Origin of the sequence: Cellulomonas sp. ACRRI (assembly GCF_022346185.1) — a bacterium.
Classification (GTDB): domain Bacteria; phylum Actinomycetota; class Actinomycetes; order Actinomycetales; family Cellulomonadaceae; genus Cellulomonas.
Genome location: NZ_JAKRMS010000013.1, coordinates 1 through 48,673 on the forward strand (window position 1 = coordinate 1; position 48,673 = coordinate 48,673).

Below are 48,673 nucleotides of genomic sequence, written 5' to 3' on the forward strand. Positions count from 1 at the left end.
GGCTGGGCGACCTGGGGCTCGGGGTCGGCCTGGCTGGTCTCCTGCTCGTCCTGCGGGGTCTGGCTCTCGGGCGGGGTCGGGTCGAACGTGACCCAGCCGTGGCCCTCGAACGCGATCTCGACCCACGCGTGCACGTCCGCGCCGGTGACGACCACCGGGGCGTCCGGGTCGACGGGCGCGGCGGGCGTCGCAGCCACGTCGTCGTCCTCGTCCTCGCCGGGCACGAAGCCCATGACGACCCGGGCGGGCAGGCCCATCTCCCGGGCCATGAGCGCCATTGCGGACGCGTACTGCTCGTCGTCCCCGACCATCAGGTCGCCGCCGAGCAGCGTCGCCACCCGGTCCGCGCCGTGCCCGGACAGCGAGGGGTAGTCGCCCTGGTCGGTCCGGCCGTGCGAGAAGAACCCGCGCTCGGACAGCGCCTGCTCCAGGGCGCGGGCGACCTGCGCGGGGGTCTCGGCCTCGCGCGCGGCGTCGCCCGCCGCGGTGGACACCGCGTCCGGCACGCCCTGGGGCTCGGGGAGGTCGAGGGCGCTGCCGGCAGCGGAGCCGAGCTGCTCGTCGTCGGGCTCGGCCGGCACGACCGCGTCGAGGGCGTAGCCCAGGCCGTCGTCCAGGCCGCCGGTGAGCACGGCCGCGCCGGTCGCGTCGTTGAACCGGAGCCGCGACTGCGCCTCGGTGTCGTCGAACCGCACCGACACCGCGTCGCCGACGGTCGGCAGCCACACGCCGGTCAGGCCGTCCACCTGGATCCGCACCTCGACGCGCTCGCCGCCGGTGCCGGACGCCTCGACGGCGTCGGCGTCCTCGGCTGCCTGCTCGCTCACCACCTCGCCGACCCGGCGGAACTCGCCGGACGCGCGCGAGGAGCCGTCCCCGGCGACGTTCCACACGACGCCGTCGAACCGGTCGAACGTCGCGAGCCGGACCCGGGCTCCCGCGGGCAGCCCCTGCACCGTGAACAGCTCGACGGTGTCGTCGTCCTTCACGTACTTGCGGAACGCGGACAGCGGGCTGGCGTAGTCGCGCGGGTCGAAGGGCGGGATGAGCGCGTCGCGGAGCACGTACCGGTCGCGCCCGGACTCCACCGCGGTGCCCGCCGCGACGCCCGCTCCCCCGGCCAGCGCCACCAGCAGCACGAGCGCGACGGGGCGCCGGGTCCGCAGCCGGCCGGACCGCCAGGACGCCCACACCAGCAGGACGACGGCGACCGCCGTGCCGACGGCGACGGGGGCGACGGTGGTGTGCGCGCCGAGCAGCACGGCGGCGGCGAGGACCACGGGCGGCAGCAGCGCGGCGGCCGGGGCGGCCCGGCCGGCACCGAGGGCGAGCCGCACGGCCACCGCGGTCCCGACGACGGCGAGCAGGTAGGGCGGGACCAGCAGCCAGCCCGAACCGCCGAGCGGCGGCTGCAGGGTCAGCACGTCCTTCCAGCCCAGCGCGGCGCCGCGGACGACCGAGACGATCGACGCCAGCGTCGGCACGACGCCGCCGACGGTCTGGTCCGGCGTGGCCAGCGGCCCGCCGAGCACCACGGTCACCACGAGCAGCACGGCGGTCGTGACCGGCGGCGACCAGCGCGCCCACGCGGACAGGACGGCGACGGCCGCGCCGAGCAGCACACCCCCGACCACGGGGGCGAGGAGCACCGAGCCGCCGTAGACGGGCAGCAGTGGCGTCAGCGCGGCGAGCACGGCGCCGGCGAGCACCAGCACGTCGACGACGGCCCGGCCGCCGCGGGGCACGCCGCGGCGCGCACGCTCCGCACCGGCGGGCTGCGGGCCGGAGCCGCCGGAGCGCGGGCGGCCGTCGTCGGGCGGGCCGGGCGGCGTCGGCACGCCGGGCGCCGCGGTCCCGGGCCGGGCGGCGGTCGCGGGCCCGGCCGGGCCGGACCCCGTGTGCGTCTCGGTCGTCGTCGTCATGCCGCCGCCGCCAGTCGCAGGGCGCGGGGCAGGTCGTCGAGCGCGCCGAGCCGCACCAGGCTGAGGGTGCGCTGCGTGCGCACCTCGACCTCGGCGCCGGGCACGCAGCTCACCACGATCGTCCGGGTGCCCTCGGGCACGTGCCGTGCGGCGGCGCGCAGGTCGGCCGCGGGCACGACGGAGCCGGTCACGAGGAACGCCAGCGTCACGTCCGCCGCCTCGCGGGCGACCCGCCGGCCGAGCAGGCGCGAGCCGGTGCCGTCCGGGCCGCAGGTGATGCCGGAGCAGTCGTCCAGCAGCGGGCGGCGGGCGGTGGTCCGCACCCGGCCGGGGCCGGCGAGCACGGCGAGGGGGTGCTCCTCGGCCAGCACGTGCACGCCCAGCGAGGCGACCACGCTGACCGCGAGCTCGAGCTCCGCGTCGTCCTCGGCGTGCCGGTAGTCCCGCGGGTCGGTCGCGAGGGCGACGGCCGTCTGGGTGCGCCGGGTGTCCTCGTACTGCTTCACGGTGAGCTGGCCGCGGCGGGCGGTCGTGCGCCAGTGGATCGACCGCCGGTCGTCGCCGACCACGTAGTCACGCAGCGCGTGGAACGCCAGGTCCATGTCGGACAGGTCGCGGGTGGACCCGCCCTCGAGGTCGCGGAGCAGGCCCGCGTCGGCGCCGGTGAGCATGACGACGCGCGGGTGCACGTAGAGCTCCTCCGAGCCCGTGGTCACGGCGTGCCGGGTCGCGAGGCCGAGCGGGTCGCCGCGCACCGCGCGCACCGGGCCCACGGTGACGACCGCGCGCCGGTCGGTGGGCACGGCGAACAGCTCCTCGTGCTCCGCGCCGGGCGCGAGGGACGGCACGTCCAGCTCCGCCCGGCCCTCGCCGACCTGGAGCTCCAGCCGCACGGCGCGCGTCCGCCGCCCGGCGGGGGCGGACACCACGACGCCGCCGAACGCCCGCTCCCCCACGCGCACCCGCCGGTCCGCCAGGTCGAGCCGCACCGCGTGCGGTAGCCGGCCCCAGGTCATCGCGACGGCGACCAGCAGCGCGGCGACGCCGACGGCGCCGAGCGCGGCGAGCTCGGCCCAGCCCAGCAGCACGCCGGCGGCCGCGGCGGCCGCGCCCAGCAGCCCCGCGCCCCAGCCCACGCCGGAGAGCCGGGTGCGCGAGCGCCTCACGCCGCACCTCCCGGGTGCACCCCCACGTCGGCCGACCTCACGCGCGCGCCACCGGCGGCGGGGTCGCGGACAGCACGCGCTCGACCACCTGGGTGGACGTCGCCCCGAGGAAGTCGGCCTCGGGGTCGAGCACCAGGCGGTGCGCCAGCACGGGGACGGCGAGCTCCTTGACGTCGTCCGGGACGACGTACGCCCGGCCCGCCGCCGCGGCCTGGACCCGCGCGACGCGCACCAGCGCCAGGCCGCCGCGCACGCTCGCGCCGAGCGAGGTCTGCGGGTCCTCGCGGGTGCCCTCGATCAGGCGGGCGACGTAGTCGAGCACCGAGCCGTCCACGTGCACCGTCTGCGCGAGCTCGGCCATCTCCACCACGCCGGCGGTCGTGACGACGGCCTCCAGCTCGCGGGTGCGGTCCCGGGCGCCCGACAGGATCTCCACCGTCGCGGTGCGGTCCGGGTAGCCGAGCGACGTGCGGACCAGGAACCGGTCGAGCTGCGCCTCGGGCAGCCGGTAGGTGCCCGCCTGCTCGACCGGGTTCTGCGTCGCGATCACGACGAACGGCCGGCCCACCGGGTGGGTGTCCCGGTCGACCGTGACGTGACCCTCCTCCATCACCTCGAGCAGCGCGGACTGCGTCTTGGGCGAGGCGCGGTTGATCTCGTCCGCCAGCAGCACCGAGGTGAACACCGGGCCCGGGTGGAACTGGAACGTGCGCGCGCCCTGGTCCCAGATCGTGACGCCGGTGACGTCGCTGGGCAGCAGGTCCGGGGTGAACTGGATGCGCTGGTGGGTGCCCTGGACGGACGCCGCGATCGCCTTGGCCAGCGAGGTCTTGCCGGTGCCCGGGGCGTCCTCCAGCAGCACGTGGCCCTCGGCGATCATCGCGGTCAGCACGAGCCGCACCGGGCGGTCGGCGCCCAGCACCGCGCGGGACACGTTGCCCACCAGGCCGGCGAACGTCTCGGCGAACCAGGCGGACTGCTCGGGGGTCATCGGGGGTGTCTCCTGTCGGTGCTGTCTGTCGTGGGGTCGTGTCGTGCGGGGCCCATCACCCGATCGGCAGGTGGGGGGTCATCCGGAGGAGCCGTCGCCCGGCGGTTGAGGATCCGTCTCGCCGGAGCCCGGCGGCGTCTCGGGTCCCGGCTCGGTCCAGGACACCCGCTGGGTGACCTCGGCCCACGGTCCCCAGCCGGCGGCCGTGCGGGCGCGCACCCGCAGCGTCAGGTCCGTCGGGTTCGAGACGCTCCGGTCGCCGTCGAGGCCGACCGTGACCGTGGTCGCCCCGCCCGGGTCGGGCCGGGAGATCGTCTCCCACGGCCGCCAGCCGGTGAGCGTGAACTCGTAGCGCTCGATCGCGTTGCCGCCCGTGTCGCCCGGCGGGCTCCACGCGAGCTGCGCCGTGTCCGGCCGGCCGTTTCCGCCGCCGCTCGCCGAGGCGACGACGGACAGCCCGGTCGGGGCGGTAGGTCGGGTGCGGACCTGGTCGGCAGTGGTGGTGGCCGCAGGGCCCACCGCGCCGCACCCGCGCTGGTTGCACGCCTGCACCGTGACGGAGACCCGGGCACCGGCGCCGAGCCCGTTGATCCGGGCCGACCGCTCGCCGGTGCGCTGCACGGAGCCCGCCGACGTCCCGACCTGGTAGTCCGTGACCGGCGCGCCGTTGCCGTCCACCCGGTCCCACTCGACGTCGACCCAGCCCTGCCCGGCCTCGGCGTCGGAGGACGCCCCGACGAACCGCGGCGCGCCCGCCGTCGCGGGGACGCCGAACGCCACCGCGCGTGCGGAGCCCGCCTGCGAGCGACCGGCGCGGTTCTCGGCGACCACCTGGAAGGTGTACTCCGCGCCGTTCTGGGCACCCGTGAGCGAGTAGCCGAGCCGGTCCGCGCCCAGGGGGAACGTGCCCTCGCCCGGCCCGCCGGAGATCGTCAGGTAGTACCGCAGCACCGGCGCGCCGTTGGACGTCGGCGGGTCCCAGGCGACGTCGATCTGGCGTCCCTCCGGGGACGCGACGGACTGCGCGCGGACCGTCGGGATGCCCGGCGGGGCCGAGGGCGTCTCCGTCGCCGAGGGCGCGCTCCACGCGCTGGGCTCCGGGGCGCGGTTGTGCGCCCGCACCTGCACGGAGTAGGCCGTGCCGTTCGCGAGCCCCCGGAACGTGTACGACGTCCCGCTGGTGGTGACCGAGGCGGACCCGCCCGGCGGCGCGGGCGAGATCATCAGCGTGTACGAGGTCACCGGCGACCCGGTCGTGGCCGGCACGTCCCACTGCGCGGTGAGCTCGCCGTCGCCGAACGCCGTCCACCGCGGCGCGTTCGGCGTGGACGGCACGGCGTCCGGGCGCGCGACGGCGGACGCCGGGCTCGGGTCGGACCAGCCGACGGCGTTCCGCGCCTCGACGGTGAACGTGTACTCCACGTTGTTCGTCAGCCCGCCGATGGTGCAGGTGGTGCTCGCGCACTCGGTGACCTTGCCCTCCGGGCTCGACGTCACCCGGTAGGCCTGGATCGGCTCGCCGCGGCCGTCCGGCGCGGTCCAGGTCAGCACGACGGTGCCGTCGCGGACCTCGCCGACGCGGGGCGCGGCGGGGGTGGCGGGCTTGCCGCGCACGCGGAGCGTGATGCTGGAGGCGACCTCGCGGGCGCTGTCGTCGGTGGCGTCCCGGACCCGCACGCGCACGACCATCTGCCCGACCAGGTCGGCCGACGGGCGCACCACGACGTCGGAGCCGGACACCGAGGCGGTGCCCGTCCCGGGCGTCTCCACGGTGGCGCTGACGACCCGGAGCGGCTGGTCGGGGAACGGGTTGGAGGCGCCGGCGAGGACGTCGACCACGCGGTCCTGGCCCTGGACGGCGTCGCCGATCGAGATGTTCTGCAGCGTGGCGACCCGCCGGGTGCTCGCCACGGTCCGCACCTCGACCTGGACGGCCATCTTCCCGGCACGCCCGTAGCCGAGCTCGAGCGGCAGCGTGCCGCGGGTGCCCTTCGGGGTGCCGACGTCGGACGCGACGGACAGCCTGCTGCCCTGGAGTGAGGCGGTGAACCCCGCCGGCACGTCGCCGGTCAGCCGGTAGGTGAAGGTGTCCTGCCCGGACGCGCCCTCGACGCCCTGGGTGAAGGCCTGCAGGTCGACGGTGGTGGGCGCCTCGCCCGGCCCGACCTCGAGCATGGACGGCACGAACGTCGGCGGGTAGTCGTCGAGCGTGTACACCGTGATCGGCAGCGTGATCACGGACGTCCGCGCGGACGTGTCCCCCGGTCCCGTCCGGTCGGTCACGGGCACGGTGATCGACGCGGGGCCGACGTAGCCGGGGGCGGGCCGGAACTGCACCGTCGTGGAGTCGGCGACGAGCGCGGAGCCGTCGGAGCGGGTCGCCGTCACCGCGGTCGCGTCGGCGACCTGCGCGGTGCGGCCGGGCGCGACCTGGACCTGCTCGTCGAGCGGGATGGTCAGGGTCTCGCCGTTCGCGACCCGGAGCTCGGGCGCGCGGGGCCGGGCGGTCGGCGGGAAGAAGCCGAGCGCGGGGACCGAGATGAACGCGTAGGCGCTGACGTCCTCGGCCGTGATGTTGGTCAGCAGGTACGGGATGGTCTGCGCGGTCTCGGCCAGCGTGACGGTGATGGTGCCGTCGGCACGCACCGTCGCCACGGACGCCGCGCTGCCGGGCACGGACACCCGCAGGTCGCCGATGGGGCCGCTGGGGTTCTGCGCGACCGCCAGCACGTCGACGTCCACGCTGGTGCGGCCGACCGTGTCGACCGGCGGCACGACGACGTCCCGCGGGATCGGTGCCAGCACCGGGGCGTCCGGGTCGACGGTCACCGAGAGCGCGGCGCCGCTGGCCGCCCCGCGCTCGTTGACCGCCGTGTACCCGATGGTGAACACGCCGGCGGTGTCGCCCCGCACCACCACGCGGCTGCCGGACAGCGTCGCGGTGATGCCGGGGTCGACCTCCAGGTCGTCCCGGACGGACAGCTCGCCGCCCAGCACGTCGGTGTCGTTCTCCAGGACCCGCACCTCGACGGTCTGCCCCGGGCGGACGGTGATGGTGTCGTCCCGGGCGACCACGCGGTTGCTGTCGCCGGGCCGGGCCGCGATGCCGACCCGGACGGTGGCGACGGCGCGCTGGCCGGTCCAGTCCTCGACCGCGTAGGTGAACGTGTCGGTGCCGGCCTCGTCGGGCAGCGCCTCGTACTCGAGGAAGTCCGCTCCGACGGTGGTGACCCGGCCCTTCGTGCCGGCGGACGCGACGCCGAGCAGCGTGATGCCGTCGCCGTCCGCGTCGATGCCGACCAGCGGCACCGGGATCCGCACCGTCTCGCCCGCGAACACCCGCGCGGTCAGGGCGCGCGGCTTCGGCGGCGCCTTGGTCTCCGGGTCGGACTCGTGCACGCGCACGGTCACGGTGGCGGCCGTCTCCATGCCGGTGGCGTCCCGCACGACGAACGTCGCGTGCACGGTCATGGGCGTCGCCGGCGCCTGGTACCGCAGGTTGTCCCCGGAGACGAACAGGAGGCCCTCGCCGTCGCCCAGCGGCTCCGCCAGGTCGGGCTGCAGCGCGATGGCGTCGCCGTCGGGGTCGGACGCGCCGTCCAGGACCGGGATCGTCACGACCCCGCCGGTCCGCACGTCGGCGGTGACGTTCGGCACCACCGGCGGCTGCGGGGTCGCGGAGGCCGGCACGGGGCGCACCAGGATCTGGCCGGTCGCGCTGGCGGTGCCGTTGGAGACGACGTACTGCAGCGTCACGGGCTCGCTGAGCGCGCCGACCGCCGAGATCGTGACGAGGCTCCGCTGCCGCACGGCGACCCGCAGCCCGTCGGGCGCGGAGACGCTCTGCAGCACCAGCACCCCGCCGGCCGGGTCGGTGTCGTTGGCCAGGGGGTCGACGGTGGTCTCCCCGCCCGACGGCAGCCAGGCGTCGTCCGCGACCGCGATCGGCGGCTCGACCTGCTCGGGTCGCTCCCGCACGTCGATGCGCGCCACGCCGGTCGCCTGCTGCGGCGGGGCGGTGACGGTGAAGCTCACGTAGAACGTGCCGGCCTGGGCCGCGCGGAACGAGAACGTGCCGGCGTCCAGGTCGGGCGTGATCGTGGTGCCCTGCACGTCCTCGACGCCGGCCAGCCGCGGCTGCTCCGCGCCGAACGTGCGGACCGCGTCCAGGGGGCGCAGCTCGACGTCCTGGTCGACGTACGTCACGGCGTGCACCGGGTCGATCTGCAGGTCCAGCGAGCCGATCGCGCGCACGTCGACGTCGACGGTGCCCTCGGTGGTGGACGTGCCGTCCGAGACGACCACGTGCACGACGTCCCGGCCGAGCTCGCCGCCGTCGGCCACGTAGGTCAGCGTGCCGTCCTGGCGGAACCGCGCGGTGCCCTTCTCGGCCGTGGCGCCCACCAGGGTCAGCGGGTCGCCGTCGGGGTCGGAGAAGTCGGCGAGCGCCGGGTAGGTCGCGGTCTGGCCCTGCTCGACGCGGATCTCGCCGGTGCGGTCCTGCACCGGCGGCTCGTCCACCGCCGGGTCGCGGACGGTGAGCGTGACCTGCGCGGTGGACGGCGCCGCGGTGCCGCGGCCGTCGCTGATCGAGTAGGCGAACGTCACCGAGCCGGAGGCGTCCGCCGGCACGGCGACCTGGAGCGCCCGCCCGCCGTAGACCTGCTGCAGGGTGCCGAACTCGGCGGGCAGCGGGTCCACCTCGCTGAGCACGAGGATGCCGCAGTCCGACGACGTGTCGTTGTCGATGACCGGCAGGATCGTGGTGCGGCCGGCGCGCACGCCGAACGCGTCGTCGACGGCGTTCGGGGCGGCGGACGTGGGCGAGCACTCGGGCACCAGCTCCTGCGTGGTGCGGTCGCCCTCGGCCCGGTCGGTCTCGTCCTGCGGCTGCTCCTCGGGGACCACGTCCGTCCAGTCGGGCTCCCGGACCTCGGTGTCCTCCAGCGGCAGCCACAGCCGGCCGTCGACGGTCTCGTTCAGGGCGACGACCTGCCGGTTCACCCGGAACACCAGGTGGTCCGTCGCGGTGACGCCCGCGAGCGACTCGAGCCGCGGCGCGGCGTCGGCGCACAGCTCCAGGTAGTTGTCGGCCGCCGTCGGCCAGGCCGCGTGCGCGCAGGACCCGACCCGGACCGGCGCGGCGGGCGCGCCGGAGCCGCCCGCCTCGTGCTCGGCGGCGACGTCCCCCGAGGACAGCGCCACCTCGACCAGGCCGGTGCTGCCCGCGACCAGCGCGGTGCCGGCCGCCGGGCCGGGCTGCTGCAGCACGGGCTGCGCGAGCCCGAGCGCGCTCGACCCGCCGGGGGTGCGGACGGTGTCCCCGTCCAGGCCGACCGGCACGTCGCCCACCGCGGTGAGCGACTCGACGGGGCCGTCCAGCGCAGGGGCCTCCTCGGCCGTCGCGGGGCCGCCCGCCGTCGGCGTGAGCCGGGTGACCTCCCCGGTGGTCCCGGCGACCGCGAACGCGTCGCCGGTGACCGAGGCGGTGATGACGCCGCCCGCGCCGACGTCGGCGTCCGGCTCGTCGGCCGCCACCTGGAGCAGCGGCAGGTCGTCGAAGGACCGGACCCACGCCTGGCCCTCGGTGTCCATCACCGCCACCGTGCCGCCCGCCATCGACACCTGGGCGCCCGCGGGGACCGCGACCTGCGCGGCGGCGGTGACCCCGGCGGGGTCGACCACGGTCAGCGTCCCGGCCTCCACGAGGAGCACGTCCCCGGCGTCCTGCAGCACGTCGAACTCCGTGCTGCTCGCGACCAGCCCCGCGTTCAGCTCCTCGACCTGGGCGTTGTACCGGCCGACCTGGAGCGTGCTCGTGGAGGTCAGCCACACCGCCCCGTCGTTGAGGTCGACCTGCGCGAGCGGGAACCCGGGGTTCACGATCGCGAGCGTGGCGAGCACCGCGGGCACGGTGACGACGGCCGCGGTGGACGCGACCTTCCTGCGGTTCCAGGTCCTCACGCCGCGCACCCCTGTGCCGGGACGGTGGACGCGCGGCGGTCGGCCCGCACGATCGAGACCTCGACGCACACCTCGCCGCCCTCCGCCGGCGGCGTGACGGTGACGGTGGGCTCGTCGACGATCTCGAGCTGCGGCTCGCCCGTGGCGGTGCGCACGCCCCAGAGGTAGGTGTCGCCGTCCTGCTCGTCGGGGTTGGTCCAGGTGAACACGACGGTGCCGTCCGGCTGGCGGGCGCCGAACAGGTTCGTGGGCGCCGGCACGGTCTGCCCCAGGGTGCTGGCCGGGCCGGGGAACTCGGTGCCGGCGGCCGGGCCGGGATCGGTCTCCGGCCGGTCGGCGAGCCACACGACGGCGACCACGGCCGCGGCGATCGCGACCACGGAGCCGACCGCCGCGAGCACCCGCCCGGTCCGGGACCGGGCCGCGGTGCCGGGGTGCACCTCGTGCACGGGGGCGGCGACGAGCTCGGGGCCCGCGTCGCCGGCGGGGGCCGCGGGGGCAGCACCGGGGCGCACGGCGACGACCGGCCGGAGCCGGGTGGCGTCCGGGCCGGAGCCGAGGTCGAGCGGCGGGCCGACGGGCGCGACGGCGGACGCGGGCCCGGCGGGCCCGCCCGGCGCGGCGGCCGACGGCGCGCCGTGCGGCGCGACCTCCACGACCGGCCGCACGCGGGTGGCGTCGGCAGGGGCCGCCGCGGACGCGGCGGGGGCGCCCGCCCGTCCGGCGTGCTCCTCGACGTCCAGCGCCGTGACCGGCAGCCCGAGGTCCGCCTGCACCGCCCGCAGGTCCTGCGCCAGGTCCAGCGCGCGGGCGTGCCGCTGCTGCGGCTCCCGCGCCATCGCGCGGGCCAGCACGGTGCGCAGGCGGTCCGGGACGTCGTCGCGGACGAACGGCACCGGGGCGCCGCGCTCGATGCGGCCCACCAGGTCGGCGGCCTCGTTGCCGCCCCCCGGACGCTCGAACGGGGACCGGCCCGCGAGCGCGGAGAACAGCGTCGCGGCGAGCGAGTAGACGTCGGAGCGTGCGTCACCGTGCGGCTCGACCGCCAGCAGCTCGGGCGCCGCCCACGGGATGGACATGCCGACGGCAGGGCCGCCCGCGTCCACGGTGGACGCGATGCCGAAGTCGGTGAGCACCGGGCGGCCGAAGTCGTTGGTCAGCACGTTCCCGGGCTTGATGTCCCGGTGCAGGATGCCCGCCCGGTGCGCGGTCTCGACCGCCGAGGCCAGCCGGACGCCGAGCTCCAGCACCTCGGCGACCTCGAACCGCTCCGAGCGGTACCGCTGGCCCAGGCCGGGTCGCGCGCAGTACTCCATCACCAGGTACGGCCGGCCGTCGCCGGCCACGCCCGCCTGGTGGACCGTCACGATCGACGGGTGGTGCGAGAGCCGGGCCGTCAGGTCCGCCTCGCGCTCGAAGGCCTCACGCGCGTCCGCGTCCACGCTCGCGAGCAGCACCTTGACGGCGACCGGGCGCCGCGGCAGGTCCTGCTCGTACAGGAACACGTCGGCGGAGCCCCCGGAGCCCAGCAGCCGCTGCACCGCGTAGCCGGGCAGGTGCGGCGGCTGCGAGGCCTCACGACGACGGTTCACGCACCCGGCTCCACGGTGAACGTCACGCCGTCGCCCAGGTCGACGACGTCCCCCTCTCCGACGGCGACGGGCTCGCCCGCGGTGACGCGCCGCGGCGGCAGGGCGCCGGACGCGACGGTGATGCCGTTGGTGGAGTACAGGTCGGTGACCAGCACGCGGCCGGCCTCGAGGCGGACCTCGGCGTGGGTGCGCGAGATGTCCTGCTCGGGGCTGGGCACGGTGACGAGGCGCGCCTCGGTGCCGTCGGGCGCGCGGTCGGCCTGCGGCGCGCGGCCGATCAGCACGACCCCGTCGACGGGGACGAGGGCGCCCGTGGACAGCGCCAGGCGCGGCGCCGGGGCGGTCGCGGCGGCCGTCACCGGGAGCGCGCCGGACACGCCCGGCGCGGGGGCCGGCGTGGGCACGACCCCGCCGGACGGCCAGTCGCCGGTCTGGGACACGGCCCAGGACGGCAGGTGCTGGCGGATCGAGGCGAGCTCGCCGCTGAGGATGGTCAGGCCGTCGTGGTCGTCCGCGGACGCCGGGCCGGGCAGCACCGGCGCGGGCGCCCGCGGCGGGACGGAGGGCTGCGCGGGCGCCGGGACGACCGGGGCGGCAGGGGCGGCAGGGGCGGCGCCGCTGGGGGCGTCCGCCGCCGGCGCGTCCTCGACCACCTCGGGCCCGACGAGCTCGCCCTCCACGACCTCCCCGGTCGCCGGGACGCCCTCGACGACCTCCGTGCCGGACGGCTCGTCCGCCGGCGCCGTCGCGGGGACCCGGACCGGGCTCGGCTCCGGCGCGACCTCGGCGGCCGCCGCCTCGCGCGCGGGCGCCACGGCCACGGGCGTCGGCGCCGCGGGCAGCACCACGGGCTCGGACGGTGCGGCGTCGACCTCCCGCGCCGGCTCGGCGCCGGTCAGCCGCACCCGCACCCGGGACGCGCGCACCACGCCGCTCACGATGGGCAGCGCGGGGCCGCGGCCGGCGCCGGACACCCGGACGGTGACCTCCTCGGCGGAGCCGACCGAGCGCTCGGACCAGGACACGACCTCGGGCGCGGACAGCACCTCCGCGCGGGTGCCGCGGACGACCTCGACCTCGACGTCGCCGCGCAGCGCGGTGTGCACCCGGCCGCCGGCCAGGTCCACCGCCGCGAACGGGTGCAGCCCGCCGATGCCGTGCCGGACGAGGGCGTCGAGCTGCGCGCCCAGGCCGCCGCCGCGCTCGGGCGCGGTGGCCCAGACGTCGCGGACGATCTCCGGCGGGGTCGACGGGGCGAGCAGCAGCACGACGCCTCCGGCGACGACGGCGTACCACTCGCCGGGGGTGTACTCGGGCACGATCACCGACGGTCCTCCTGGTGGCTTCGCGGTCGCGGGATGGTGGCCCCGTCGACCGTCTCGTCCCATGTCCTATCGGCAGGACGGGTGCCGAACGCGAGCCATCCGGGTGAATCCGTCCCGTCCGCGTCGTCGTCGACCGCGTCCACCACGACCGCGGTGGCGTTGTCCCGGCCGCCCGCCTCGACGGCACGGCGGACGAGCTCCGCGGCGGCCGCGCCGGCCCCCGGGACCCGGTCCAGCACGTCGGCCAGGTCGGCGGGCGCGAGCTCGCCGGTCACGCCGTCGGAGCACACGAGCAGGCGGTCGCCGGGCCGCGCGGGCAGCATCCAGTAGTCGGGCTCGGGGTCCGCACCGGTGCCCAGGGCCCGGGTCAGCACGTGCCGCTCCGGGTGCTGCTCGGCCGCGTCCCGGCTGAGGGCGCCCGAGTCCACCAGCTCCTGCACCACCGAGTGGTCGACGGTCAGCTGCGCGAGCTCCCCGTCGGCCCACCGGTAGACCCGCGAGTCGCCCACGTTGAACACCAGCCAGTGCGGGGCGCCGTCCTGCTCGCCGAGGGCCACCCCGGCGACCGTCGTGCCGCCCTCGCGCCGCTCGAAGGCGCCGCGGATCCGGCGGGCGGCGCTGCGGAAGCACGCGTGCAGGTCGGACGGGTCCACGGCGGACCGCCCGGCGAGGGCGCCGAACTCCTCGACCGCGAGCCGGCTCGCGACGTCGCCCGCCTCGTGCCCGCCCATGCCGTCCGCGACCAGGAACACCGGCGGGTGGGCGAGCAGCGCGTCCTCGTTGAGCGCGCGCACCCGCCCGCGGTCGGTCGCCGAACCCCACGTCGTGCGCACCCGTGCTCTCCCCTCGTCGCCCTGGCAGGCACCATGGTGCCTGGTCGCGGCCCCACCCACCGCATCGTCCACACCGTCAGATGCCGAGCTGGTACACGCCCCAGTACGCCAGCACCACCAGCAGGGCGGCGCTGGCGGCGCAGGTGCCCCACAGGACGGCGTGCCCGAGCACCCCGTGCGCCATCGGCTCCCCTGCCCGCCGCAGCCGGCGCAGGCGCACCACGACGGCCGCCGCCGCGGACACCGCGACCAGCCCGAGCAGCCGCACGCCGATCCAGCCGCCCTGCACGACCCAGCCGTTGCGCTCGTAGCCGACCGCGAGCCGCGCCACCGCCACGAGGTACCAGACCAGCACGACGACGGTCGCGACCGACGCCGCGGACAGCAGCGCCAGCCGCCGGGTGAGCGCGCGGTCCCGGCCCGGGCCGGGCTCCTGGCCCCGCACCCGCCGGACCCCGACGACCGCGAGCCGCCCGGCGGGCAGCAGCACCAGCACGCCGACGGCGCCCACGACCAGGAACAGCAGCACGTCGCCGTCCCCCAGCCACCGCGGCTGCGGCACCGGGCCGGCCCAGTACAGCTGCTCCGGCTGCTGGCCGGCGATCCGCGGCGGCGCGGCCGCGGTCTCCGGCAGCCCCAGCACCCAGCCGGACAGGTCGTGCAGGAACGACGGCGCCACCACCGCGTCCACCCGGATGCCGTGGTCGGCGCCGCGGTAGTACCGCACGGTGTAGTCGGTGTTCCCGGCGATCGCCAGGTCGCGGATGATCTGCTCCGCCCCCTGGACGACCGGCATGGACGCGTCGGCGGTGCCGTAGACGACCAGCACCGGCTGGGTCATCCGGCGCTGGTACGGCGCGACGTCGAAGTCGGCGTAGTCGAGCCCGCCGCCGGGCAGGGACATGCCGACGGCCCGCGGGATGGCCCGGAACACCTGCTGCGGGACGCCCGTGTTCCGCAGGTAGGAGTCGACGGCGAACGCGGCCTGCTGCCGCGGCGGCACGACCGGCGCGGACGCGAGCACCACGAACGCGACGTCCGGCTGCTCCGCGGCCATGACCGGGGCGATCCAGGCGCCCTCGCTCTCGGCGTAGACGCCGACGCGCGCCGGGTCGACGCCGGGCACGCCGCGCAGCAGGTCGAACGAGCGCAGGTAGTCGTCGGCCATCGCCACGTAGTCGCGGTGCCGCAGCGTGTACGTGTCCAGCCGCTTGTTCGGCACCAGGGCCGCGACGCCCGACTCCGCGAGCGCCCGCGCCTGGTCGACGAACGCGTCCTCGTACCTCCCCGTCCCCGCGCCGTGCACGAACACGACGCCGGGGACGTCGCCCTCGACGCCGATCGGCTCCAGCAGCCGCGCCTCGACGTCCGTCCCGTCGAGCGAGACGGTGACCACCGAGGACCGCACCGGGTAGGTGCCGAGGGCGGGCGCCCCGGTGATCGCCGTGGACGACGCCTGGACGGTCAGCGGGTCGGTCAGCGGGACCGGCGCCCACTGCGGGCCCATGAGGGCGCCGAGCACGGCGAGCACCACCGCGCCCACGACGGTCCCCGCGGCGGTCCGGTAGCGCACGTCGCGATTATCCCCACCCCGGTGCTCCCCCGGGGGGACCTCCCGGTCGCGCTGAGTGGTCGCGGCGCTCAGAAGCCCAGCCGCCCGAGCTGCTTCGGGTCGCGCTGCCAGTCCTTCGCGACCTTGACGTGCAGGTCCAGGTACACCCGGGACCCGAGCAGGGCCTCGATCCCGCGGCGCGCGCGGGTGCCGACCTCACGGAGCCGCGAGCCGCCCCGGCCGATGACGATGGCCTTCTGGCTGTCGCGCTCGACGAACAGGTGCACCCGGACGTCGAGCATCGGGGTCTCGCCGTCGCCGGTCTCCCGGGGCACGATCTCGTCCACCACGACCGCGAGCGAGTGCGGCAGCTCGTCGCGCACGCCCTCGAGGGCGGCCTCGCGGACCAGCTCGGCGACCATCACGGCCTCCGGCTCGTCGGTCAGCTCGCCCTCCGGGTACAGCGCGGGGCCCTCCGGGAGGTGCCCGACGAGCACCTGCTCGACGACGTCGACCTGGTAGCCCGACTCCGCGGACACCGGCACGATGTCGGCCCAGTCGCCGAGCTCGGACACCGCGAGCAGGTGCTCCGCGAGGCGCTGCTTGCCGACCAGGTCCGCCTTGGTGGCGATCGCGACCACCGGCGTGCGGCGGCCGAGCTGGGCGAGCTGCTCGGCGATGAACCGGTCGCCCGGGCCGACCTTCTGGTCCGACGGCAGGCAGAACCCCACGACGTCGACCTCGGTGAGCGTGTCCCGCACCAGGTCGTTCAGCCGCTCGCCGAGCAGCGTCCGCGGGCGGTGCAGCCCGGGCGTGTCCACCAGGACGAGCTGGGCGTCGGGGCGGTGCACGATGCCGCGGATCGTGTGCCGGGTGGTCTGCGGCCGCCCGGAGGTGATCGCGACCTTCTGGCCGACCAGCGCGTTGGTGAGCGTCGACTTGCCGGCGTTGGGCCGGCCGACGAGGCAGGCGAAGCCGGAACGGTGGGGCACGGGGGTCTGGGTCATGTCAGTGGTCCGTCGGTTCGGGGATGGGGGCGGCCGCGCGGTCGGCGGTCTCGCGGGGCTCGCCGGGCTGGTCGTCGTCGTCGGGCTCCGGGGCGCGGGAGACGAGCACCCGCGCGACCCGCTTGCGCCGGCCCTCCGTGCCCTGCGCGACGAGGCGCAGGCCGTGGATCTCGCCCGCCGAGCCCGGGATCGGCACCTTGCCGAGCGCCTTGGCCAGCAGGCCGCCGGCGGTGTCCACGTCGTCGTCGTCGACGTCGAGCCCGAACAGCTCGCCGAGCTCGTCCTTGGCGAGCCGGGCCGGCACCAGGAACGTCCCGCCGCCCAGGTCCTCGACCTGCGGGGCGTGCGGGTCGTGCTCGTCGGTCAGCTCGCCGACGATCTCCTCCAGGGCGTCCTCGATCGTCACCAGGCCGGCGATGCCGCCGTACTCGTCGACGACCATCGCGATGTGGCTGGCGCCGGCCTGCAGCTCGCGCAGCAGCTCGTCGACCGGCTTGGACTCGGGGACGAACACGGCGGGCCGCACCAGCGACCCGGCGGGCGCCTCCGCGCCCTCCGGGTCGTCCTGCATCCGGCGCACCAGGTCCTTGAGGTAGAGCACGCCCCGCAGGTCGTCCACGCCCTCGCCGACCACCGGGACCCGGGAGTAGCCGGACCGCAGCAGCAGCGACAGCACCTTGCGCAGCGGCGTGGCCTCGTGCGTGGTGACCATGTCGGTGCGCGGCACCATCACCTCGCGGGTCAGGGTGTCGCCGAGCCCGAGCACCGAGCGCACCATCGCGCGCTCGTCCAGGTCGATCGCCGGCGACTCCCCGACGCGCTCGACCATCTCGCGCAGCTCCTCGGAGTCCAGGTCGGTGCCCGCCGCCGGGGCGACCCGGACCAGCGGGCCGGCGACCGACCGCACGGCGAGCAGCAGGCGGGACGTCGTGGTGAGCACCTGGCGCGGGTACCGCTGGCCGAGCGACCGCGGGCTCAGCCGGGCCAGCACCACCGTGAGGAAGGCGCAGGCGAGCACCGCCACCACCAGCTCGGCCGCCCAGGGCAGCGACGAGGCTGCGATCGCGAGCGTGAGGCAGACGGCCGCGACCATCTCGCACAGCAGCCGGACGACGCCCGCCGACCCCGCGACGGCGGTCCGGTCCTCGGTGAGGCGGCGCACCCGCTCCGCGGCGGGGTGCCGGGACGCCAGCAGGTCGGCGACGACGCCGCGGGACAGCCGCAGCACCGCCGCCTCGCCCGCGGACAGCACGGCCGCCACGAGCACGGCCAGGACCGTCAGGGCGGCGAGCAGCCCGAGAGGGACGCCGGCGGTCATCGTCCTGCGAGGAAGGTCAGCAGCAGCTGGCGCTGCAGGCCGAACATCTCCTTCTCCTCCTCCGGCTCCGCGTGGTCGTAGCCCAGCAGGTGCAGGATCCCGTGCGTGGTCAGCAGCAGCAGCTCCTCGACGGTCGAGTGCCCGGCGGTGCGCGCCTGCTCCACGGCGACCTCGGGGCACAGCACGACGTCGCCGAGCAGCCCGGCGGGCGTCGGCTCGTCGGCGCGGCCGGGGCGCAGCTCGTCCATCGGGAACGACAGCACGTCCGTGGGGCCGGGCTCGTCCATCCACTTCACGTGCAGGTCCGTCATGACCTCGGTGTCGACGAACAGGATCGACAGGTCGGTCTGCGGGTGCACGTGCATCTGGTCCAGGACGAAGCGGGCGAGCGCGGCGAACTCCGCCTCGTCGACCTCGTGGCCGGACTCGTTGTTGACCTCGATGCTCATCTCGGGGCCCCCGCGGAAGCGCGAGCGCAGCGAGCGGTTTCGTGGGGTGAGTTCATCTCTTGGTGCTGTCCCAGCGTGCGTAGGCGTCGATGATGTCGCTGACCAGGCGGTGGCGGACGACGTCGGAGGAGGACATCCGGCAGAAGGCGACGTCGTCCACGTCGTCGAGGATCGACTCCACGACGCGGAGGCCGGAGGTCGTGCCGGACGGCAGGTCGACCTGGGTGACGTCGCCGGTCACGACCACCTTGGAGCCGAAGCCCAGGCGGGTGAGGAACATCTTCATCTGCTCGGCGGAGGTGTTCTGCGCCTCGTCCAGGATGATGAAGGAGTCGTTGAGGGTGCGGCCGCGCATGTAGGCGAGCGGCGCGACCTCGATCGTGCCCGCCTCCATCAGCCGCGGGATCGACTCCGGGTCGACCATGTCGTGCAGCGCGTCGTACAGCGGCCGCAGGTAGGGGTCGATCTTGTCGCTGAGCGAGCCGGGCAGGAACCCGAGCCGCTCCCCCGCCTCGACCGCCGGGCGGGTGAGCACGATGCGGTTGACCTGGCGGGCCTGCAGCGCCTGCACGGCCTTGGCCATCGCCAGGTAGGTCTTGCCGGTGCCGGCCGGGCCGATGCCGAACGTGATCGTGTTCCGGTCGATCGCGTCGACGTACTCCTTCTGGCCGGCCGTCTTGGCCCGGATGGTGCGGCCGCGGCTGGACAGGATGTTGAACGTCAGGACGTCGGCCGGGCGCGTGGCGGTGCCGGCGGTGAGCATCGCGACGGACCGCGTCACGACGTCCGGGGTGAGCGGGGTGCCGGCGACGGCGGTCTCGACCAGCTCGTCGACGAGGCGCGCCACGAGGGCGACGTCCCCGGCGGGGCCGGCCAGGGTGATCTCGTTGCCCCGCACGTGCACGTCGACCGTGCGGAAGCCGCTCTCCACGGCGCGCAGGACCTGGTCGTCCATCCCCAGGAGCTCGACCATGGACACGCTCGACGGGATCGTGATCCGGTGCTCGACCCGGGCGGCGCCGGGGAGCGATCGCCGCGGGCGATCAGGTGTGGTCTCGGCCATGTGCTCGGCGTGCGCCGTGCGCTCCGTTCCTCGAGGAGGTGCTGGTCCCCCCATCCTACCGACCGCCGCCGACGGACCGCCCCCGGATTCTCCCCGCCGCGTGGCGCCTCCGCCAGGTACCGATGGCCCTACCGGACCGCGACCGCGGGGAGCACAGTAGGAGGGCGGGTGCAACGACGCCCCCGCGGTCGTACCGGAGGTGCACGTGGCCAGCTACGTCCAGGACTTCTCCGAGGGTGGCAAGGACCAGAAGGACCTGCTCGGCGGCAAGGGCGCGAACCTCGCCGAGATGACCCGCCTCGGCCTGCCGGTGCCGCCCGGCTTCACCATCACCACCGACGCCTGCCGCGCCTACATGCGCACCGGGCACCTGCCGCCCGAGCTGCGCGTGCAGGTCACGATGGCGCTGCGCCGGCTCGAGGACGCGCTGGGTCGCGGGCTGGGCGACTTCCACGAGCCGCTGCTCGTCTCCGTGCGCTCCGGCGCCAAGTTCTCCATGCCCGGGATGATGGAGACCGTGCTGAACGTCGGGCTCAACGACGCGTCCGTCATCGGGCTCGCCGAGCTCGCGCAGGACGAGCGGTTCGCGTGGGACTCCTACCGGCGCCTGATCCAGATGTTCGGCAGGACCGTCCTCGACATCGACGGCGACCTGTTCGCCGACACGCTCGACAAGGCGAAGGCGGCGAAGGGCGTCGAGCAGGACGTCGACCTCGACGCGGCGGACCTGCGCCAGCTCGTCGAGGCGTACAAGGACATCGTCCGCTCCGAGTCGGGTCGCGAGTTCCCGCAGCACCCGCGCGAGCAGCTCGACCTGGCGATCGTCGCGGTGCTGCGGTCCTGGAACACCGACCGCGCCCGGCTGTACCGGCGCCGCGAGCGCATCCCGGACGACCTCGGCACCGCGGTCAACGTCGTCAGCATGGTGTTCGGCAACCTCGGGCCGACCTCCGGCACCGGCGTGGCGTTCACCCGCGACCCCGCCACCGGCCACTCCGGCGACTACGGGGACTACCTGGCGAACGCCCAGGGCGAGGACGTCGTGGCCGGCATCCGGAACACGCTGAGCCTGGCCGAGATGGAGCAGGTGTCCCCGCAGGCCTACGGCGAGCTGCGCCAGGCCATGCGCCGGCTGGAGACGCACTACCGCGACCTGTGCGACGTCGAGTTCACCGTCGAGCGCGGCAAGCTCTGGATGCTGCAGACCCGGGTCGGCAAGCGCACGGCACCGGCCGCGTTCCGGATCGCCACCCAGCTGGTCGACGAGCACCTCATCACGATGGACGAGGCGCTGGCCCGGGTCAGCGGCGCGCAGCTCTCCCAGCTGATGTTCCCCCGGTTCGACGCCCGCGCCGAGCGCACCCTGCTCACCACCGGCATGGCCGCCTCCCCCGGCGCCGCGGTGGGTCACGCCGTGTTCGACTCGGCGACGGCGGAGGCGCGCGCCGCCGCCGGCGAGGACGTCGTGCTGATCCGCCGGGAGACCAACCCGGACGACCTCGGCGGCATGATCGCCGCGGTCGGCGTGCTCACCGCCCGCGGCGGCAAGACGTCCCACGCGGCGGTCGTGGCGCGCGGCATGGGCCTGACCTGCGTGGTCGGTGCCGACGCGCTCGTCATCGACCCCGCGGCGCGGTCGATGACGGTGGCCGGGCACGAGGTGGCCGAGGGCGACGTCGTCGCGATCGACGGCTCCACCGGCGAGGTCTACCTCGGCGCCGTGCCGGTCGTCCCCTCCCCCGTCAGCACGTACCTCGGCGAGGGCATCGACGCCGCGCTGGCGCTGGCCGGGCAGGACGAGGAGACGGCCGAGCTCGTCCGGTCCGTGGACCGCATCCTCACCCACGCCGACGACACCCGGCGGCTGCGGGTGCACGCCAACGCCGACACCGCCGAGGACGCCCGCCGGGCGCGCACCCTCGGCGCCCAGGGCATCGGGCTGTGCCGCACCGAGCACATGTTCCTCGGCGAGCGGCGGGTGCTGGTCGAGCGGGTCGTGCTCGCCGACGACGACGCGGAGCGCCAGGCGGCGCTGGACGCCCTGCTGCCGCTGCAGCGCGAGGACTTCCGCGCGCTGCTCACCGAGATGGACGGCCTGCCGACCACCATCCGGCTCATCGACCCGCCGCTGCACGAGTTCCTGCCCGACCTCACCGACCTGGCCGTGAAGGTGGCGCTCGCCCGGGAGCGCGGCGAGGAGGACGACCACGACACCCGGCTGCTGGCCGCGGTGCGCCGGATGCACGAGGCCAACCCGATGCTCGGGCTGCGCGGCGTGCGGCTCGGCCTGGTGGTGCCCGGGCTGTTCGCCCTGCAGATCCGCGCGGTCTGCGAGGCGGCTGCCGACCGGCTCGAGGCCGGCGGCACGCCGCACGCGGAGATCATGGTGCCGCTGGTCGGCTCCGTGATGGAGCTGCACCTGGTCCGCGACGAGGCGCTGCGGATCATGGCCGAGGTCGGCGCCGCCCGCGGGGTCGACCTGGACCTCCCGGTCGGCGTCATGATCGAGCTGCCGCGCGCGGCGCTCACCGCCGACCGGATCGCCGAGGTCGCGCAGTTCTTCTCGTTCGGCACCAACGACCTCACGCAGACCACGTGGGGCTTCTCCCGGGACGACGTCGAGGGGGCGTTCTTCCCGGAGTACCTCGCGAACGGGGTGCTCACCGTGTCCCCGTTCGAGACCATCGACACGAAGGGCGTCGGTCGGCTCGTCCGCATCGCCGTGGAGGAGGGCCGGGCGACCCGCCCGGACCTCACGGTCGGCGTCTGCGGCGAGCACGGTGGTGACCCGGAGTCGATCCGGTTCTTCGACTCGGTGGGCCTGGACTACGTGTCCTGCTCGCCGTTCCGGGTTCCGGTCGCGCGGCTCGAGGCCGGCAGGGCCGCGATCCAGGGAGCCGACTCCGACGCCCGGTGAGGGGGCGCGCGCGGCGCCGCCCGCCCGGTTGGGACACCGGGGAGGCGGCGGCGCGGCGCCCGGCCCGCCCGCGGCGGACCGCTACTTCACGGCACCCGAGAGCAGGCCGCTGACGTAGTACTTCTGCAGCAGCAGGTAGATCACGATGCACGGCACGACCGTCACCGTGACCCCTGCCTGCATGACGCCCCAGTCCAGCTGGTTGTTCTGCCCGGACGCCAGCATCTGCAGGCTGACCGGCAGGGTGTACCTGTCCTGGTCCACCAGCAGGATCAGCGTCGCGAAGAACTCGTTCCACGCGGTGAAGAACGTGAGCAGCGCGGTGGAGATCACGCCCGGCAGCGCCACCGGCAGCAGCACGCGGCGCATCGCGCCGAGCGTCCCGCAGCCGTCGATCATCGCGGCCTCCTCCAGGCTGCCGGGCAGCGCCGCGAACGTGTTCCGCATGAGGAACAGCCCGAACGGCAGGCTGAACGTCGCGATCACCAGGATCAGCCCGGGCAGCGAGCCGAGCAGGCCGAGGTTCCGCAGGATCAGGAACAGCGGGGTGATGATCGCCTGGAACGGCACCATGAACGCGACCAGGGCCAGGAAGAAGATGAACCCCGAGCCCCGGAACGGCAGCTTGGCGAACCCGTAGCCGGCCAGCGTGGCGACCACGGTGGTCAGCAGCGTCACGGACACCGACACCAGCACCGAGTTGCCGAGCGAGCGCAGCAGGCTGATCCCGGACGAGGAGTCCGCGAGCGCCGCGTAGTTCTCCAGCGACCAGTCGTGCGGGAACATCGTCGGCGGGACCGCGACGGCCTCGGCGGGCGCCTTGAGGCTCTGCGTGATCATCACGTACAGCGGGTAGAGGAACACGATCGCGAGGCAGAGGCAGACGACCCACCACGCGAGGCGGGGCATCGACGCGCGGACCTCGGCGATCGTGCGCGGGACCCGGCCGCGGCGGCGGCGCGCCGGGGTCCGGGACGGGTCGGGGGTGGCGAGGGCCGAGGCGTCGGCGGCGACCAGCGTGCTCATGCGTTGTCCGTGTTCCTCAGCAGGAGCATCTGCAGGGCGCTCACGGCCGCGAGGACGACCATGAGCAGCACCGACATCGCGGCACCGGCGCCGAGCTCGAACTGGATGAAGGAGGTCCGGTAGGTCTGAAACACCGCGGTGATCGTCGAGTTCGACGGCCCGCCGGCGGTCATGATGAAGAACTGGTCGAACGCGAGCAGCGACCCGGCGACCGAGAACACCAGCACGAGCGCGAGCGTCGGGCGTAGCAGCGGCAGCGTGATGTGCCGGAAGGCCTGCCACCGCCCCGCGCCGTCGATGCGCGCGGCCTCGGTCACCTCGACCGGGATGGACTGCAGCCCGGAGGACAGCAGCAGCATCTGCAGGCCGACCACCTTCCACGTGACCATCGCCAGCACGATGACGAGCGCTGAGGTGAACGTGGCGAAGTAGTTCTGGGACGCGTCCAGGAGGCCGGCCCGCTCCCCGATCGCCGCGGCCGGGCCGAGGTCGGGCTGGAACAGGTACATCCACAGGTAGGAGGCGGCGGCCATGCCGATGACGACCGGGATGAACCAGATCGTCTGGAACGCCCGCGCCGCGCGGGTGCCCCCGCGGACCAGCAGCGCCAGCACCAGCGCCACGGCGAACAGCAGCGGCGTGGCGATCAGCGTGTACCGGAGCGTGAACCCGACCGCCGCGAGGAAGTCGGAGTCGGTCAACGCGTCCGTGTAGTTCTGCAGCCCGACCCAGGTGTGCTCGCCGAGCATCGGCCAGTCGTAGAAGGACATCCGGACCGTCTGCGTCAGCGGCCACAGGAAGAACAGGCCGAGCATGACGACGGCCGGCAGGACCATGAGCACGCCGAGCCGGGTGCGCCGGCGGGCGAGGGTGGCGCGCCTGCGGCGGCGCCGGGGCAGCGCGACGCCGCCGGGTGCGGGTGGGGCCATGACGGGTGCGGTCATCGCTCGGAACTCCGTCGTTCGAGGGGGCGCGGTGCCCCGCGGATGAGGTCAGTCGTTCGCCTTGTCGAGGATCGCCTGGGCGTCCTCCTGGGCCGCGGCCTGCGCGTCGGCGACGCTGCCGGGTCCGAACACGGCGTCCTGGACCAGCCCGGCCCAGACGCCGTTGTTGTCGTTGAACAGCTCGTTCTCGACGATCGAGTACGGCACGTGCCCGACGGACAGGGCGTCGGCGAACACGGCGAACCGGGGGTCCTGCGGCACGTAGATCTCGTCGAGCAGGTCCATCCGGATCGGCAGGATCGCGTGGTCCGCGAGCACCTGCTGCGCGTCGCGGTCGGTCGTCCACTGCAGGAACTCCCAGGCCCCGTCCGGGTTGTCGGCACCGGTCATCACGGACAGCACGTCGCCGCCGGCGAACGAGGCGGAGCCGCCGTCCTGCCCGGGGATCGGGGCGACGCCGAAGTCGACCGACCCGTCCGACACCAGCGTCGACATGAACGACGTGCCGTCGAACCGCATGCCGACCGTGCCGGACTGGAACGCGCTCGCCGCGTTCGGCCCGGCGTCGGTGCGCACCAGCTCGGGCATGGTGCCCGCGTCGTACAGGTCGCGGTACAGCTGGAGGGCCCCGCCGACCTCGTCCGAGTCGAGCAGCGCCTCGGTGCCGTCGGCGTTCAGCACGTCGCCCCCGGACGCCCACACCAGCGGGGTCAGCGAGAAAATGTTGCAGCCGCCGCACGCGCCGGAGAACACGAACCCGTTCGTGCCGTCGCCGAGCGCCGCCACGGCCTCGGCGGCCTGCTGCACCTCGGCCCAGGTGGCCGGCGGGACCTCGGGGTCGAGCCCGGCCTCGGCGAACAGGGTCTTGTTGTAGAACATCACCGACACGTCGCCCGTGAACGGGACGCCGTAGGTCCGGCCCTCGTAGGTGACCTGGTCCAGGTGCGCCGGGCTGAGGTCGTCCGCGTACGGCAGCGCGTCGACCCGCTCGGTGACGTCGGCCAGCACGCCCGCCGAGGCGAAGTACGGCGCGAACACCAGGTCCAGCGACGCGATGTCCGGTCCCTGGTAGGCCGCCACCGCGGTGCCGAGCTTCTGCACGAAGCTCGTCGCGGGGACCAGCGTGACCTCGACCTGCGTGTCGTGGGTCGCGTTGAACTCGTCCGCGAGCGTCCCCATGATCGCCTTCTGGTAGTCGCGGACCCAGAGCGTCACGGTGTCGTCGTCACCTCCGCCACCGGGCCCGCTCGCGCAGGCGCTCGCGCCGAGCACCACCGCGGCGGCCAGCGCGGCCGCCCTCCTGACCCGTCTGCGCATCGTCGCGCCGTCCCTTCGTCGTGGGGTGCCGGCCCCCGCGGGCCGGGTCGTGCGTCGTGGGGTCGTCCGGCGCCGGGCCGCTCGGCCGCGGCGCCGGACGCCGGTCAGGCGAGCGGGAGCCAGACCCGCATGGCGCCGGGGGCGCGGTTGCCCCACTGCGCGTAGGGGATCGCGGTCAGCCGCACGGGCGCGCCCGCGGCGGGGACGCGCGGGCCCGCCCCGTACAGCGGGGCGTCGGCCACCTCGGCGGCGACGCCCTCCGCGGCGATGCGCGGCAGCGAGTCGTCACCCGGGACCACGGTGAGCGCGCCGCCGGCGCGCAGCCGCACGTCCTCGACGGACGGGCCGTCGGGGTGGTCGGCCTGCTCGACGCAGTAGACGACCGGGCCGCGCACCAGCGCCACCGAGCCGCGCACGGCGTCCACCCGGGGGTGCGCCGCGACCGCGGTGGCCGGCATGTCCAGGTCGAGCTCGACCCGGCGGGTGCCCGCGGGCAGCACCAGGTAGCCGTCCTCGAGCGGCAGGTCGGCCCGGGTGGCCGCGGCGAGCGGGGTGCCGTCCACCGTGACCCGGACCCGGTCGGCCCAGCCGGGCACGCGGAGCGCCAGCGAGCCGGTGAGGTCGCCGTCGACCTCGAGGAGCACCCGGCCGTCGGCGGGGTACGCGGTGTCGACGCGGACCGTCCCGGTCCCGAGGTGCTCCGGGACCGCGATCGTCGCCGCGCTGTACAGGTGCACTCGGAGGGCGTCGTCGGTCGCCGTCGCCAGGTACGCGTGCAGCGACGCCACCAGCCGGGCGATGTTCGGCGGGCAGCACGCGCAGGAGTACCAGGGCGTGCGCCGGGACGGGGCGTTCTTCTCCTCGCGATGCCCCTCGCGCAGGTGCAGCGGGTTGGAGTAGAAGAACGACCGGCCGTCCGCCGACACCGACGCCGCGACCGCGTTGTAGAGCGCCCGCTCGATCGCGTCGGCGTACCGCGAGCCGCCGTCGGCCAGCAGCATCCGGTAGGACCACTGCACGTCGGCGATGGCGGCGCAGGTCTCGGCGTAGGCGCGGTCCGGCGGCAGCTCGTAGGCGTCGCCGAACGACTCGTCGAAGTGCCGCGAACCCATCGCGCCGGTCACGTACATCTTCTGGTGGTGGGCCGAGTCCCACTGCGCGCGCATCGCGGCGAGCAGGGTGTCGTCGCCCTGCTCGGTGAACACGTCGGTGACGCCGGCGTCCAGGTAGAGCTGCCGCACGGCGTGGCCGGTCGCCTCGAGCGACTCCCGGACGGGGGCGTGGTCCTGGAAGTAGTGCGCGCCGAGCCGGTCCGGGCCGAGCAGCGCCAGGTCCTGCCCGCGCTCGTCGACCATCCTGCGGGCCGTGGCCAGGTAGGGCTCGTGGCCCGTCTCGCGGTACAGCTCGACCAGCGCCGTCTCCACCTCCGGGTGGCCGCAGTAGCCGGCACGGCCCCCGGGCCCGAACGTGGCGACGACCAGGTCGGCGCACCGGCGACCCAGCGCGAGGTAGTCGGCCCGCCCGGCGCCGCGGTGCAGGGCGACCGCGGCCTGGATGAGGTGCCCCGCGCAGTACAGCTCGTGCGCCCAGCGCAGGTCCGCCCAGCGCTCGGCGGGCCGGTCGACCTGCACGAACGAGTTGAGGTAGCCGTCGTCGTCCTGCGCGCGCTCCAGCAGGTCGAGGGTGCGGTCCAGGAAGCCGTCGAATGCGTCCGTGCCGGTGCGGCCGATCTCCCAGCCGATCGCCTCCAGCACCTTGTAGACGTCCGAGTCGGCGAACTGGTAGCCGACGAACGGGCCCTCGTGCTCCCCGGTGACCCGGCGCAGGTTCGGCAGGGCGCCGCTGTCCTCCAGCATCCCGATGCTGTGCGGCAGCGTCGCACCGGCGTTCAGCCGCTGCCAGCGGCCGAGGTGGCCGGCCGGGTCGAGGCGGACCGCGGAGGCCGGCAGCGGGCGCTGGACCAGGCGCTCGGTGGCGCGCGGGGCGACCGGGCCGGCGTGCGCGCGCAGCGGCTGCGCGGGGCGGGCGGTGGGTGCGGTGGTGGCCGCGTGCGTCATGAGGCTTCCTCGCCGTGAGCGGTGCAACGGTGCGGGAGCCACTGTGCTGTCCGATTACATCGATGTCAACCCCGTGAGCCCGCGATGCCGACGCGTAGCGGTACTGCCCCCGCGCAATGCTGGGCGAGAACGCGGCACCGACCCCGAGCAGCCACCTGACATCGATGCACGTCACGACGCCGCGGTCGACCCGGTTCCCGTCGGTCCGTCGCGACGCACCCCGATCGGACGGAGGGTCGCGCCACGAACGGGGGATCAGGCGACGGGCGTCCGCGGACCGCCGGTCGACTCCCGCACGGCGAGCCGGTGCTCCGCCACCACGACGCGGGGCTCCCCCGCGTACCCGCCGATCCGGTCGACCAGCAGCTCGACGGCGGTCCGGGCGATCTGCTCCTGCCCGGGGTCGACGGAGGTCAGCGGCGGGGTCGAGAACCGGGCCTGCTCGGTGTCGTCGAACCCGACCACGGCGACGTCGTCCGGCACGCGCAGCCCCCGGCTGGCCAGCACCCGCAGCGCGCCGAACGCCATGGCGTCGTTGAAGCAGAACACCGCGTCGAACGGCGCCCCGGACCCCAGGAGCCGCACCGCCGCCGCCGCGCCGGACGACCGGCGGTCCCAGTCGGGCGCGTCGAGCACCAGGGCGTCGTCGACGGGGACGCCGGCCGCCGCGAGGGCGTCCCGGTACCCCGCCTCGCGCAGGGCGGCGGACCCGCCCCTCGGCGTCGCGCCGATCGCCGCGATCCGCCGCCGGCCCGTGGCGAGCAGGTGGGCGACCGCGGTCCGCGCGGCCCCGCGGTCGTCCATCACGGCCTGGTCCGCCGGCGGCGCGCCGAGCCGCGGCCCCAGGAGGACCACCGGGCCCTCGACGCGCAGCCGCTCCACCTCGGCGGGGCTCAGCGCCGCCGGCGACACGATCGCGCCGTCGACCTGCTGCCGGCGACCCCCGGTGAGCACCGCGCGCTCGGCGGCCGCCACCGCGTCGGTCGGCTCGATGACCACGGCCAGCCCGCGGCGCTCCCCCTCGGCGATGACGCGCTCGGCCAGGTCGCCGAAGTACGGCTGGTACAGGTGGGGCAGCGCGAACGCGATCACGCCCGTCCGTCCCGACCGCAGCCGGCTGGCGAACGGGTTGACCCGGTAGCCGAGCGCGTCCACCGCGGCGAGCACCCGGTCGCGGGTCCCGGGCCGGACGTGCGCGTGCCCGGCGAGGACGTTCGAGACGGTCTTGACCGACACGCCGGCCGCCGCCGCGACGTCCGCCATCGTGACGGGCCGGGCGGGGTCCGCCGGGGTGCGGTCGGCGGGGCCCTCGGCGGGACCCTCGGCGGCGGCGGTCACGCGACCCCCACCCCGAGCGTGGACTCGCGCAGCCGCAGCTCGACCGCGGCCGCCGCGCGCGCCCCGTCGGCCCGCGGCGCGCGGCCCTCGATCCGGTCCTCGAGCAGCGCGACGGCGGTGCCGGCGACCTCGCTGGTCCCCTGCGCGATCGACGTCAGGGACGGCACGGCGTACCGGGCGTCCTCGGTGTCCCCGGACCCGACGACGGCCAGGTCCTCGGGCACCCGCAGCCCCCGGTCGAGCGCGGCGCGCAGCGCACCCAGGGCCAGCGCGTCGGTGTGCGCGACCAGCGCGTCGACCGGCCGGCCGGAGTCCAGCAGCCGGGCCGCGGCCTCGGCGCCCGCCTGGCGGCCCCAGCGCGGTCCGACGTCGAGCAGCAGCGCCTCGTCGACGTCGAGGCCGGCGTCGCGGGCGGCCCGGCGGAAGGCGGCGGTGCGGCGAGCGCCGGGCGACCCCGGGCGGGGGTCGGCCCCGAGCACCGCGATCCGCCGCCGTCCCGTCTCGACCAGGTGGGCGACGGCGGCGGCGACCGCGGGGTCGGCGTCGACCGCCGCCGCGACCCCCGGCTCGACCCGCTCCCCCAGCAGCACCGCGGGCAGCGCCGCGGCGTCGGCGTCCTCCGCCCCCACGCCCAGCGCGTACAGCAGCACGCCGTCCAGTCCGCCGCCGCGGCCGCGCAGCAGCGCGAGCTCGCGGTCCCGGTCGCCGCCGGTCGGGTCGACGAGCACGGTCAGGCCGCGCCGGCCGGCCTGCTGGAGCACGGCGTGCGCGAGCTCGGCGTAGTACGGCTCGCGCAGGTCGGGCAGCCCGAGGCCGATGACGCCGGACCGGCCGGTGCGCAGCGTCCGCGCGGCGGGGTTGAGCCGGTAGCCGAGCTCCTCGATCGCCGCGAGCACCCGCGCCCGCTTGTCCGGGCTGATGTGCGGCTCGTCGTTGACCACCCGGGACACCGTCTTGACGGACACGGCGGCGCGGCGCGCGACGTCCTGCATCGTGACGGCCATGGTGCGTCAGCGTAGGGCCTGCCGGTGGGGCGCGGGCGGGAGCGCCCGGCCGCCGGGCCGCCGGGCCGCCCAGGCGGCCCGGCCTACGCGTTCCGGTCCGGCCGCCGCCGATCGTCGTGGGCACGGCAGGAGACGGTAGGCCGCGCGGCGCGGGGCGCCCGGCCACCGGGCGCCCGGCCACCCGGGGAGCGGGCGGCCCGGCGCCCGGGCCGGGCGCCGGGATCAGTCCGCCGGGCCCGCGATCAGGGTGACGGTCGTCGTCTGCGCGGTGCCGTCGGCGGTGGTCCAGGTCAGCGTCACCTGGTCGCCGGGGGCGTGCGCCGCGAGCGCCGCGCTCAGCGCGTCGCCGTCCGCCACGGCGGTGCCGTCGACCGCGGTGATCGCGTCGCCCGCCGCCAGGCCGGCCTGCGCCGCCGGGGTTCCGTCGATGACACCCGCGACGATCGCGCCGGCGCCGGTGGAGCCGGTCGCCCCGCCGAGGCCGCCCGGGCCCGGGACGGTCGAGGTGGCGCCGGTCGCCAGTTGCACGCCGAGGAACGCCGGGTAGCCGAGCGTGATCGTGCCGGAGTCCTGGCCCGCGACGATCTGCGTCGCCACGTCCAGGGCGTCGTCGATCGGGATGGCGAAGCCCGTGATGTCCGACGAGCCGGAGGACGCGGCGGTCGTGATGCCGACGACCTCGCCCTGGTCGTCCAGCAGCGCACCGCCGGAGTCGCCCGACACCACGTCGGCGTCCACCTGGATCAGCCCGGTCAGCGACTCCCCGGACGAGACGCCCTCGGCCTGGGTGGTGATCGACTGGTCCAGCGCGGTGACGGTGCCGTCCGCAGCGAGCAGCACGCCGCCGCCCTGCGCGTTGCCGACCGCCGTGACCGCGTCGCCCACGGCCAGGCCGTCGTCGGGGTCGAGCGTCGCGGTGGTCAGGCCGGACGCACCCTCCAGCTGGAGGACCGCGACGTCGGCGGTCGCGTCGGTGCCGACCACCTGGGCGGTGTACGTCTCGCCGGTGGCGCCGATCGTGACGGTGATCTCGGTGGCGCCCTCGACGACGTGGTTGTTCGTCAGCACGAGCCCGTCGGAGGTGAGCACGATCCCGCTGCCCGCGGCCTCGGCGGACTGGTAGCCGAGCACCGTGTCGATCAGCACCACGCCCTGCTGCTGGGCCTCGGTGGCGGTGCTCGTGTCCAGGGTGCCGGTGCCGGTCGACCCCGACCCGGACGAGGAGCCGGGGAGGCCGGTCGACGGCGCGGACCCCCCGTACCCGTAGCCGGAGGACGAGCCGCCCTGCGACCCGGTGGCCCCGCTCCACCCGCCGATGCCGGACGCGGAGCCGTCGCGGCCCGCCGAGGCGGTGAGCCCGGTGCCCGCGGTGCCCGCGGGCCGGCCGAGCGCGACCGCCGACCCGCCGAGGACCAGGGCCCCGGCGACGGCGCCCGAGGCGACCAGGGCGACGGCGGTGCGGCGCCGGCGGGAGCGGCGCGGGGCGGGCGGGGCGGCGGCCGGGTCCCCGGGGAGCACTGCGTCGCCGGGGTGCGCTGCGGGCTGCTGCGGTTCGGTCGACTGGGCGGCCTGGTCGTGCTGGTCCATTCCGGACACCTCCTGCGGGGCGCCGCTGTGGCGCCGACAGGAGCAAGAGAACGCCCCGATCCCGGACGACCGCTGAACCCTCCCTGAGCGCCGCCCATGAACCGACGCCGGCGCGCGGGTCAGGCGGTGAACCGCTCCGACCGCTCCACCACGTGCGCCGTCCGGGTCGCCTCGTCCCACGTGTAGACCGTGCGGCCCTCGATGAGGACGTGCTCCGCGCGGGCGTGCACGTCGAGCGGGTCGCCCGACCAGATCACGACGTCGCCGTCGCGCCCCGGCTCCAGCGCGCCCACCCGGTCGTCGAGCCCGAGGAACGCCGCGGGGTTCACGGTCAGCGCCTCCAGCGCGGTCTGGCGCGGCAGGCCGTCCTTCACCGCGAGCGTCGCCTGGTGCACCAGGAAGTTGATCGGGACCACCGGGTGGTCGGTGGTGATCGCGACCCGGACGCCCGCCTTCGCGAGCGCGGCCAGGTTGGCGATCGCGCGGTCCCGCAGCTCGACCTTCGACCGTGAGGTGAACATCGGGCCGAAGATCACCGGGATGTCCCGCTCGGCGATGACGTCCGCGATCTTGTGGCCCTCCGTGCCGTGGTTGAGCACCAGGCGGTAGCCGAACTCGTCGGCCAGGCGGATCGCGGTCACCAGGTCGTCGTGCCGGTGCGCGTGCTGGTCCCAGGCGAGCTCGCCGTCCAGCACCCGCGCCAGCGTCTCCAGGCCGAGGTCGACCTTGAACGGCTCGCCCTTGGCCTCGGCCGCGGCGCGCGCCGCGCGGTAGTGCTGCGCGTCGGTGAACGCCTGCCGGATGATCAGCGCGGTGCCGAGGCGCGTCGACGGCGTCTGCTTCTTCTCGGCGTACACCCGCTTGGGGTTCTCGCCGAGCGCCGACTTCACGGAGACGGCCGCCTTGATGACCTGCTCGTCGATGGTGCGGCCGCCCCAGGACTTGATCGCGACCGACTGGCCGCCGATCGGGTTGCCCGAGCCCGGCTTCACGACGACCGAGGTCACGCCGCCCGACAGCGCGTCGCGGAAGCCCTCGTCGTCGATGTTGACCGCGTCGATCGCGCGGACCGCCGCCATGTTCGGGCCGGTCATCTCGTTGGTGTCGTTGCCGGCGACGCCCTCGCCCTCCTCGTGGATGCCCACGTGGCCGTGCGCCTCGACGAAGCCCGGCAGCACCCAGCGGCCGGCCGCGTCGATCACGGTCGCGCCCTCGGGGACGGCGACGTCGGCGCCGACGGCCTCGATGCGGCCGTCGCGGATCAGGACGGTGCCGCCGTCGATCGGGTCGGAGGAGACGGGGACGACATGGCCGCCGGTGATGGCGACGACGGAGGAGGTCATGACCTCCACCGTACGTCGGTGCCCGGGACGGTCCGCACCGGGACCCGGGCGTCCGGCGACCGGCCCCGCACGCCGCGAGGGCGCCGCGTGTGGCACGGTGGCACGCGTGCGATACGTGATCATCGGCGCCGGCGCGGTCGGCGGGACCATCGGCGGGCTGCTGGCGGAGGCGGGGCGCGAGGTCGTGCTCGTCGCGCGCGGCGCCCACCTGGACGCGCTGCGGGCGGACGGCCTGCACCTCACGACCCCGGCCGGCGCGCGGGTGGTCCGGGCCGCGACGGCGGCCGGGCCGGAGGACGTCGACCTGCGCCCCGGCGACGTCCTCGTGCTCGCCGTGAAGGGCCAGGACACCGCCGCGACGACGGCGCAGTGGGCGGGCCGCCCGGTCGCCGGCGGGCGCACCGCGGGCGAGGACCTGCTGCTGGTGTGCGCGCAGAACGGCGTCGACAACGAGCGCACGGCGCTGCGCCGGTTCGCCCGCGTCGCCGGGATGTGCGTCTGGCTGCCCGCGACGTTCCTCGAGCCCGGCCGGGTCTCGGCGGCGGGCAGCCCCGTGACCGGGGTGCTCACGCTCGGCTCGTACCCGGCCGGCGCGCCGGACCCGGACCTGGCGGCCGTCGCGGCGGATCTGGCGGCCGTGGGCTTCCGCGCACCGGTGGTGCGGGACGTCATGGCGTGGAAGTACGCGAAGCTGCTGAGCAACCTGGGGAACGCCGTCGAGGCGCTGTGCGGCCCGGTCCGCGAGCCGGCCGCGAAGGAGCTGCTGTCCGCGACGGTCGCGGAGGCGCGCGCGGTGCTCGCGGCGGCGGGGATCGAGCCGACGTCGCCCGAGGAGGAGGCCGAGGCCCGCGGCGACTTCACCCTCGCCGAGCTGCCGGGCGTCACCCGGCGGGGCGGGTCGTCGTGGCAGAGCCTGGTGCGCGGCGCCGGGTCGATCGAGGCGGCCTACCTCAACGGCGAGATCGTGCTGCTCGGCCGCCTGCACGGGGTCGCGACCCCGCTCAACGCGGCACTGCTCCGGCTGGCCGAGGCCGCCGCGGCTGCGGGCGAGCAGCCGGGCGGGCACGACGCAACCGAGATCCTCGGCGCCGCCCGGACCGCGGCCTGACCGGAGCGGCGACGTGCTGAGCGACGAGGCGGCGGGCCGGGCGGCCGGCGACGAGGCCGGCCCCGGTGCCGCGGGCGGTCCGGGGGCGACGGGCTCCCCCGCGCCCGCCGCGAAGCCGCTGCCCGCGGGGCCGCCGTCCACCCGGGTCGACCGCTGGGTGTGGGCCGTCCGGCTCACCAAGACCCGCGCCGCGGCGGCGACCGCGTGCCGCGCCGGCCACGTGCGGGTCAACGGCGAGCGCGCCAAGCCGGCGACGTCGGTCAAGGTCGGCGACGAGGTCCGGGTCCGGGGCGAGGGTCCCGAGCGGATCGTCGAGGTCGCGCACGTCCTGGAGCGCCGCGTCGGCGCCGAGCCCGCCGCCCGGTGCTACGTCGACCGCACCCCGGCGCCCCCGCCCCCGGAGCAGGTGGCGGTGGCGGCGCAGCGCGACCGCGGCGCCGGCCGACCCACCAAGCGCGAGCGCCGGGAGATCGACCGCCTCCGCGGCCGCGGCTGACGCCCGCCTGCGATCCTGGTCGCGGCTGAACAGGCGGCGTCGTGTCGGTCGGCGCACGGGCGAGGTCGACCCCGGAGAATGTCGTCATCCCCCCTCACGTGCCCCCAGGGAAACTGACCGCGAACGCCACTCGACGAATGCGAGGAAGATCGCGAGCAGGCTTCCGGCAACGGGCAAGAAGAATGCGACGGCAACCGCGACCGCACCCCGCGCCAGCCCTCCACGGCGCAGCACCCGGAGCGCGGCGACGACCCCGACCAACCACAGCACGACGACGAGTGCCTCCAGCGGCGCAAGGCCGAACACTCAGACCTTCCACGTCAGGAGCAGCACGCCGTCTCCCGACACCCGCAGGCCCTGGATGCCGGTCACGGTCGACTGCAGCGGGCGCCCCAGCGACCACTCGGTCTTGCACGTCGCGGTCGTCGCCGTGCTCTCGGACCAGCTCGCGCTCGAGATCGAACGCAGGGGCACGTAGTTGGTGTACGTGCCGTAGCACCGGTTCACGCTCACGACCTTCGATCCGTTCGCGGTGAACCCGATCGTGGTCTTGATCTCCGTGTACGTGATGCCGAGGATCGTCCAGTTCTGGCTGTACCAGTGGGTGCGGGCGGTCGAGCGGGTCCCGCTCGGGTCACCGCCCGCCTCCTCGACGACCTCCACCTCGTCCCAACGCGCCTCGATCTCGTCGACGGCCGCCGGATTGCCGAAGCCGTCGTCCCCGAGGATCTCCAGGGTCTGGGTGCGCTCGTCGTCGGTGAGCGCGTCCCAGCGCACCCTCTCCGTCGGAGGCAGCATCTCTCGCACCGCTTCGGCCGTGAGCGCAGGTCCGGTCGCATCCGCGGCTGCCAGCGGAGCACCCACACCCACGAGCGCGATCGATGTCGCACAGGCGATGACAAGACGTCGAGCATTGCGCATGATCTCTCCTTCGAGCTGCGCGGCTGATCGGACGCCCCCCAGAAATGACGGTAACGCACCGTCTCCGCGCGACGCAAAGGCCTCGCGGCCTCGCGGACAAATCGGTCGAAAGTGAGAACCCATTGCACACTCACAGGTGGCGCGCCCCCGGCGGACCGACGCCCAGGCGAGCCGCCAGGGCCATCGCGTCCACCGGGGCCCGCACCTTCGCGTCGTTGTCGAAGTACACGTAGACGTCCCGCCCCTCCGGCACCGCAGCGGCCGGCGGACCCAGCCGGCGCGCGTCGCCCGGCTCCCCGCCGGCCGCCCACGCCCGCACCCGCGCCGCCCACCGGTCGAGCGCCGGGTCGTCGTAGCCCGAGACGTACAGCTCGGAGTCGCCGTGCAGCCGCACGTAGACCAGGTCCGACGTCACGTCCTCCAGGTACGGCCAGCGGCCGGCGGTGTCGGCGACCACCAGCCCGATGCCGTGCTCGCGCAGCAGCGCCGGGAACTCCGGCGTCTCGAACGACGCGTGCCGCACCTCCAGCACGTGCCGCAGCGGCCGGTCGGCGTCGGTGGTGGTGAACGCGCGGTCGTCGAGCCGCTCGTCGTGCCGCCCGGCCAGCTCGGCCGCGGCGGCCGTCGTCCGCGGCAGCAGGTCGAAGAACCGCGCCAGCCGGTCCGGGTCGTAGCCGAGCGTCGGCGGCAGCTGCCACAGCACGGGGCCGAGCGCCGGGCCGAGCGCGAGCACGCCCGACGCGAAGAAGTTCGCCAGCGGCACCTCGACGTCGGCGAGCTTCTTCATGTGCGTGACGAACCGGCCGCCCTTGACGGAGAACACGAAGCCCTCCGGGACCTCCGCGCGCCACGCCTGGTACGACTCCGGGCGCTGCAGCGCGTAGAAGGAGCCGTTGATCTCGATGGTGCCCAGGTGCCGGGAGGCGTGCTCGAGCTCGCGGCGCTGCGGCAGGCCCTTCGGGTAGAACACCCCGCGCCACGGCGCGTACCGCCAGCCGGAGATGCCGATGCGGACGGTCGCGGTCATGGCCGGACCGTAGGCAGGGCCCGCGGGCGCGGCAACCGCTCCGGACGGGTGACGCCGCCGCCCGCGTCGCCGCGCGTTCAGCCGTTCGACACGCGCGGGACGCCCGATGACGGTATGCCTGGCGGGTGCACGCCGACCCCGCCCCGCTGCCGCCGACGCCGCCCGGCCCGCCGACGCCCCGAGCCGCGGACCCGGGCCGCGCCGGCGCGCCCACGCGCGCGCCGGCCCCCGGCTCCCGCGGCCGCGTCGTCGCCTGGTCCCTGTGGGACTGGGGCTCCGCGGCGTTCAACGCCGTGATCACGACGTTCGTGTTCACGCGCTGGCTGACGAGCGACGCGTTCGTCGACCCGGCGGTGGTCGCGGAGGGCGGCGACGCCCTGGACGCCGCGCTGGCCCGGCACTCGACCTGGCTCGGCTGGGGCCTGACGGCGGCGGGCGTGCTGATCGCGCTGCTCGCGCCGCTGAGCGGCACCCGCGCGGACGGCTCGGGGCGCCGCCGCCGCAACCTGGCGGTGCAGACCGCGATCACCGTCGCCCTGTGCGCGGCGATGGTCCTGGTCCGGCCGGACCCGGACTCGCTCACCGCCAACCTGCTGCTCGGGATCGCCCTGCTCGCGACCGCCAACCTCACGTTCGAGCTCGCGAGCGTGCACTACAACGCCCTGCTCCCCCGGGTGGCGACCCCGGCCACGCTCGGCCGGGTCAGCGGGCTCGGCTGGGGGGCGGGCTACCTGGGCGGCATCGTGCTGCTGCTGGTGCTGTTCGTCGGGTTCATCAACCCGGAGGTCGGCTGGTTCGGCGTGACCGGCGAGGACGGCGTCAACATCCGGGTCGCGGTGCTGGTCTCGGCGCTCTGGTTCGGGGTGTTCGCGGTCCCCGTGCTGCTGGCCGTCCCCGACGACCCGTCGGCGGCCGCGGCGGCGGTTCGCCGGCCCGGCGTCGTGGACGCGTACCGCCGGATCGTGGCCGACGTGCGCGACCTGTGGCGGACGTCCCGCAGCACCGTGGGGTTCCTGCTGGCGAGCGCCGTGTACCGCGACGGGCTCGCGGGCGTGTTCACGTTCGGGGCCGTGATCGCCTCCGGCACGTTCGGGTTCTCCGCGAGCGAGGTCGTGGTGTTCGCGATCGCCGCGAACGTCGTCGCCGGCGTCGCAACGCTCGCGGCGGGCGCGCTCGACGACCGCGTCGGGCCGCGGGTGCTCATCGTCGTGTCGCTGGTCGGGCTGGTGGTCGCGGGCGTGGCCACGTTCGCCCTGGCCGGCGCGGGGACGTCGGCGTTCTGGGTCTGCGGGCTGCTGCTCTGCGTGTTCGTGGGCCCGGCCCAGTCGGCGAGCCGGTCGCTGCTCACGCGCCTCGCGCCGCCCGGGCGGGAGAGCCAGATCTTCGGCCTGTACGCGACGACGGGCCGCGCGGCGAGCTTCCTGGCGCCGTTCGCGTTCTCGACCGCGGTGGCGCTCGCCGGGTCGCAGCGGTGGGGCATCCTGGGGATCGTGCTCGTCATCGCCCTCGGTCTGGCCGCGCTGCTGCCGCTGCACCTGGCCGCGGCCCGGCCCGGGGCGCGCGCGTCGGCCGACCCGGGGCGCGCGTGACCGGCTGGCGGCCCGACCCGCTCGGGCCGGGCTGGGAGCAGCGCACGCTCGCGCTGTCGGCGACGGACCCGGACCTGGTGGCGACCGTCGTCCGCCGCGCGCCGGAGCCCGGCGCGGCCCCCGGCGGCAGCGCGGTGCTGCACGTGCACGGGTTCAACGACTACTTCTTCCAGACCCACCTGGCGGACGCGTTCGCCGCCGCGGGCCACACGTTCTACGCCCTCGACCTGCGCCGGTGCGGCCGGTCCTGGCGGGAGGGCCAGGTGCCGCACTACGTCGACGACCTCGCGGAGTACCGCGCCGACCTGGGCCTGGCCGCCCGGCTGCTGCGCGAGGAGCTCGGCCACGACCGGCTCACGGTGCACGCGCACTCGACGGGCGGGCTCACGGCGGCGCTGTGGGCGGACAGCCCCGGCGGCCGCGGCGCCGTGGACGCCCTGGTGCTGAACAGCCCGTGGTTCGACCTGAACTCCCGGTGGTTCCACCGGGTGGTGTCGACCTGGGTGCTGGACAGCCTCGGGCCGGTCGACCGGATGCGGGTGCTCGCCGACGGGCCGTCCGCGTACTCGTGGCACCTGCACGCGGACAACGGCGGGCGCTGGACGTACGACCGCGCGCTCAAGCCGGCCGAGGGCTTCCCGGTGCGCGCGGGCTGGCTGCGCGCGGTGCGCCGGGGCCAGGCCCGGCTGGCCCGCGGGCTGCACATCGAGGTCCCGGTCCTGGTGTGCACCGCCGCGCAGTCCGGGCCGAACTCCCGGTCCAACCCGCTGCTCGACGCGCAGGACACGGTGCTCGACGTCCAGCAGATCTGGTCCCGCACGCCCCGGCTCGGCGACGACGTCACGCTCGTGACGGTCCCGGGCGGCATCCACGACCTCGCGCTCTCGGCCGACGGGCCGCGCGCGGAGTACCTGGGCACCGTCACGGAGTTCCTCGCGCGGGTGCAGGACCACCGCGCGGCCTGACCCCCGGCGTCAGCCCGGCAGCCCCGCCGCGTCGATCAGCGTCGCCGCCGCCGACCGCGCCTGGGCCGCCGCCTCGGCCGTGCCCGCGATCGCGGCGGTCGTCTGCGCTCCCTCCGCGAGGATCGCGAGCTGGGCCGCGAGCACGGGCGGTCCGCCGGCGTCGGCCACGAGGCCCGCGACGTAGTCCTGGAACGTCGCCTTGTGGGCGCGGACGATCTCGGCGACGTCGGGCGAGCACCCGCCGAGCTCGCCGAACGAGTTGATGAAGATGCAGCCGTGGAAGTCGGTCTCGCCGAACCAGGCGGCGAGGTGGTCGTACACGGCGAGCAGCCGCTCGCGGGGGGTGCCGGCGGCGTCGACGGCGCCGCGCACGCCGCGCTCCCACAGCGCGCTGCGCCGGCGCAGCACTTCCGCGACGATCGCGTCCTTCCCGCCGAACAGCGCGTACAGCCGCTTCAGCGGGACGCCGGCCTCGGTGCGCAGCTCGTCCATGCCGACGGCCTGGATGCCGCGCCGGTAGTAGAGCCGGTCCGCCGCGTCCAGGACCCGCTCGCGCAGCTCGTCGTCGGACGGCGCCGGACGCGCCGTCCCGTGCACCTGGCTCATCGCCACCTCCGGGGGTTGCGTGGAAAACGTTCGTTCTCTACTGTAGGCGACATCGCAGAGAACGACCGTTCTCCGCACCGAGGAGAGGGCTGGCCATGCCGTACATCACCGTGGGCACCGAGAACACCACGTCGATCGACCTCTACTACGAGGACCACGGGACGGGGCAGCCCGTCGTCCTGATCCACGGCTACCCGCTGGACGGCCACTCGTGGGAGAAGCAGTCCGCCGCGCTCCTCGACGCCGGCTACCGCGTGATCACCTACGACCGCCGCGGCTTCGGGCAGTCGAGCCAGCCCACCACCGGCTACGACTACGACACGTTCGGGGCCGACCTGAAGACGGTGCTCGACACCCTCGACCTGCGCGACGCGGTCCTGGTCGGGTTCTCGATGGGCACCGGCGAGGTCGGCCGGTACCTCGGCACGTACGGCTCCGAGCGCGTGGCGAAGGCGGTGTTCCTGGCCTCGCTCGAGCCGTTCCTGCTGCGGACGGACGACAACCCGACCGGCGTCCCCCAGGAGGTCTTCGACGGCATCGTCGAGGCGGTGACCGCCGACCGGTACGCGTACTTCACCAGCTTCTACGCCGACTTCTACAACACCGACGAGAACCTCGGGTCGCGGCTGTCCGAGGAGGCGCTCCGGCACTCGTGGGACGTCGCCGCCGGCTCGTCCTGGTTCGCGTCCAGCGCGGTCGTGCCCGCCTGGCTGACCGACTTCCGGGGCGACCTGCCGAAGGTCGACGTGCCGACGCTGATCGTGCACGGCACCGCGGACCGGATCCTGCCGATCGACGCCACCGGGCGACCGTTCCACGCGGCGCTGCCGCAGGCCGAGTACGTCGAGATCGAGGGCGCGCCGCACGGCATGCTCTGGACGCACGGGGCCGAGGTGACCGAGGTGCTGCTCGACTTCCTCGGGCGCTGACGTCGCGCGGGCCGGCGGCGGCCGGGCGGGGCCTGTCGGCCCCGTCCGGCATGCTGGTGGGGTGCAGCACCCGAGCCGTCCCGAGCGCGCCGCGGCCCACCCGGCGCCGCCCGGCGACCGCGGCGCCCCGCTGACCGGCGGGTACGTCCCCGACGGCCCGCTGGACCTCCGGCTCACGCTGATGCTGGTCCGCCGCGGCGGCCTCGACCCGGCGCTGCGGATCGAGCGGGACGGCACGGTGTGGCACGCGCTGCGCACCGCGGACGGCCCCGCCACCCTGCACCTGCGGCCCGGTCCCGGCGGCGTCGCCGCGGCGGCGTGGGGCCCGGGCGCGGCGCGGGCGCTCGCCGGGGTGCCGGACCTGCTGGGCGCGCGCGACGACCCCCGCACCTTCGACGCCGCCGGCCACCTGGTGCTCGCCGCGGCGCACCACCGGCTGCGCGGCCTGCGCATCCCCCGCACCGGCGACGTGCTCGGTGCGCTGGTCCCGGCGGTGCTGGAGCAGCGCGTGGTCACGGTGGACGCGCACCACGCGTGGCGCTGGCTGCTGCTCCGGCACGGCGAGGTCCCGCCGGGGCCCGCGCCCGCGGGGATGCGGGTGCCGCCCGACGCGCTCGGCTGGCGCCGGGTCCCGGTGTGGGACTGGCGGCGGGCGGGCGTCGACGACCAGCGGTCCTCGACGATCCTGCGGGCCGCGGCGGTCGCCCGCCGGCTGCAGGAGGTGCTCGACGTCGCCCCGGACGCGCCGGGCGCCGCCGCAGAGGTGCGGCGCCGGCTCGCGACCGTGCCCGGGGTCGGCGTGTGGACCGTCGCGGAGACGACCCGCCGCGCGCTCGGCGACGCGGACGCGGTGTCCGTGGGCGACCTGCACCTGCCGCGGCTCGTCGGCACCGCGATCGCCGGCCGCCGGGTGGAGCAGGAGGAGGTCCTCGACGTGCTCGCGCCGTGGGCCCCGCACCGCGGCCGGGTGGTGCGGCTGCTGGAGCTCACCGACCGGTCCCGCGCGCCCCGCACCCGCCCGCGGCCCCCGCGCGCGGTCCGCCCGGCCTGAGCCGCGACACCTCCGTCCGGCCTCCGTGCCCGGAATACCGCGGCCCGGCGGACCGCTGCACAATGATCTCGTCCGACCGAGCACCCTCGAGGGAGTCCCGTGAACCAGCCCCGCATGAACGTCGAGTCGTTCAACCTCGACCACCGGACGGTCGCCGCGCCGTACATCCGGCTGGCCGACAAGAAGGCGCTCCCCGCGGGCGACGTGATCAGCAAGTACGACATCCGGTTCGCGCAGCCCAACAAGGCGCACCTGGAGATGCCGGTCGTGCACTCGCTGGAGCACCTGTTCGCCGAGCACTCGCGCAACCACAGCGACCGGGTGATCGACTTCTCCCCGATGGGCTGCCAGACCGGGTTCTACCTGATCCTGCAGGGCGAGTGGGCCGACTCCGACGTCCAGGACCTGGTCGCCGAGACGCTCGAGGACATCACCACCGCCGGCGAGGTGCCCGCCGCCAACGAGGTCCAGTGCGGCTGGGGCGCCAACCACACCCTGGAGGGCGCCCAGGGCGCCGCGCGGGAGTTCCTCGCGCACCGCGCCGAGTGGAGCCAGGTGACCGCGTGATCGCGACGAGCGCCCTGGCGGGCGTCGACGTCGTCGTCTCGGTCGCGATGCCGGACGAGGCCGCGCCGTTCCTCCAGCGGGCCGACGCGGTCGGCGACCCCGCCACGGTCGGCGGCGCCGAGCACCACGTGCTGACCGTCGGCGGCCGCGACGTGCTGCTGGTCCGCTCCGGCATCGGCCTGGCGAACGCGGCGTCGGCCGCCTCGGCGGCGCTGGTGCTGGTCGCGGCGGCCCGGGGCGGTGCGGCTCCGGCCGCGCTGCTGAGCGCGGGCAGCGCGGGCGGTGTCCAGGCGGGCGTGCACGTCGGCGACGTCGTCGTCGGCACCGAGCACGTGTACACCAACGCGGACGCGCGGGCGTTCGGCTACGCGCTGGGCCAGGTCCCGGGCATGCCGGCGACGTACCACGGGGACACCGCGCTGCGCGGGTCGGCCCTCGGTGCCGACGCCGGCGACCTCACGGTGCGCGCCGGGCTGATGCTGTCGAGCGACGCGTTCGTCGACGCGAGCCTCGTCGGCCCGGTGCGCGAGCAGTTCCCCGCCGGCCTGTCGACCGACATGGAGACCACCGCGCTGGCGCAGGTGGCGCACGTCTACGGCGTGCCGTTCCTCGCCGTGCGCGGCATCTCCGACCTGTGCGGCCCGGCCGGCGCGGACGACTTCCTCACGCACGTGGACGACGCCGCGGACCGCTCCGCGGCCGTGGTGCTGGGCATGCTCGCCCGGGTGGGCGCCACCGCCTGACGACGACGACCGGCGCGCCGGGGACTCGAGGATCCGCCTCAGCCCCCGGCGCGCCGGCCGCCCTCGTCGCCGGTGCCACCGCCCGCGGCACCGCGGTCGCCCGCGCGCCGGCCGCCGGCGGGACCGCGTCGCGCGCCACCCCGCCCCGGCCGGCCGGCACCGAGCTTCGCGTCGTACATCACCTGGTCCGCGTCGTGCAGCAGCTTCTCCGTGGTGTGCGCGCAGCCCGCCGACGCCGCCCCGACGCTCGCGCTCACCCGCGCCCAGGCGCCGCCGACCGGGACCGACACCTGGCCCATGCCCTGCACCGCCGCGACCGCGCGCCGCACGGCCGCGGGCGTGCCGGTGACCAGCACCGCGAACTCGTCGCCGCCCAACCGCGCGACGGCGCCCGTCGGCGGCACGAGCTCGCGCAGCCGGTCGGCGACCGCCACGAGCACCCGGTCGCCCACGGCGTGCCCGAAGCTGTCGTTCACGGCCTTGAAGTCGTCCAGGTCGACGTAGAGGACCGCGACCCCGCGCCGCCCGTCGACCCGCCCGGCCAGCGCCTCGTCCACCAGCCGGTGGAAGTGCGCCCGGTTCACCAGCCCGGTCAGCGCGTCGTGGTCGACCATGTGCGCCAGGCGCTCCTCGAGCGTCTTCTCCTGGCTGACGTCGACCAGCACGCCGTGCAGCCGCGGCCGGCCGTCGCTGTCCCGCCGGAGCACGGCGTCGTCGCGCACCCAGACGTCGTACCCGTCGCGGTGCCGCAGCCGGTAGGTGATCGACGGCAGCTGCCCGCCCACGCCGAGGCCCTCGCGCAGCGCCTCCTCGTGGGTGCGCATCGCGCGGTCGGACGGGTGGATGGCCCGCGACCACTCCCCCGGGTCGTCCAGCCACTCCTGGGGCGAGCGCCCCAGCATCCACTCCAGCCGGGGGCTGACGTACTCGAACCGGCCGCCCGGACCGGGCTCGGCGATGTACACGACCGCGGGCACGTGCTCGACGAGCAGCCGGTAGTGCAGCTCGGCGGCGGCGAGCTCGTCGGCCAGCCGCTTGCGCTCGGTGATGTCCTGGACCATGCCGATGGCGTAGTCCGGCCGCCCGTCCGCGTCCCGGACCAGCGACACCGTCAGGTCCACCCACAGCGTGCTGCCGTCCTTGCGGACGAACCGCTTCTGCATCGCGAAGCCGTCGGTGCCGCTCTCGCCGTCGACCATCGCGCGGAACAGCCGGTCGTTCTCCGCCTGGTCCTCGGGGACGGTGTAGTCCGCGAACGGCATCGCCGCGAACTCCTCGGTCGAGTAGCCGAGCAGCTGGCGCAGCGTGTCGTTCGTGAGCGGGGTCCGGCCGTCGAGCTGCACCAGGCCGATGCCGACCGGCGCCGCCTCGATCAGCGTCTCGAGCTGGCGGAGCCGGTGGGCCTGCCGGGCGGCGAGAGCGGCCAGGTCCTCGGGTGCCGCCGCGTCGCCCGCCTCGACGCGCCGCCGGCGGCGCGGCAGGCCCGGGACGCGCCCGGCGCCCTCGGCGGCCGACGCGGGCGAGCGCGGAGTGAGCCCGTCGAGGGGGAACGTGCCGTCGCGGGTGAGCGCCGCCAAGGCCCCGCGCAGCACCCGGGCGCCCTCGGCGGCCTCCCACTCCTGCGACCCTGCGCCGTCCACGTCCCGATCCCTCGCTGTTGCACGTGCCGCCCCGGCGAACCTGCCGGGGACCTGCACGTGTCATCGGCGTCCTCGCAGGTCATCTGAGGGGCCGACCGGGTGGACCGCGGTGGCGGGCGGGTGACTTCTCAGACCTCCGAGGAGCCGAGGTCGGGCCCCGCCGCGAACGCCACCCGCGCCGCGGCGGCGCCGTGCAGCTCCAGGACGACGACCTCGTTGCCCTCCGCCCGCAGCAGGGGCCCGGGCACGTACAGCGTCGCCGTCGGGCCCGCGCTCCAGTACCGCCCCAGCAGGAACCCGTTGACCCAGACCAGCCCCTTGCCCCAGCCGTCGGTGCGCAGGAAGTGGTCGGCGCCCGCGACGGTGTCGAAGGTGCCGCGGAGGAACGCCGGGCCGGCGACCGGCGCCGCGGGGTCGGCGGCGGGCGCGGCGTCCAGCAGGGCGGCCAGCCCCGGCTCCACGCCGTCCAGCCGCAGCGGCGTCACCGACCAGTCCGTCAGCTCCCGCACGGCGGTGCGCGCGGGTCCGATGAGACCCTTCGGCTCGCCGATCCGCGGGCCGTAGTTGACCCGCCCCTGGTCCTCGACGAGCAGGGTGAGCTCGCCGTCCCGGGCGGGCAGGGCGATCGTCCGGCTGTGCTCCGTCCGGCTGAGCACGCCGACCGGCTCGCCGTCGAGCGCCACCAGCGCCCGGTCGCGGACCTCGTCGAGCGTGAGCACCCGGTCCTCGGCCGTGACCCGGGTGCGGTACAGCGTGAAGCCGGACCAGTGGCCGAGCTCGTCGGTCGTGGGCAGGTGGTCCCAGTCCCGCGGGTCGCCGAGGGCCGGCAGCGCCTCGGCGAGGGGGACGCGCCGGTCGAGGTCGACGGTGAGCTCCGGCGCGGGCGTGCGCGGTGCCGGGACCTCGTCGGGCACCGGGGCGTGCCGCGCGATCACCTCGCGCATCGCGACGTACTTGGGGGTCGGTGTCCCGTCCTCGGCGAGCGGGGCGTCGTAGTCGTACGAGGTCGTGATCGGCAGGTAGGTGCCCTTGTCGTTCGCCCCGCTGGTGAAGCCGAAGTTCGTCCCGCCGTGGAACATGTAGAGGTTGACCGACGCGCCCGCCGCGAGCAGGTCGTCCAGGTCCTGCGCGTTCACCTCGGCCGGGGCGACGTGGTGGTGCTGCCCCCAGGAGTCGAACCACCCGTTCCAGAACTCCATGCACATCAGCGGGCCGGTCGGCTGGTGCCGGCGGAGCAGCGCGAGCCGCTCGGTGGCGCGCGCGCCGAAGGTCGCGGTGCGGTGCAGCTCCGGGACGCTGCCCCGGGTCTGCATGGCGTCGTCGGCCTGGTCGCAGCTCAGCAGCGGGACCTCGATGCCCCGCTCCCGGTTCATCGTGATCAGCGCCTGCAGGTACTCCTGGTCGTCGCCGTAGGCGCCGTACTCGTTCTCCACCTGCACGGCGATCACCGACCCGCCCCGCGTGACCTGGCGCTCGGCGACCAGGGGCAGCAGCTGGTCGTAGTACTCCTCGATCGCGGCGAGGTAGCGCGGCTCGTGCCGCCGCACGCCCACCTCCGGGTCGGCGAGCAGCCAGCCCGGCAGTCCGCCGCCGTCCCACTCCGCGCAGATGTACGGCCCGGGCCGCACGATCGCGTGCATCCCCTCCGCCGCGACCAGGTCGAGGAACCGGCCGAGGTCGCGCGGGCCCTCCAGGTCGAACCGGCCGCGCTCGGGGGCGTGCACGTTCCACGCGACGTACGTCTCGATCGTGTTGAGCCCCATGAGGCGGGCCTTGTGGATGCGGTCCGCCCACAGCCCGGGGTGCACCCGGAAGTAGTGCAGGGCGCCGGAGATCACCTGGTACGGGCGGCCGTCGAGCAGGAAGTCGGTGTCGCCGATCTCGAACGTGGGCATGGCGGGGTGGTGCTCCCGGGTCTCGGTGGGGTGCGCGCCGGCGCTGCTGCAGCCCGGCGGGGCGGGCCGGCGGCGGTCGCCCGCCGCCGGCCCACCGGCGTCACTTCGCGGTGAAGCCCTGCTCGTTGCCGTAGTCGACGGACTGCTGCTGCCAGTCCGCGAGGCCCTCGGTCAGGGTGGTGGAGCCGACGTACGCCTGGCCCACCGTGTCGTTGAAGATGCTGTTCGCGTACACCTGGTACGGCAGGTACTGCCAGCCCTCGACGACGTCGGCCGCGGACTGCGAGAGCACCTCGTTGATCTTCTGGCCGCCGAAGTAGTCGGACTCCTTGTTCAGGAACTCGTCCGACTCCAGGTCGGCCGTCGTGGCCGGGAAGCCGCCGGCGTCGATGCGGATCTTCGTGCCGGCACCGTTCGACAGGTAGGTCAGGAAGTCGTAGGCGAGCTCCTTGTTCGGGCTCGCCTCCGTGATCGACAGCGCCGACCCGCCGTTCTCCGACGACGCGGTCTGGCCCGCCTCCCACTGCGGGAGCGGCGCGACGCGCCACTGGCCCGCCGACTGGGTGACGCTGGCCTCGAGGTTGCCGGGCATCCAGGCGCCGATGGCGAGCGAGGCGATCGTGCCGTTGCCCAGGCCCTGGTACCACTCGTCGCTCCACGAGGAGGTCGGGGCGACCAGGTCCTCGTCGAGCAGCTGCTGCCACATCTCGGCGAACTTCGTGGAGCCCTCGTCCGTGAAGTCGATCGTCACGTCGGTGCCGTCGACCTGGTACGGGTGGCCACCGGCCTGCCAGATCATCGACGTCGCGAAGCCCGCGTCGCCGGTGTCGTTGGTGATGTACACGTTCGGGTCGGCGGCGTGCAGCGCCCGCGCGGCGGCGAGGTACTCGTCCCACGTGGTCGGCACCTGCACGCCGTACTTCTCGAACACCGTGGTGTTGTAGAACAGCGCCATCGGGCCCGAGTCCATCGGCAGGCCGTAGATGCCGTCGCCCTGGTGCACCGCGCTCCACGGGCCCGGGCTGTAGGTGCCGTCGAGGTCGTCGGCACCGAGCTCGGTCAGGTCGGCCAGCGCCTCGCCGATCGCGAACTGCGGCACCGCGTAGTACTCGATCTGCGCGAGGTCCGGCACGCCGGAGCCCGCCGCGACCGCGTTCTGCAGCGCCGTGTACTCGTCGGTGTTGGTGCCGGCGTTCACGACGTCGATCGTGACGTCGGGGTGCTCCTCCATGTACGCGTCGGCGATCGGCTCGACCGTGTTGTCCCAGGCCCAGACGGTCAGGGAGCCGCCGTCGGCGGCGTCGGAGCCCGACCCGGAGCCGGAGTCGCCACCGGAGGAGCAGGCGGTCAGGGCCAGGGCCAGCGCGCCGGCGACGGCTGCGCCGCGCCAGAGCCGGGAGGGGGTGGTGGTCATGCGGGGTCCTCTCACTTCGTTGTCAGAACGGGACGGACGGGGACGGGCGCGGACGCCCGGGCGCGGTCGGGCGCCGGTCACTCCTTGACGGAGCCGGCGGACAGGCCGGACTGCCAGAACCGCTGCAGCAGCAGGAACGCGGCGATCAGGGGGACGATCGTGAGCAGCGCGCCAGTGAGCACGAGGTTGAAGATCGCCTGCCCGCCCGCGGTCGCGGCCTGCGCGTTCCACGCGTTCAGGCCGAGCGTCAGCGGGTACCAGTCGGGGTTCTTCAGCATGATCAGCGGCAGGAAGTAGTTGTTCCAGGTCGCGACCATCGTGAACAGCAGCACCGTGACGATGCCGGGCCCGAGCAGGGGCAGGCAGATGCGGCCGAACGTGCGCAGCTCCCCCGCGCCGTCCATCCGCGCCGCCTCCAGCAGCTCGGTGGGGATGGCCTCGGCGGCGAACGTCCACATCAGGTACAGGCCGAACGGCGAGATCAGCGACGGGATGATCACCGACCACGGCGTGTTGGTCAGGCCCATCTGGCTGAACATCAGGAAGGTCGGCACGGCCAGCGCGGTGCCGGGGACGGCCACCGCGCCGATCACGATCGCGAACACCGCGCGCTTGCCGGGGAACGAGAACTTGGCGAGGCCGTAGCCGCCCAGCACGGCCAGGGCCGTGGCGCCGCCGGCACCGACGACCACGTACAGCAGCGTGTTGCCGAGCCAGCGCAGGAAGATGCCGTCGTCGTAGGTCAGCGTGTCCGCGATGTTGGAGAACAGCGCGAAGTCGCCGCTGAACCACAGGCCGAACGAGTCGAACAGGTCGGACTGGGTCTTGCTGGCGTTGATCACCAGCCACGCGAGCGGGATCAGCGCGTAGATCCCGACGACCGCGGTGAGCACGGTCAGCAGCACGCTGCGGCGCGGCCTGTCGGCGCTGTGCCGGCGACGGGGGGTGCGCAGCCGCGGGCCTCGCCAAGTTCTCGTTCCCCGGCAAGCGCGCGGTGTTCGCGATCG

Annotated in this window: 36 protein-coding genes; 9 read left to right on the forward strand and 27 right to left on the reverse strand. The window is 75.5% G+C overall.

Features of this window, described 5'->3' with window-relative positions:
* From MHY85_RS04620 to MHY85_RS04675, 12 genes are all read right to left on the reverse strand, one after another.
* A partial coding sequence (locus MHY85_RS04620; RefSeq protein WP_239193561.1) for a transglutaminase family protein occupies nt 1-1,922 on the reverse strand: 1,922 nt, incomplete at its 3' end.
* Nucleotides 1,919-3,088, reverse strand: coding sequence for a DUF58 domain-containing protein (locus MHY85_RS04625; protein ID WP_239193563.1), 1,170 nt, complete (start codon nt 3,086-3,088; stop codon nt 1,919-1,921). The genes MHY85_RS04620 and MHY85_RS04625, both read right to left, overlap by 4 nt.
* 37 nt (nt 3,089-3,125) lie before the next feature.
* A complete protein-coding gene (locus MHY85_RS04630) occupies nt 3,126-4,079 on the reverse strand; it encodes a MoxR family ATPase (RefSeq protein ID WP_239193565.1) in 954 nt (317 codons plus the stop codon).
* 78 nt (nt 4,080-4,157) lie between these two features.
* Nucleotides 4,158-10,043, reverse strand: coding sequence for an Ig-like domain-containing protein (locus MHY85_RS04635; protein ID WP_239193567.1), 5,886 nt, complete (start codon nt 10,041-10,043; stop codon nt 4,158-4,160).
* Nucleotides 10,040-11,635 (reverse strand): serine/threonine-protein kinase, encoded by a 1,596-nt coding sequence (locus MHY85_RS04640; RefSeq protein ID WP_239193569.1) that lies wholly within the window; start codon nt 11,633-11,635, stop codon nt 10,040-10,042. Before MHY85_RS04640 ends, MHY85_RS04635 begins: the two co-directional genes overlap by 4 nt.
* Entirely contained in the window at nt 11,632-12,960 is a 1,329-nt protein-coding gene (locus MHY85_RS04645) for an FHA domain-containing protein (protein WP_239193571.1), read from the reverse strand. The genes MHY85_RS04640 and MHY85_RS04645 overlap by 4 nt, the downstream gene beginning before the upstream one ends.
* The gene (locus MHY85_RS04650) at nt 12,957-13,793 is read right to left on the reverse strand and encodes a PP2C family serine/threonine-protein phosphatase (protein WP_239193573.1); all 837 of its coding nucleotides are present in this window, start codon (nt 13,791-13,793) and stop codon (nt 12,957-12,959) included. Before MHY85_RS04650 ends, MHY85_RS04645 begins: the two co-directional genes overlap by 4 nt.
* A gap of 76 nt (nt 13,794-13,869) precedes the next feature.
* Entirely contained in the window at nt 13,870-15,366 is a 1,497-nt protein-coding gene (locus MHY85_RS04655) for a prolyl oligopeptidase family serine peptidase (protein WP_308191316.1), read from the reverse strand.
* A gap of 68 nt (nt 15,367-15,434) precedes the next feature.
* Nucleotides 15,435-16,352 carry a GTPase Era gene (gene era, locus MHY85_RS04660; RefSeq protein WP_239193575.1) on the reverse strand — a complete coding sequence of 306 codons (918 nt, stop codon included), beginning with the start codon at nt 16,350-16,352 and terminating at the stop codon, nt 15,435-15,437.
* Between the two features lies 1 nt (nt 16,353).
* Nucleotides 16,354-17,670 (reverse strand): hemolysin family protein, encoded by a 1,317-nt coding sequence (locus MHY85_RS04665; RefSeq protein ID WP_239193577.1) that lies wholly within the window; start codon nt 17,668-17,670, stop codon nt 16,354-16,356.
* Complete coding sequence (gene ybeY, locus MHY85_RS04670; RefSeq protein ID WP_154729469.1) at nt 17,667-18,119, reverse strand: rRNA maturation RNase YbeY; 453 nt, start codon at nt 18,117-18,119, stop codon at nt 17,667-17,669. Before ybeY ends, MHY85_RS04665 begins: the two co-directional genes overlap by 4 nt.
* A 52-nt stretch (nt 18,120-18,171) precedes the next feature.
* The gene (locus tag MHY85_RS04675; RefSeq protein ID WP_239193579.1) at nt 18,172-19,182 is read right to left on the reverse strand and encodes a PhoH family protein; all 1,011 of its coding nucleotides are present in this window, start codon (nt 19,180-19,182) and stop codon (nt 18,172-18,174) included.
* A gap of 205 nt (nt 19,183-19,387) precedes the next feature.
* Here MHY85_RS04675 and ppdK point away from each other — a divergent pair, with 205 nt between their 5' ends.
* A complete protein-coding gene (gene ppdK / locus MHY85_RS04680; protein ID WP_239193581.1) occupies nt 19,388-22,099 on the forward strand; it encodes a pyruvate, phosphate dikinase in 2,712 nt (903 codons plus the stop codon).
* An 81-nt stretch (nt 22,100-22,180) separates the two neighbouring features.
* Here ppdK and MHY85_RS04685 read toward each other — a convergent pair whose 3' ends face one another.
* The 8 genes from MHY85_RS04685 to MHY85_RS04720 all read right to left on the reverse strand — a co-directional run bounded on the left by MHY85_RS04685 (nt 22,181) and on the right by MHY85_RS04720 (nt 32,715).
* Nucleotides 22,181-23,125: a carbohydrate ABC transporter permease gene (locus tag MHY85_RS04685; protein WP_239193583.1), complete on the reverse strand. Its 945-nt coding sequence runs from the start codon at nt 23,123-23,125 to the stop codon at nt 22,181-22,183.
* Nucleotides 23,122-24,069 carry a carbohydrate ABC transporter permease gene (locus tag MHY85_RS04690; RefSeq protein WP_239193585.1) on the reverse strand — a complete coding sequence of 316 codons (948 nt, stop codon included), beginning with the start codon at nt 24,067-24,069 and terminating at the stop codon, nt 23,122-23,124. Before MHY85_RS04690 ends, MHY85_RS04685 begins: the two co-directional genes overlap by 4 nt.
* Nucleotides 24,070-24,117: 48 nt before the next feature.
* Nucleotides 24,118-25,386, reverse strand: a complete 1,269-nt coding sequence (locus tag MHY85_RS04695; RefSeq protein ID WP_239193587.1) for a sugar ABC transporter substrate-binding protein — start codon at nt 25,384-25,386, stop codon at nt 24,118-24,120.
* A 104-nt stretch (nt 25,387-25,490) separates the two neighbouring features.
* On the reverse strand, nt 25,491-27,443 hold the full coding sequence (locus tag MHY85_RS04700; protein ID WP_239193589.1) for a glycoside hydrolase family 127 protein: 1,953 nt from the start codon (nt 27,441-27,443) through the stop codon (nt 25,491-25,493).
* A gap of 255 nt (nt 27,444-27,698) precedes the next feature.
* Entirely contained in the window at nt 27,699-28,781 is a 1,083-nt protein-coding gene (locus MHY85_RS04705; protein WP_239193591.1) for a LacI family DNA-binding transcriptional regulator, read from the reverse strand.
* On the reverse strand, nt 28,778-29,785 hold the full coding sequence (locus tag MHY85_RS04710) for a LacI family DNA-binding transcriptional regulator (RefSeq protein WP_239193593.1): 1,008 nt from the start codon (nt 29,783-29,785) through the stop codon (nt 28,778-28,780). Before MHY85_RS04710 ends, MHY85_RS04705 begins: the two co-directional genes overlap by 4 nt.
* Before the next feature lie 222 nt (nt 29,786-30,007).
* Nucleotides 30,008-31,372 carry a S1C family serine protease gene (locus tag MHY85_RS04715; RefSeq protein WP_239193595.1) on the reverse strand — a complete coding sequence of 455 codons (1,365 nt, stop codon included), beginning with the start codon at nt 31,370-31,372 and terminating at the stop codon, nt 30,008-30,010.
* 119 nt (nt 31,373-31,491) lie between these two features.
* Entirely contained in the window at nt 31,492-32,715 is a 1,224-nt protein-coding gene (locus MHY85_RS04720) for an amidohydrolase (protein WP_239193597.1), read from the reverse strand.
* A 106-nt stretch (nt 32,716-32,821) separates the two neighbouring features.
* Between MHY85_RS04720 and MHY85_RS04725 the strand changes: the two genes are divergently transcribed.
* Entirely contained in the window at nt 32,822-33,823 is a 1,002-nt protein-coding gene (locus MHY85_RS04725) for a ketopantoate reductase family protein (RefSeq protein ID WP_239193599.1), read from the forward strand.
* 118 nt (nt 33,824-33,941) lie between these two features.
* Nucleotides 33,942-34,319 (forward strand): RNA-binding S4 domain-containing protein, encoded by a 378-nt coding sequence (locus MHY85_RS04730; RefSeq protein WP_210417418.1) that lies wholly within the window; start codon nt 33,942-33,944, stop codon nt 34,317-34,319.
* A gap of 306 nt (nt 34,320-34,625) precedes the next feature.
* Here the strand turns inward: MHY85_RS04730 and MHY85_RS04735 are convergent, their stop codons facing one another.
* Together MHY85_RS04735 and MHY85_RS04740 are read right to left on the reverse strand one after the other, a co-directional pair.
* On the reverse strand, nt 34,626-35,117 hold the full coding sequence (locus MHY85_RS04735) for a hypothetical protein (protein ID WP_239193601.1): 492 nt from the start codon (nt 35,115-35,117) through the stop codon (nt 34,626-34,628).
* 253 nt (nt 35,118-35,370) lie between these two features.
* Nucleotides 35,371-36,267: a DUF72 domain-containing protein gene (locus tag MHY85_RS04740; RefSeq protein ID WP_239193603.1), complete on the reverse strand. Its 897-nt coding sequence runs from the start codon at nt 36,265-36,267 to the stop codon at nt 35,371-35,373.
* A 125-nt stretch (nt 36,268-36,392) separates the two neighbouring features.
* Here MHY85_RS04740 and MHY85_RS04745 point away from each other — a divergent pair, with 125 nt between their 5' ends.
* Both MHY85_RS04745 and MHY85_RS04750 read left to right on the forward strand, forming a co-directional pair.
* A complete protein-coding gene (locus MHY85_RS04745; protein WP_239193605.1) occupies nt 36,393-37,856 on the forward strand; it encodes an MFS transporter in 1,464 nt (487 codons plus the stop codon).
* The gene (locus MHY85_RS04750) at nt 37,853-38,821 is read left to right on the forward strand and encodes an alpha/beta hydrolase (protein ID WP_239193607.1); all 969 of its coding nucleotides are present in this window, start codon (nt 37,853-37,855) and stop codon (nt 38,819-38,821) included. The genes MHY85_RS04745 and MHY85_RS04750 overlap by 4 nt, the downstream gene beginning before the upstream one ends.
* A gap of 9 nt (nt 38,822-38,830) precedes the next feature.
* Here the strand turns inward: MHY85_RS04750 and MHY85_RS04755 are convergent, their stop codons facing one another.
* Nucleotides 38,831-39,427: a TetR/AcrR family transcriptional regulator gene (locus tag MHY85_RS04755; protein WP_239193609.1), complete on the reverse strand. Its 597-nt coding sequence runs from the start codon at nt 39,425-39,427 to the stop codon at nt 38,831-38,833.
* A 95-nt stretch (nt 39,428-39,522) separates the two neighbouring features.
* Here MHY85_RS04755 and MHY85_RS04760 point away from each other — a divergent pair, with 95 nt between their 5' ends.
* From MHY85_RS04760 to mtnN, 4 genes are all read left to right on the forward strand, one after another.
* A complete protein-coding gene (locus tag MHY85_RS04760; protein WP_239193611.1) occupies nt 39,523-40,356 on the forward strand; it encodes an alpha/beta fold hydrolase in 834 nt (277 codons plus the stop codon).
* 61 nt (nt 40,357-40,417) lie between these two features.
* Nucleotides 40,418-41,407 (forward strand): DNA-3-methyladenine glycosylase, encoded by a 990-nt coding sequence (locus MHY85_RS04765; protein ID WP_239193613.1) that lies wholly within the window; start codon nt 40,418-40,420, stop codon nt 41,405-41,407.
* A 114-nt stretch (nt 41,408-41,521) separates the two neighbouring features.
* Nucleotides 41,522-41,974, forward strand: a complete 453-nt coding sequence (locus MHY85_RS04770; RefSeq protein WP_239193633.1) for an S-ribosylhomocysteine lyase — start codon at nt 41,522-41,524, stop codon at nt 41,972-41,974.
* The gene (gene mtnN, locus MHY85_RS04775) at nt 41,971-42,717 is read left to right on the forward strand and encodes a 5'-methylthioadenosine/S-adenosylhomocysteine nucleosidase (protein WP_239193615.1); all 747 of its coding nucleotides are present in this window, start codon (nt 41,971-41,973) and stop codon (nt 42,715-42,717) included. The genes MHY85_RS04770 and mtnN overlap by 4 nt, the downstream gene beginning before the upstream one ends.
* 38 nt (nt 42,718-42,755) lie before the next feature.
* On the opposite strand, the gene MHY85_RS04780 is transcribed toward mtnN, so the two are convergent.
* The 4 genes from MHY85_RS04780 to MHY85_RS04795 all read right to left on the reverse strand — a co-directional run bounded on the left by MHY85_RS04780 (nt 42,756) and on the right by MHY85_RS04795 (nt 48,619).
* Nucleotides 42,756-44,357 (reverse strand): PAS domain S-box protein, encoded by a 1,602-nt coding sequence (locus MHY85_RS04780; protein ID WP_239193627.1) that lies wholly within the window; start codon nt 44,355-44,357, stop codon nt 42,756-42,758.
* A 128-nt stretch (nt 44,358-44,485) separates the two neighbouring features.
* Nucleotides 44,486-46,252: a beta-galactosidase family protein gene (locus MHY85_RS04785; protein WP_239193628.1), complete on the reverse strand. Its 1,767-nt coding sequence runs from the start codon at nt 46,250-46,252 to the stop codon at nt 44,486-44,488.
* 100 nt (nt 46,253-46,352) lie between these two features.
* A complete protein-coding gene (locus tag MHY85_RS04790; RefSeq protein WP_239193629.1) occupies nt 46,353-47,666 on the reverse strand; it encodes a sugar ABC transporter substrate-binding protein in 1,314 nt (437 codons plus the stop codon).
* Between the two features lie 77 nt (nt 47,667-47,743).
* Nucleotides 47,744-48,619 (reverse strand): carbohydrate ABC transporter permease, encoded by an 876-nt coding sequence (locus MHY85_RS04795; RefSeq protein ID WP_239193635.1) that lies wholly within the window; start codon nt 48,617-48,619, stop codon nt 47,744-47,746.
* Nucleotides 48,620-48,673 lie beyond the last annotated feature (54 nt).

Bases quoted from the DNA above. Each gene is read 5' to 3' on its own strand.
- MHY85_RS04630 (WP_239193565.1), bottom strand. From the start codon at position 4,079: ATGACCCCCGAGCAGTCCGCCTGGTTCGCCGAGACGTTCGCCGGCCTG.
- era (WP_239193575.1), bottom strand. From the start codon at position 16,352: ATGACCCAGACCCCCGTGCCCCACCGTTCCGGCTTCGCCTGCCTCGTC.
- MHY85_RS04665 (WP_239193577.1), bottom strand. From the start codon at position 17,670: ATGACCGCCGGCGTCCCTCTCGGGCTGCTCGCCGCCCTGACGGTCCTG.
- ybeY (WP_154729469.1), bottom strand. From the start codon at position 18,119: ATGAGCATCGAGGTCAACAACGAGTCCGGCCACGAGGTCGACGAGGCG.
- MHY85_RS04675 (WP_239193579.1), bottom strand. From the start codon at position 19,182: ATGGCCGAGACCACACCTGATCGCCCGCGGCGATCGCTCCCCGGCGCC.
- MHY85_RS04685 (WP_239193583.1), bottom strand. From the start codon at position 23,125: ATGAGCACGCTGGTCGCCGCCGACGCCTCGGCCCTCGCCACCCCCGAC.
- MHY85_RS04690 (WP_239193585.1), bottom strand. From the start codon at position 24,069: ATGACCGCACCCGTCATGGCCCCACCCGCACCCGGCGGCGTCGCGCTG.
- MHY85_RS04695 (WP_239193587.1), bottom strand. From the start codon at position 25,386: ATGCGCAGACGGGTCAGGAGGGCGGCCGCGCTGGCCGCCGCGGTGGTG.
- MHY85_RS04700 (WP_239193589.1), bottom strand. From the start codon at position 27,443: ATGACGCACGCGGCCACCACCGCACCCACCGCCCGCCCCGCGCAGCCG.
- MHY85_RS04710 (WP_239193593.1), bottom strand. From the start codon at position 29,785: ATGGCCGTCACGATGCAGGACGTCGCGCGCCGCGCCGCCGTGTCCGTC.
- MHY85_RS04715 (WP_239193595.1), bottom strand. From the start codon at position 31,372: ATGGACCAGCACGACCAGGCCGCCCAGTCGACCGAACCGCAGCAGCCC.
- MHY85_RS04720 (WP_239193597.1), bottom strand. From the start codon at position 32,715: ATGACCTCCTCCGTCGTCGCCATCACCGGCGGCCATGTCGTCCCCGTC.
- MHY85_RS04735 (WP_239193601.1), bottom strand. From the start codon at position 35,117: ATGCTGCCTCCGACGGAGAGGGTGCGCTGGGACGCGCTCACCGACGAC.
- MHY85_RS04740 (WP_239193603.1), bottom strand. From the start codon at position 36,267: ATGACCGCGACCGTCCGCATCGGCATCTCCGGCTGGCGGTACGCGCCG.
- MHY85_RS04755 (WP_239193609.1), bottom strand. From the start codon at position 39,427: ATGAGCCAGGTGCACGGGACGGCGCGTCCGGCGCCGTCCGACGACGAG.
- MHY85_RS04760 (WP_239193611.1), top strand. From the start codon at position 39,523: ATGCCGTACATCACCGTGGGCACCGAGAACACCACGTCGATCGACCTC.
- MHY85_RS04770 (WP_239193633.1), top strand. From the start codon at position 41,522: ATGAACGTCGAGTCGTTCAACCTCGACCACCGGACGGTCGCCGCGCCG.
- MHY85_RS04785 (WP_239193628.1), bottom strand. From the start codon at position 46,252: ATGCCCACGTTCGAGATCGGCGACACCGACTTCCTGCTCGACGGCCGC.
- MHY85_RS04790 (WP_239193629.1), bottom strand. From the start codon at position 47,666: ATGACCACCACCCCCTCCCGGCTCTGGCGCGGCGCAGCCGTCGCCGGC.